The 56620-nt window shown below is 71.3% G+C and carries 49 protein-coding genes; 17 read left to right on the plus strand and 32 right to left on the minus strand.

Annotated elements, in window-relative coordinates:
- Positions 1-145 precede the first annotated feature (145 nt).
- Complete coding sequence (locus EV699_RS16625; RefSeq protein ID WP_132544856.1) at positions 146-676, plus strand: DUF3617 domain-containing protein; 531 nt, start codon at positions 146-148, stop codon at positions 674-676.
- 9 nt (positions 677-685) lie between these two features.
- On the opposite strand, the gene EV699_RS16630 is transcribed toward EV699_RS16625, so the two are convergent.
- From EV699_RS16630 to EV699_RS16655, 6 genes are read right to left on the minus strand one after another with little or no spacing between them, the layout of a single operon-like run.
- On the minus strand, positions 686-1996 hold the full coding sequence (locus EV699_RS16630) for a Ni/Fe hydrogenase subunit alpha (protein WP_132544858.1): 1311 nt from the start codon (positions 1994-1996) through the stop codon (positions 686-688).
- Positions 1993-2787: an NADH-quinone oxidoreductase subunit B family protein gene (locus tag EV699_RS16635; RefSeq protein WP_132544860.1), complete on the minus strand. Its 795-nt coding sequence runs from the start codon at positions 2785-2787 to the stop codon at positions 1993-1995. The genes EV699_RS16630 and EV699_RS16635 overlap by 4 nt, the downstream gene beginning before the upstream one ends.
- Positions 2784-3638 (minus strand): FAD/NAD(P)-binding protein, encoded by an 855-nt coding sequence (locus EV699_RS16640; RefSeq protein WP_132544862.1) that lies wholly within the window; start codon positions 3636-3638, stop codon positions 2784-2786. Before EV699_RS16640 ends, EV699_RS16635 begins: the two co-directional genes overlap by 4 nt.
- Positions 3635-4117, minus strand: a complete 483-nt coding sequence (locus tag EV699_RS16645; RefSeq protein WP_243662712.1) for a cyclic nucleotide-binding domain-containing protein — start codon at positions 4115-4117, stop codon at positions 3635-3637. The genes EV699_RS16640 and EV699_RS16645 overlap by 4 nt, the downstream gene beginning before the upstream one ends.
- Before the next feature lie 17 nt (positions 4118-4134).
- Positions 4135-5220, minus strand: coding sequence for a 4Fe-4S dicluster domain-containing protein (locus tag EV699_RS16650; protein ID WP_132544864.1), 1086 nt, complete (start codon positions 5218-5220; stop codon positions 4135-4137).
- The gene (locus EV699_RS16655; RefSeq protein WP_165904183.1) at positions 5201-5704 is read right to left on the minus strand and encodes a hydrogenase maturation protease; all 504 of its coding nucleotides are present in this window, start codon (positions 5702-5704) and stop codon (positions 5201-5203) included. Before EV699_RS16655 ends, EV699_RS16650 begins: the two co-directional genes overlap by 20 nt.
- Positions 5705-5891: 187 nt before the next feature.
- Here EV699_RS16655 and EV699_RS16660 point away from each other — a divergent pair, with 187 nt between their 5' ends.
- On the plus strand, positions 5892-6668 hold the full coding sequence (locus tag EV699_RS16660; RefSeq protein WP_132544868.1) for a DODA-type extradiol aromatic ring-opening family dioxygenase: 777 nt from the start codon (positions 5892-5894) through the stop codon (positions 6666-6668).
- Positions 6669-6782: 114 nt separating this feature from the next.
- Here EV699_RS16660 and EV699_RS16665 read toward each other — a convergent pair whose 3' ends face one another.
- From EV699_RS16665 to EV699_RS16675, 3 genes are all read right to left on the minus strand, one after another.
- Positions 6783-7010 carry a hypothetical protein gene (locus EV699_RS16665; protein ID WP_132544870.1) on the minus strand — a complete coding sequence of 76 codons (228 nt, stop codon included), beginning with the start codon at positions 7008-7010 and terminating at the stop codon, positions 6783-6785.
- 410 nt (positions 7011-7420) lie between these two features.
- Positions 7421-7822, minus strand: a complete 402-nt coding sequence (locus tag EV699_RS16670) for an HIT domain-containing protein (RefSeq protein WP_132544872.1) — start codon at positions 7820-7822, stop codon at positions 7421-7423.
- A 50-nt stretch (positions 7823-7872) separates the two neighbouring features.
- Positions 7873-9846 carry a monovalent cation:proton antiporter family protein gene (locus EV699_RS16675; RefSeq protein ID WP_132544874.1) on the minus strand — a complete coding sequence of 658 codons (1974 nt, stop codon included), beginning with the start codon at positions 9844-9846 and terminating at the stop codon, positions 7873-7875.
- A gap of 126 nt (positions 9847-9972) precedes the next feature.
- Between EV699_RS16675 and purB the strand changes: the two genes are divergently transcribed.
- Genes purB through EV699_RS16690 form a run of 3 tightly spaced genes read left to right on the plus strand, consistent with a single transcriptional unit; the run spans position 9973 to position 12997 of the window.
- On the plus strand, positions 9973-11343 hold the full coding sequence (purB, locus tag EV699_RS16680; RefSeq protein WP_132544877.1) for an adenylosuccinate lyase: 1371 nt from the start codon (positions 9973-9975) through the stop codon (positions 11341-11343).
- A 41-nt stretch (positions 11344-11384) separates the two neighbouring features.
- Entirely contained in the window at positions 11385-12560 is a 1176-nt protein-coding gene (locus tag EV699_RS16685; protein WP_132544879.1) for a cupin domain-containing protein, read from the plus strand.
- Positions 12557-12997, plus strand: a complete 441-nt coding sequence (locus EV699_RS16690) for a GNAT family N-acetyltransferase (protein ID WP_132544881.1) — start codon at positions 12557-12559, stop codon at positions 12995-12997. The genes EV699_RS16685 and EV699_RS16690 overlap by 4 nt, the downstream gene beginning before the upstream one ends.
- A 12-nt stretch (positions 12998-13009) precedes the next feature.
- Here the strand turns inward: EV699_RS16690 and fabR are convergent, their stop codons facing one another.
- Positions 13010-13624: an HTH-type transcriptional repressor FabR gene (gene fabR, locus EV699_RS16695; RefSeq protein WP_132544883.1), complete on the minus strand. Its 615-nt coding sequence runs from the start codon at positions 13622-13624 to the stop codon at positions 13010-13012.
- 244 nt (positions 13625-13868) lie between these two features.
- On the opposite strand from fabR, the gene EV699_RS16700 reads away from it, so the two are divergent.
- The 4 genes from EV699_RS16700 (at position 13869) to EV699_RS16715 (ending at position 20165) form a co-directional block, all read left to right on the plus strand.
- Entirely contained in the window at positions 13869-16319 is a 2451-nt protein-coding gene (locus EV699_RS16700) for an acyl-CoA dehydrogenase (RefSeq protein ID WP_132544885.1), read from the plus strand.
- A 1-nt stretch (position 16320) separates the two neighbouring features.
- A complete protein-coding gene (locus EV699_RS16705; protein WP_132544887.1) occupies positions 16321-18267 on the plus strand; it encodes a 3-hydroxyacyl-CoA dehydrogenase NAD-binding domain-containing protein in 1947 nt (648 codons plus the stop codon).
- A gap of 61 nt (positions 18268-18328) precedes the next feature.
- On the plus strand, positions 18329-18844 hold the full coding sequence (locus tag EV699_RS16710) for a hypothetical protein (RefSeq protein ID WP_132544889.1): 516 nt from the start codon (positions 18329-18331) through the stop codon (positions 18842-18844).
- Positions 18845-18860: 16 nt separating this feature from the next.
- Positions 18861-20165 carry an acetyl-CoA C-acetyltransferase gene (locus EV699_RS16715; RefSeq protein WP_132544891.1) on the plus strand — a complete coding sequence of 435 codons (1305 nt, stop codon included), beginning with the start codon at positions 18861-18863 and terminating at the stop codon, positions 20163-20165.
- A gap of 9 nt (positions 20166-20174) precedes the next feature.
- On the opposite strand, the gene sugE is transcribed toward EV699_RS16715, so the two are convergent.
- Positions 20175-20495, minus strand: a complete 321-nt coding sequence (sugE, locus tag EV699_RS16720; protein ID WP_132544893.1) for a quaternary ammonium compound efflux SMR transporter SugE — start codon at positions 20493-20495, stop codon at positions 20175-20177.
- Between the two features lie 249 nt (positions 20496-20744).
- Here sugE and EV699_RS16725 point away from each other — a divergent pair, with 249 nt between their 5' ends.
- A complete protein-coding gene (locus EV699_RS16725) occupies positions 20745-20975 on the plus strand; it encodes a hypothetical protein (RefSeq protein ID WP_165904182.1) in 231 nt (76 codons plus the stop codon).
- 12 nt (positions 20976-20987) lie between these two features.
- Here EV699_RS16725 and yrfG read toward each other — a convergent pair whose 3' ends face one another.
- The 6 genes from yrfG to EV699_RS20455 all read right to left on the minus strand — a co-directional run bounded on the left by yrfG (position 20988) and on the right by EV699_RS20455 (position 28765).
- Entirely contained in the window at positions 20988-21683 is a 696-nt protein-coding gene (yrfG, locus tag EV699_RS16730) for a GMP/IMP nucleotidase (protein WP_279389413.1), read from the minus strand.
- Entirely contained in the window at positions 21680-22978 is a 1299-nt protein-coding gene (serS, locus tag EV699_RS16735) for a serine--tRNA ligase (RefSeq protein ID WP_132544895.1), read from the minus strand. The genes yrfG and serS overlap by 4 nt, the downstream gene beginning before the upstream one ends.
- Before the next feature lie 64 nt (positions 22979-23042).
- Entirely contained in the window at positions 23043-23864 is an 822-nt protein-coding gene (locus EV699_RS16740) for a GGDEF domain-containing protein (RefSeq protein WP_165904184.1), read from the minus strand.
- 59 nt (positions 23865-23923) lie between these two features.
- Entirely contained in the window at positions 23924-25246 is a 1323-nt protein-coding gene (locus tag EV699_RS16745) for a replication-associated recombination protein A (protein WP_132544899.1), read from the minus strand.
- Position 25247: 1 nt separating this feature from the next.
- The gene (gene lolA, locus EV699_RS16750; RefSeq protein ID WP_132544901.1) at positions 25248-25892 is read right to left on the minus strand and encodes an outer membrane lipoprotein periplasmic chaperone LolA; all 645 of its coding nucleotides are present in this window, start codon (positions 25890-25892) and stop codon (positions 25248-25250) included.
- A 62-nt stretch (positions 25893-25954) separates the two neighbouring features.
- Positions 25955-28765 carry a DNA translocase FtsK gene (locus EV699_RS20455; RefSeq protein ID WP_279389414.1) on the minus strand — a complete coding sequence of 937 codons (2811 nt, stop codon included), beginning with the start codon at positions 28763-28765 and terminating at the stop codon, positions 25955-25957.
- Positions 28766-29006: 241 nt separating this feature from the next.
- Between EV699_RS20455 and EV699_RS16760 the strand changes: the two genes are divergently transcribed.
- The 4 genes from EV699_RS16760 (at position 29007) to infA (ending at position 31906) form a co-directional block, all read left to right on the plus strand.
- Positions 29007-30155 carry a GNAT family N-acetyltransferase gene (locus tag EV699_RS16760; RefSeq protein ID WP_132544906.1) on the plus strand — a complete coding sequence of 383 codons (1149 nt, stop codon included), beginning with the start codon at positions 29007-29009 and terminating at the stop codon, positions 30153-30155.
- A complete protein-coding gene (aat, locus tag EV699_RS16765; protein ID WP_132544908.1) occupies positions 30152-30886 on the plus strand; it encodes a leucyl/phenylalanyl-tRNA--protein transferase in 735 nt (244 codons plus the stop codon). Before EV699_RS16760 ends, aat begins: the two co-directional genes overlap by 4 nt.
- A complete protein-coding gene (locus EV699_RS16770; RefSeq protein WP_165904185.1) occupies positions 30870-31604 on the plus strand; it encodes an arginyltransferase in 735 nt (244 codons plus the stop codon). Before aat ends, EV699_RS16770 begins: the two co-directional genes overlap by 17 nt.
- An 83-nt stretch (positions 31605-31687) precedes the next feature.
- On the plus strand, positions 31688-31906 hold the full coding sequence (infA, locus tag EV699_RS16775; protein ID WP_132544981.1) for a translation initiation factor IF-1: 219 nt from the start codon (positions 31688-31690) through the stop codon (positions 31904-31906).
- A 57-nt stretch (positions 31907-31963) separates the two neighbouring features.
- Here the strand turns inward: infA and clpA are convergent, their stop codons facing one another.
- The 3 genes from clpA to aceA form a co-directional block, all read right to left on the minus strand.
- Complete coding sequence (gene clpA / locus EV699_RS16780) at positions 31964-34225, minus strand: ATP-dependent Clp protease ATP-binding subunit ClpA (RefSeq protein ID WP_132544910.1); 2262 nt, start codon at positions 34223-34225, stop codon at positions 31964-31966.
- A gap of 50 nt (positions 34226-34275) precedes the next feature.
- The gene (gene clpS / locus EV699_RS16785) at positions 34276-34599 is read right to left on the minus strand and encodes an ATP-dependent Clp protease adapter ClpS (protein WP_132544912.1); all 324 of its coding nucleotides are present in this window, start codon (positions 34597-34599) and stop codon (positions 34276-34278) included.
- 193 nt (positions 34600-34792) lie between these two features.
- Positions 34793-36076: an isocitrate lyase gene (aceA, locus tag EV699_RS16790; RefSeq protein WP_132544914.1), complete on the minus strand. Its 1284-nt coding sequence runs from the start codon at positions 36074-36076 to the stop codon at positions 34793-34795.
- Between the two features lie 487 nt (positions 36077-36563).
- On the opposite strand from aceA, the gene EV699_RS16795 reads away from it, so the two are divergent.
- Positions 36564-37505, plus strand: coding sequence for a LysR family transcriptional regulator (locus EV699_RS16795; protein WP_132544916.1), 942 nt, complete (start codon positions 36564-36566; stop codon positions 37503-37505).
- 6 nt (positions 37506-37511) lie between these two features.
- Here the strand turns inward: EV699_RS16795 and EV699_RS16800 are convergent, their stop codons facing one another.
- The 5 genes from EV699_RS16800 to EV699_RS16820 form a co-directional block, all read right to left on the minus strand.
- The gene (locus EV699_RS16800) at positions 37512-37847 is read right to left on the minus strand and encodes a 4a-hydroxytetrahydrobiopterin dehydratase (RefSeq protein WP_132544918.1); all 336 of its coding nucleotides are present in this window, start codon (positions 37845-37847) and stop codon (positions 37512-37514) included.
- 260 nt (positions 37848-38107) lie between these two features.
- Positions 38108-40783 (minus strand): nitrate reductase, encoded by a 2676-nt coding sequence (locus EV699_RS16805; protein ID WP_132544920.1) that lies wholly within the window; start codon positions 40781-40783, stop codon positions 38108-38110.
- A gap of 130 nt (positions 40784-40913) precedes the next feature.
- Positions 40914-41267, minus strand: a complete 354-nt coding sequence (gene nirD / locus EV699_RS16810; protein WP_132544922.1) for a nitrite reductase small subunit NirD — start codon at positions 41265-41267, stop codon at positions 40914-40916.
- Positions 41268-41351: 84 nt separating this feature from the next.
- Positions 41352-43787: a nitrite reductase large subunit NirB gene (nirB, locus tag EV699_RS16815; protein WP_132544924.1), complete on the minus strand. Its 2436-nt coding sequence runs from the start codon at positions 43785-43787 to the stop codon at positions 41352-41354.
- A 100-nt stretch (positions 43788-43887) separates the two neighbouring features.
- Complete coding sequence (locus EV699_RS16820; protein ID WP_132544926.1) at positions 43888-44091, minus strand: hypothetical protein; 204 nt, start codon at positions 44089-44091, stop codon at positions 43888-43890.
- Positions 44092-44323: 232 nt separating this feature from the next.
- Here EV699_RS16820 and EV699_RS16825 point away from each other — a divergent pair, with 232 nt between their 5' ends.
- Together EV699_RS16825 and EV699_RS16830 are read left to right on the plus strand one after the other, a co-directional pair.
- On the plus strand, positions 44324-45790 hold the full coding sequence (locus EV699_RS16825; protein ID WP_132544928.1) for a NarK family nitrate/nitrite MFS transporter: 1467 nt from the start codon (positions 44324-44326) through the stop codon (positions 45788-45790).
- A 108-nt stretch (positions 45791-45898) separates the two neighbouring features.
- Positions 45899-47632 (plus strand): bifunctional protein-serine/threonine kinase/phosphatase, encoded by a 1734-nt coding sequence (locus tag EV699_RS16830; protein ID WP_132544930.1) that lies wholly within the window; start codon positions 45899-45901, stop codon positions 47630-47632.
- A 187-nt stretch (positions 47633-47819) separates the two neighbouring features.
- Here EV699_RS16830 and EV699_RS16835 read toward each other — a convergent pair whose 3' ends face one another.
- From EV699_RS16835 to EV699_RS16865, 7 genes are all read right to left on the minus strand, one after another.
- Positions 47820-48626 carry an ABC transporter ATP-binding protein gene (locus EV699_RS16835; protein WP_132544932.1) on the minus strand — a complete coding sequence of 269 codons (807 nt, stop codon included), beginning with the start codon at positions 48624-48626 and terminating at the stop codon, positions 47820-47822.
- Positions 48627-48640: 14 nt separating this feature from the next.
- Entirely contained in the window at positions 48641-49576 is a 936-nt protein-coding gene (gene ntrB / locus EV699_RS16840; RefSeq protein WP_243662713.1) for a nitrate ABC transporter permease, read from the minus strand.
- A 16-nt stretch (positions 49577-49592) separates the two neighbouring features.
- Positions 49593-50855, minus strand: a complete 1263-nt coding sequence (locus tag EV699_RS16845; RefSeq protein WP_132544934.1) for a CmpA/NrtA family ABC transporter substrate-binding protein — start codon at positions 50853-50855, stop codon at positions 49593-49595.
- Positions 50856-51230: 375 nt separating this feature from the next.
- Positions 51231-51812 (minus strand): ANTAR domain-containing response regulator, encoded by a 582-nt coding sequence (locus EV699_RS16850; RefSeq protein ID WP_243662714.1) that lies wholly within the window; start codon positions 51810-51812, stop codon positions 51231-51233.
- 165 nt (positions 51813-51977) lie between these two features.
- Positions 51978-54821 carry an XrtA/PEP-CTERM system TPR-repeat protein PrsT gene (gene prsT, locus EV699_RS16855; RefSeq protein ID WP_132544936.1) on the minus strand — a complete coding sequence of 948 codons (2844 nt, stop codon included), beginning with the start codon at positions 54819-54821 and terminating at the stop codon, positions 51978-51980.
- Between the two features lie 131 nt (positions 54822-54952).
- Positions 54953-55612 carry a retropepsin-like aspartic protease family protein gene (locus EV699_RS16860; protein ID WP_132544938.1) on the minus strand — a complete coding sequence of 220 codons (660 nt, stop codon included), beginning with the start codon at positions 55610-55612 and terminating at the stop codon, positions 54953-54955.
- 35 nt (positions 55613-55647) lie between these two features.
- The gene (locus EV699_RS16865; protein WP_132544940.1) at positions 55648-56574 is read right to left on the minus strand and encodes a DMT family transporter; all 927 of its coding nucleotides are present in this window, start codon (positions 56572-56574) and stop codon (positions 55648-55650) included.
- Between the last annotated feature and the right edge of the window lie 46 nt (positions 56575-56620).

A 56620-nucleotide genomic window follows, 5' to 3' on the forward strand; every position in this document is an offset into this window, starting at 1 on the left:
CTCAATGCGATGCTGCGGGATCAGACAACTTGGAATGCCGCGCGCCACATCAACTTGGCCATCAGCGCTTGACTTCGAAGACAGTTGCTCTCCCCCCCTCCCGGCCTCCCGCCCCGCTGCGGAGGCCGCTGCCGGAGCCCGCCCGATGCCCCGTCACCGCCTGATGCTGCTGGCGCTCGCCTGCGCCGCCGTCCCCGCGCTCGCCACCGCCGCCGACGACATGCCCCGGCGCAAGTCCGGGCTGTGGGAGGTCACCACGCAGATCGGCGGCACCGAAGGCCGGACGATGCCAGCCATCCAGCAGTGCATCGACGCCGCCACCGACGACCTGATGCGCAGCCGCGGCGAGCAGATGAGCCGCGAGATGTGCTCGAAGCACGAGATGCGCCGCGAGGGCGGGCGCATCGTGATCGATTCGGTCTGCCGCATCGGCGAGACCACCTCGACCACCCGCGGCTACTTCGAGGGCGACTTCGAAACCGCCTACCGCGGCGAGATCGCGGTCAGCTACGACCCGCCGATGGCGGGCATGAAGGCGTCGTCGATGACGCTGCAGGCGCGCTGGCTCGGGCCGTGCCAGCCCGGGCAGAAGCCCGGCGACGTCATCATGCCGGGGCACGGCGGCATGAACCTCAAGGACATGATGAAGCACGCCCCGGCGGGCGGGACGCCCTGAGCGGCCGGCTCAGCCGGGCTCGCGCTCGATGCGCAGGTCGAGGAAGTGCGTCGAGCACGAGATGCACGGGTCGTAGTTGCGGATCAGCTGCTCGCAGTCGTGGCGCAGCTCGGCGTCGGGCAGCGCGAGGCGCGTCGCGGCGAAGCGGTACAGATCGGCCTCGATCTGGCGCTGGTTGACCGAGGTCGGCGCGACGATCTTCGCATCCAGCACCTGGCCGCCGGCGTCGATGGCGTAGCGGTGGTAGCAGATGCCGCGTGGCGCCTCGGTGGCGCCGAAGCCGGTACCGGCGCGCGGCTCGACCGTCACGGCCGGCGTCGCGGGCTCGCGGTAAGCCTCGATCAGCCGCCGCGCCTCGCCGAGCGCGTAGAGCACCTCGATGCCGCGCGCCAGGATCGCCTTGAACGGATTGCGGCAGTCGGGCGGCAGCCCGAGCGCCTCGGCGAGCACCTGCAGTTCCGCCGGCAGTTGCGCGCGGTTCAGGTTGACGCGCGCGAGCGGGCCGAGGTGCACCGGCGTGCCGGTGTCGGCGCGGCGGCTCTGCAGCGCGGTGGAATGGCGCACGTGGTTCTCGGTCAGCAGCGCGTCGTAGCCGGAAAGCGGCGCGGCGATGCCGGTCGAGGTGACGAGCTGCTCGCCGCGGTCGATCGCGTACTCGTCGGGGTGGCGCAGCGCCATGAACTCGTAGTCGACCTCGAACGCCGGGAAATGCAGCGCGGCGAGCACGTCGAGCAGGTGGCGCAGCGCCGCCTCGCTCCACGCGATCTCGGGCAGCAGCGCGGCGAGGCGCGAGCGCTCCGGGGCGCGGTAGAAGCCGCCGAGCTGCAGGTTGACCGGGTGGATCTCGCGCCCGCCGACCGCGCGCATGATCTCGTTGCCGAGCTTCTTCACCCGCAGCGCCTGGGTCACCGCCTCGCGGTGCGTCGCCGCCAGCGCGACGGCGTCGGGCACGCCGAGGAAGTCGGGCAGGTGCAGCAGGAACATGTGCAGCACGTGGCTCTCGATCCACTCGCCGCAGTAGATCAGCCGGCGCAGCACGCGCAGCGTGCCGTCCACGGTCACGCCGCAGACATCCTCCAGCGCCTGCGAGGCCCCCATCATGTAGGCGATCGGGCAGATGCCGCAGATGCGCGCGGTGATGTCGGGCACCTCGCGGAAGTCGCGCCCGCGCAGGAAGGCCTCGAAGAAGCGCGGCGGCTCGAAGATGCGGAACTCCACGCCGAGCAACTGTTCGCCGCGCACGCGCAGCGTCAGCGCGCCCTCGCCTTCGACGCGGGCGAGCGTGTCGACCTCGATGACCCGCGTCCTGCTCGTCGTCATGCATCACCCGCCTTGCGGAAGGCTTCCGCCCCGGCATTGAAGGTCTGGTACAGGCGCCGGCGCGCCGCGTCGTCCATCCCCAGGGCGGCGAGATGGGCCGACAGCGCCGCGGTGTTCGGCGTTTCCTTGGGCCCGAAGCAGCCGTAGCAGCCGCGCGCGCAGCCCGGGCACAGCGCGCCGCAGCCGGTCTGCGTCACCGGCCCGAGGCAGGGTGTGCCGTGCGCGACCATCACGCACACGTGGCCGGCGCGCTTGCACGCCTCGCACACGCTGTGGCTCGGCAGCGGCGGCCGCCGGCCGTGCAGCAGCGCGGCGAGCGTGGCGAGCAGCTGGCCCTTGTCGATCGGGCAGCCGCGCAGTTCGTGGTCCACCCGCACGTGCGCGGCGATCGGCGTCGAGGTGGCGAGGGTGTCGATGTACTCCGGCCGCGCATAGACGATGCGCGCGAACTCGGTGACGTCGCGGCCGTTGCGCAGGGCCTGGATGCCGCCGCTGGTGGCGCAGGCGCCGATCGTCACCAGCCGCTTCGACTGCCGGCGCACCTGCTGGATGCGCTCGCGGTCGTGCGGCGTGGTGATCGAACCCTCGACCAGCGAGATGTCGTAGGGGCCGGGCAGCACCGTCGAGGTCGCCTCGGGGAAGTACGCCAGTTCCACCGCCTCGGCGACCGCGAGCAGTTCGTCCTCGCAGTCGAGCAGCGACAGCTGGCAGCCGTCGCAGGAGGCGAACTTCCAGACCGCGAGCCGCGGCCGGCGCGGCGCCTGGGCATTGCGGGCAGAGCGGGTGTTCATAGTTCGTCCACCGCCAGCAGTCGTTCGACCTGATCGAGCCGGAACACCGGCCCATCCTTGCAGACGAAGTGCGGGCCGAGCTGGCAGTGGCCGCACAGGCCGACCGCGCATTTCATGTTGCGCTCCAGTGACAGGAAGATACCCTCGCGCGCCACCCCGCGCGCCAGCAGCGCGCGGGCGGCGTAGCGCATCATCACCTCCGGCCCGCAGACCAGCGCGACGGTGTGCAGCGGGTCGTAGCCGCCGCCTTCCACCAGCCGCGTCACCACGCCGACCTTGCCGGCCCAGTCGTGGCTGGCGCGGTCCACGGTGACGTCGACCACCAGGTCGAACTCGCCGCGCCAGCGCTTGAGCTCGGCCTTGTAGAGCAGGTCGTCGGGGGTACGCGCGCCGTAGAAGATGCACACGCGGCCGAAGCGGCGGCGGTGGCGCAGCGCGTAGTAGATCGCCGGGCGCAGCGGAGCGAGGCCGACGCCGCCGGCGATGATCACCAGGTCCATGCCCTCGGCCTCGACCACCGGCCAGTGGCTGCCGAAGGGGCCGCGCACGCCGAGCACGGCCCCCGCGCGCAGCCCGCGCATCGCCTCGGTGACCGGGCCGACCGCGCGGATCGTGTGCACCAGCGGCCCGCCGGCCTCGGCGTCGCCGCTGATGCTGATCGGCACCTCGCCGAGCCCGAAGGCGTAGAGCATGTTGAACTGCCCGGGCCGGAAGGCGAGCGGCGCGCCGCCGCCGGCGGGCACGAGGTCGAGCGAGAAGGTATCGGCCAGATCGCGCCGCACCCGCTCGATGCGGTAGGGCTCGGGGCGCCACAGCAGGGCGTCGCCCGCCGGCAGCGGCAGCGCGCTCATCCACGGCCTCCGCTCGGGCGGGCGTAGAGGTCGGCGAGCTGCAGCCGCGCCGCCATCAGCCGCCGCCCCATCACCGGCACGAAGCGGCGGAACAGTTCGTAGCCGAGCGCCGGCTCGGCGTCGAGCTTGCCGCGCAGGCAGACGGCGTCGAGCGCGAGCGTGCGCACCAGGGTCTGCGCACGCGCGTCCATGCTCCACTGGTACGGCGGCAGCAGCCACGACCAGCCGATCACGTCGCCCTCCTGCAGCGTGTCGACCACCAGCGGTTCGCGCCCCGGCACGCGCACCTCGAGCGTCACCGTGCCGTGGCGCAGCAGGTAGAACTGGTCGGCCGCCCCGCCCTCGCGGAACACGTAACGGCCGGCCTCGAAGACGACGTTGCGCGCGCAGCCGGCGAGCAGCTTCGCCACGTCGGGCGGCATGCCCGCGAAGAACGGGTGCTCGCCGAGCAGCCGGTCCAAGCCTGTGATCTCGCCCATCGCGTTTCCCCCTGCGCTCAGCCGGCCCGCAGCGCGGCGGCCTCGGCGGTGATGTCGATGCCCACCGGGCACCAGGTGATGCAGCGCCCGCAGCCGGTGCAGCCGGACACGCCGAACTGGTCGTGCCAGTGCGCGAGCTTGTGCGTGAGCCACTGGCGGTAGCGCGCCGCACCGCTGCTGCGCACGTTGCCGCCGACGATGTAGGAGTGTTCGAGGTTGAAGCACGAATCCCAGCTGCGCACGCGCTCGGCGCTGTCGCCGTCGAGGCTCGCGCGGTCCTCGACGTTCGCGCAGAAGCAGGTCGGGCACACCATCGTGCAGTTGCCGCACGACAGGCAGCGCTCGGCGACCTGCTGCCAGTGCGGGTGTTCGAGCCGCGCGCGCAGCGCCTCGGCCAGCCCGGCGTTGTCGAGCCGGCGGCCCATGTGCGCGGCGGCGTGGGCGATCGCGTCGCGCGCCGCCGCGAGGTCGGCGGCATCGGCGGCCTCGCCCGGCAGCGCGTCGAGCAGCGCCGCGCCGGCGGCCGAGCCGGCCTCGGCGACGAACGCGTGGCGGGCGTCGGTGCAGAGTTCGGTGAGGGCGAGGTCGAAGCCGCCGCGGGCCTGCGGACCGGTGTCCTGCGACACGCAGAAGCACGTCCCGCCCGCCTCGGTGCAGTTCACCGCGACGATGAAGGCGGCGGCACGGCGCGCCTGGTAGCCCGGATCGTGCACGAAGATGCGGTCCTGCACCTGGATCGCGGCGAGATCGCACGCCCGCACGCCGATGAAGGCCCGGCGCGGCGGCGGCTCGGCCGGATCGAGCGCGAAGCCCTCCCCGCTGCGGCGGGCGCGGAACAGCACCTCCTCGGGCGGGAACAGGTAGCGCTTCCACGACTGCGGGCCGACCACGTAGCCGAAGTGCGCGCGGTCCGGCCGCCGCGCGAGGCGGTAGCGGCCGCCGTCCTGCGCCGTGTCGGTCCAGCCCACCGGCAGCTCGGCGGCGTGTTCGAGCGGCCCGAGCACCAGTGCAGCGTCGCGCAGCTGCGGTCCGATCAGCTCGAAGCCCTGCCCGCGCAGCGCCGCGAACAGCGCCTCCAGCCCGTCAAGCGTCAATCGCTTCATCGTCCCCATCCCCCTGCAACGCCGGCGGGGTCACCCCCGGCGCCGGCAACCTCCCCGTCGCGAGCCGCGCGGCGAGCCGCGCCACCGCGGCCGCGACCGGTGCGCTCAGGCCGGCACCGCGCTCGAAGCGCTCGCCGCAGACCGCGAGCAGCACCAGCTCGGCCGGCAGCCGGTCGAGCACCCGCGCCAGGCGCACCGCCTCGGCGAGCCCCTGCCCGTGCGTCGATGCGCCGCGCGCCGTGACCAGGCGGGGGTCGCTCGCCGCGAGGCGCAGCCAAGTGCCCGGCGGCTGCGCGGCGCGCGCGGCATCGACCACCACCACCCGCTGCCAGCCCTCCCAGCGCGCGAGCAGCCCGCCCGCCTCGCCGGGCGCGAGCTCCACCGTCCAGCCCGGCACGCCGCGGCGGGCGACCCGGCGGGCGACGGCGAGGCCGGCACCGTCGTCGCCGCGCGCCTCGACCCCGATTCCCAGCAGCAGCGTCATGTCCACCCGAGCAAGGCTAGCGGCTCGCGTGCCCCCTTCCATGCGCTCGATCAGCTTTTTGCGCCCTGGCAGCGGCGGGCCATGCGCACACGCAGGCGAGCGCTGCATCCAGCCCCTGCCCGACGCCCGCCCATCGGCCTACAGTGCATGCAGACGGCGCCGTCCGGCGCCCGTGGAGATCACCGCCATGCTACCGAGCCTGTTCCTCAGCCACGGCGCCCCGGTGCTGTCGCTCACCGACGCGCCCGCACGCCACTTCCTCGAAGGCCTGGGCCAGGCGTTCGAGCAGCCGCGCGCCATCCTCGTCGCCTCCGCGCACTGGGAAACGCCGACGCCGCGGCTCAACGCCGTGGCGAGCAACGACACCATCCACGACTTCTACGGCTTCCCGGCGCCGCTGTATGCGCTGCGCTACCCGGCGCCGGGCGCGCCCGAGCTGGCCGCACGCATCGTCGCGCGCCTCGAGGCCGCCGGCTTCACGGCCGGCCTCGATCCGCAGCGCGGGCTCGACCACGGCGCCTGGGTACCGCTGCGCATGATGTACCCGGCCGCCGACCTGCCCGTGCTGCAGGTATCGGTACAGAGCGACGCGGGTCCGGCGCATCACCTGCGGCTCGGCCGGGCGCTCGCCCCGCTGCGCGCTGACGGCGTGCTGGTGATCGGCTCGGGCAGCTTCACGCACGATCTGCGGCGCTTTCGCGGGCAGCCGATCGACACGCCGGAGAGCGCCGACGTCACCGCCTTCGCCGACTGGATGGATGCCGCGCTGCGCGACGGACGTGAGGACGACCTGTTGCACTACCGGGACAGGGCGCCGTTCGCGCGCGACAACCACCCCACCGAAGAGCACCTGCTGCCGCTGTTCGTCGCGCTCGGCGCGGGCGGCGCCGAGCCGCGGGTCGAGCGCCTGCACCGCAGCACCACCTACGGCATGCTGCGCATGGATGCCTATGCGTTCCAGTGAGCGGGTCGCGGCGGGCGCGCGGCGCGGCCGGCGGACCGACCGGTACGGACGGGGGGCGGGACTGGAAGATTTATTGACGCCCGGCCACGGTGCCGGGCGGCGGGCGGGACGGCGTCAGCGCAGCGCCGGCGCGTGCGCGACCAGTGCCTCGCAATCGGCCTGCGACAGCAGCCACGCCCGGTGCGTGGCCTCGGCGACGAGCTCGGCGAGCTCGCGCGCTTCGGCATCGACCGTGGGGTCGAGCAAGAGATGACGGGCGTGAACGGCGGCTCCCCGGTACGCGGCGAGTTCCTCTTCCGCGCGATGGCGGGCAACGATGAGCGGGAGATCGAGAGCATGCATGGCGAACTCTCCGTGCTGTTCCCGCGCGAACGCGGGCAAGAATCCGAGGCCCAAATACCGCGAGTGACGCCGTCCGATCGGCGCTGTGCCTCGCTCGAATTAGACATTGCAAAGGGTGTGCCGTTAGCCGTATCGCGCGATCCCCCTGCTGGCGCAGCGGCACGAACCGCATCCTTTCCGGGCGTTCCAGCCACGCTTCTGTTGTAGCAGCGATCACGTCTGTTGCAAGTTTTCTAAATGGTTGGATCAAAGATACAACAACACGCAACACGGCCTTCGCAATTTGCACCGTACCTCGCAACCGGCCTCTCGCCCGACCCCGGCGGACCGCGGTATCGCGCGTTGCCGCGGGGAAGGAAGTGGCGGTCGTACAAGCGGGCCGCGCCGGACTGGGCTCGGCGCCGCCTGTGTCAGGCCAGCGCGGCGGCGAGGCGGGTGCGCAGCGCCTCGCGCGCCGGTGCTGCGTAGGGTTCGCGGCTGCCGCTGCCCCACACCGGGCCGGGCCACGCGGCGTCGCCGACGCGCCGCACGACCACGTGCACGTGCAGTTGCGGCACGAGGTTGCCGAGCGCGCCGACGTTGAGCTTGTCGGGGCTGAACAGGGTCTCGAGCGCGGTCGAGGCGCGCACGATCTCGTCCAGCAGCTGCGCGCGGTCGACGGGGTCGAGGCGGTGCAGCTCGCGCGCACCGGTGCGCGCGGGCACCAGGATCAGCCAGGGGAAGCGCGCGTCGTCCATCAGCAGCAGGTGCGACAGCGGCAGGCGGCACACCTCGACGGTGTCGGCGGCGAGGCGGGGATGCAGTTCGAACATGGTCTCGGCTCCGGGGCGGGGGCGGATCGGGCGAAGGTGCGGCGGGGCGTTCACCCGCCGTCGAGCAGGCGCGCCTCGGCGCGCGCGAGCCGCTCGGGCGTGCCGTAGAGCACCAGCACGTCGTCGGCGCGCAGCACCGCCTCGGGCAGCGGATCGGCGCAGCGCACGCCGTCGCGCTTCAGCGCGGTGACGGCGACGCCGAGTTCGCCGAGCGCGAGCTCGGCGAGCGAACGTCCCGTCGCGTGCGCGCCGGCCGGCAGCGACACCGCCTGCAGGCGCGCGAGCTCCTCGTCGACGTCCTCGGCGCTGCCGACGCCGAGGTAGCGCTGGTGCAGCAGCCGGTAGCGGTTGCGGCGCACCTCGCGCAGTTCGCGCAGGATCGTGCGCGGCCCGACCTGCAGCAGCGCGAGCAGGTGCGAGATCAGCATCAGGCTGCCTTCGAGGGTCTCGGGGATCACCTCGGTGGCGCCGGCCGCGACCAGCTCGCCGAGGCGGGCGTCGTCGCGGGTGCGCACCAGCACCGGCAGCGTCGGGTAGCGCGCGTGCACGTATTCGAGGGTGCGCAACGTGGCGCGGGCGTCGTCGTGGCTGACCACCAGCACGCGGGCGCGGGCGATGCCGGCGGCTTCGAGCAGCTCGGGGCGCGCCGCGTCGCCGTAGCCGACCCGCTCGCCGGCGGCGCGCGCCTCGCGCACGCGGCCGAGGTCGAGGTCGATCGCGGCGTACTCGAAGCCGGTGCGTTCGAGGAAGCGCGCGGTGTTCTGACCGACGCGGCCGTAGCCGCAGATCAGCACGTGCCCGCTGAGCGCCGCGCTCGCCGCGGCGATGTCGGCGAGCGCGGCCTGCTGCGCGCGGGCGACGTCGAAGCGCAGCAGCGCCCCGGCCAGCGTGCCGGCGTGGCGCACCAGCAGCGGCGTCAGCAGCAGGCTCAGCACCACGACCGCGGCGACGCGATCGAGCGTGCCCGGCGCGATCAGTGCGTGGTCGCGGGCCAGCGCGAGCATCACGAAGCCGAACTCGCCGCCCTGCGCGAGCACCATCCCGGAGCGCAGCGCATCGGCGCCGCCGAGGCCGAAGGCGCGCGCGAGCCCGGCCACCAGCACCGCCTTGCCGAGCACCAGCGCGAGCAGCAGCCCGAGGATGTCGAGGTCGTGCGCGACGAGGTCGCGCACGTCGAGCCACATGCCGACGCTGACGAAGAAGAGGCCGAGCAGCACGTCGCGGAACGGCCGGATGGTGGCCTCGATCTGGTGGCGGAACTCGGTCTCGCCGAGCAGCACGCCGGCGAGGAAGGCGCCGAGCGCCGACGACAGGCCGGCGGCGTGGGTCAGCGCCGCGGCGAGCAGCGCCACCATCAGCACGGTGAGCGTGAACAGCTCCTCGGAGCGCGCGCGAGCGACCTCGGCGAACAGCGGGCGCAGCACGCGCCCGCCGAGCAGCAGCAGCGCGGCGAAGATCGCGAGGCCCTTGAGCAGTGCGAGGCCGAGCGTCGCGGCGTCGACGCCGCCGTGGTCGCCGAGCAGCGGGATCACGATCAGGAACGGCACCACGGCGAGGTCCTGGAACAGCAGCACGCCGACCGCGGCGCGCCCGTGCGGCAGCGCGAGTTCGAGCTGCTCGGCGAGCTGGCGCACCACCACCGCGGTCGACGACGCCGCCAGCACGCCGCCGCAGACGAAGGCCTCGGCCGGCGGCAGCCCCAGCAGCCAGCCGCCCGCCGTCACCAGCGCGGTGGTCAGCAGCACCTGCGCGGCGCCGAGGCCGAACACCTCGCGGCGCATCACGCGCAGCTGCGGCAGCGAGAACTCCAGGCCGATGGTGAACAGCAGGAACACCACGCCGATCTCGGCGACGGTGTCGAGCTGCGGGCTGAAGGCGATCAGCCCGCCGCCGGCCGGGCCGATCACCGCGCCGAGCGCCAGGTAGGCGAGGATCGGCGGCTGGCGCAGGCGCCGGCACAGCGCCACCACCAGCACCGCGCCGGCGAGCAGGATCAGCCACTGGTTGACGAGCGCGGGCGACACGCGACGGGCTCCGCAGGCGGGGGCGACGGGGGGCGCGAGCTTAGCACGCGGCGGCGGATCGGCCGGCGCCGGGGCTTGGTGTATGATCCGCGCGCCTTGACGCCCGCCCCTCCCGGAGTGCCTGCGATGGAACTCACCGCGCTGACCGCCCTGTCCCCGGTCGACGGCCGCTATGCCGACAAGACCGCCCCCTTGCGCCCGATCTTCAGCGAGTACGGCCTGATCCGCCACCGCGTGCTGGTGGAGGTGCGCTGGCTGCAGGCGCTCGCGCGCCATCCGGACATCGCCGAGGTGCCGGCGCTGTCGGCGCACGCCCGCCACGTGCTCGACCACCTGGTCGAGCACTTCAGCGCGGAGGACGCGCAGCGGGTGAAGAACATCGAGCGCACCACCAACCACGACGTCAAGGCGGTCGAGTACTTCATCAAGGAGCGCGTCGCCGGCAACGCCGAGCTGGAGGCGGTGACGGAGTTCATCCACTTCGCCTGTACCTCCGAGGACATCAACAACCTCGCCTACGCGCTGATGCTGCGCGAGGCGCGCGCGCAGGTGCTGCTGCCGGCGCTGGACGAACTCATCGCCGCGCTGGGCGCGCTCGCCCACGCCCACGCCGCGCTGCCGATGCTGTCGCGCACCCACGGCCAGCCGGCCTCGCCGACCACGCTCGGCAAGGAGATGGCGAACGTCGTCCACCGCCTCAGGCGCGCCCGCATGCAGCTCGCCGCGGTCGACCTGCTCGGCAAGATCAACGGCGCGGTCGGCAACTACAACGCGCACCTCGCCGCCTACCCGGAGATCGACTGGGAGGCGCACGCGCGCCGCTTCGTCGAGGACGACCTCGGCCTCGCCTGGAACCCCTACACGATCCAGATCGAGCCGCACGACTACATCGCCGAGCTGTGCGACGCGCTCGCGCGCACGCACACGGTGCTGATCGACTTCGCGCGCGACGTCTGGGGCTACGTCGCGCTCGGCTACTTCCGCCAGAAGACCGTCGCCGGCGAGATCGGCTCGTCGACGATGCCGCACAAGGTCAATCCGATCGACTTCGAGAACGCCGAGGGCAACCTCGGCATCGCCAACGCGCTGCTCGGCCACTTCGCGCAGAAGCTGCCGGTGTCGCGCTGGCAGCGCGACCTCACCGACTCCACCGTGCTGCGCGCGCTGGGGCTCGCCTTCGGCCACGGCCAGATCGCCTACGCCGCGCTCGCCCGCGGCATCGGCAAGCTGGAGGCGAACCCCGAGGCGCTCGCCGCCGACCTCGACGCCAACTGGGAGGTGCTGGCCGAGCCGATCCAGACGGTGATGCGCCGCTACGGCATCGAGCAGCCCTACGAGAAGCTCAAGGCGCTGACCCGCGGCCGGCGCATCGACGCCGCCGGGCTGCGCGCCTTCATCGAGACGCTCGAGCTGCCCGCCGAGGCGCGCGCGCGCCTGCTCGCGCTGACCCCCGCCAGCTACACCGGCAACGCCGCCGAACAGGCGCGGCGCATCTAGCGCGGCGCCCGCCCCCACCCGTCACCGGTCCGGAGACCGACATGAAGCAGCCGCTGGCCCTGCTGGGCGGCCTCACCCTCGAAACCTTCCTGCGCGACTACTGGCAGAAGAAGCCGCTGCTGGTGCGCGGGGCGCTGCCCGGCTTCACCTCGCCGATCTCGCCCGAGGAGCTCGCCGGGCTCGCCTGCGAGGAGGACGTGGTCTCGCGCATCGTCCGCGAGAAGGGCGGCAAGCGGCCGTGGGAGCTCAGGCGCGGGCCGTTCGACGACGAGGTGTTCCTCGACCTGCCGGAGACGCACTGGACGCTCCTGGTGTCGGACGTCGACAAGCACGCCCCCGACCTCGCGCGCATCGTCGAGCACTTCCGCTTCATCCCCGACTGGCGCATCGACGACCTGATGATCAGCTACGCCGCGCCCTACGGCTCGGTGGGGCCGCACTGGGACGACTACGACGTGTTCCTGCTGCAGGGCCTGGGCCGGCGCCACTGGCAGATCAGCTGCCAGCCGGTCGACCCCGACAACATGCTGCCGGACACCGAGCTGCGCATCATGGACGACTTCGAGCCCGAGCAGGACTGGGTGCTCGAACCCGGCGACATGCTCTACCTGCCGCCGCGCGTCGCCCACTTCGGCGTCGCCCTCGACGCCTGCATGACCTACTCGATCGGCTTCCGCGCCCCGGCCAACGGCGACATGGTCGGGCGCTTCGTCGACTTCCTGATGGAGGAGCTCGACGGCCAGGCGCGCTACGGCGACCCCGAGCTGGAGCCGCAGGACAACCCGGGCGAACTCGCTGCCGACGCGCTGGCGCGCGTCAAGCACCTGATCCGCAGCCACCTGCTGACCAGCGACGACGTCATCGAGAGCTGGTTCGGGCGCTACATCACCGAGCCCAAGCCCGGCTTCGTCGCCGAGCCCGAGGACCAGCCCTACAACGAGCGCGAGCTGCGCGAGTTCCTGAAGAACGGCGGCACGCTCGAACGCAACCCCGGCTCGCGCTTCGCCTACATCGACCACGGCAAGGACGCGGTCGCGCTGTTCGTCGACGGCCAGGAGTTCGTGCTCGGCCCGAGCGTCGCCGGGCTCGCCCGCCTGCTGTGCCGCTACCGCGTCTACGACGCCCGCCTGCTGAAGCCCGCGCTGGCGCAGGACGCCGCGATGGACCTGCTGCTCGACCTGCTGAACGAGGGCTACCTGGTGATCTACGAGGAATGACGCGACGTGCAGCCGACTGGCACCTCGCCGTCACCGACTGGACGCGCGACCACGCGGCGCTCTACGCGGTGCGCCACGCGGTGTTCGTCGAGGAACAGGGCGTGCCGGTCGAACTGGAGCAGGACCACTGGGACGCGCTCAGCCGCCACGTGCTGGTGCGCGCCGCCGACGGCACCCCGGTGGCCACCGGGCGCCTGCTGCCCGACGGCCACATCGGCCGCCTCGCGGTGCTGCGCGCCTGGCGCGGCCAGGGGCTCGGCCAGGCGCTGATGGCGCGGCTGGTCGAGCTCGCCCGCGAGGCCGGCCTGCGCGAGGTGGTCCTCAACGCGCAGCTGCGCGCCGAACCCTTCTACGCCGCGCTCGGCTTCGTCGCCGAGGGCGACACTTTCATCGAAGCCGGCATCGCGCACCGCGTGATGCGCCGGCGCCTCGCCTGAGGCCGCCGCCGCTCAGGCCGACGGCACGATCGCGCGGGCGCCGGCGCGCAGGATGCGCAGCTGGCGGATCAGCCGCTCGGTGGCCGCGGCGCGCGCGGCGGCATCGAGGTCGAGGGTCTCGGCGCCGGTATCGAACACCAGCGTGACCATGGCCTCGGCGACCAGTCCGGCGTCGTCGGGGGCGATCTCGCGCATCTCGTTGTCGCGCCCGAAGGCTTCGGCGAGTTCGTCGGCGAAGTGGCGGAAGGCGTCGCGGATCGCCGTGCGGAACGCCTCCGAGCCGCCGGCGCGCTCGCGCAGCAGCAGGCGGAACAGCGCCGCGTGCTGCGCCTGGTACTCCATGAACGCCTCGACCGAGCCGCGCACCACGTCGCCGTCGACGCGCGCGCGCTCGCGGGCGCGGCCGAGCGCCTCGTGCAGCGCCGCGCCGGCCTCGTCGACCAGCGCCAGCGCGAGCTGGTCGAGGTCGTGGAAGTGGCGGTAGAACGAGGTCGGCGCGATGCCGGCCTCGCGCGCGACCTCGCGCAGGCTCAGGCTCGCAAAGCCGCGTTCGGGACCGAGGTTGCGCAGCGCGGCGTCGAGCAGGGCCCGGCGCGTCTTTCGTTTCTGTTCCTGGCGCGTGGTCATGCGGCGGTCGACCTGGAGGACGCGGCCCACGGCCGCGGCCACGCACGATACATGCAGCGTCGGGCGAATTCAGCCCGCCTACCTCCGCTGCGCCCGCTGGCCGTAGACGCTGCGCAGGGCGGGCCGCGGTTGACGCTCCCGGCGGGCCTCGCTAGCTTGGCTGACACGCGTACGCCCGATGTTCGCGGCGTCGTGCGCCGCCGCGCCGGAACGGCCCGGCATCGCTGCCGCAAGGAGGTCGCCGATGTCCGCCCTCACCCTGACCCTGCTCGCCGTGCTCGGCGGCCTCGTCTGCGCGGGGTTCTCGCTGTCGCTCGTCGCCGCGGTCGTCGCCCTCGGCGCCGCGCTCGGCCTGGCCGAGCTCACCTTCCGCGAGGAGCTGCCCACGCTGCTGTGGCTGGCGTGGCTGCTGCTCGCCGCGTTCGCCGTCGCGCCGCTGCGCCGCCGCTGGATCAGCGCACCGCTGCTGCGCACCTTCCGCCGGCTGCTGCCACCGATGTCCGACACCGAGCGCGAGGCGCTCGAAGCCGGCAGCGTGTGGTGGGAAGGCGAGCTGTTCGGCGGCCGTCCGGACTGGAACCGCCTGCTCGCCTACCCGCCGGCGGCGCTCAGCATCGAGGAGCAGGCCTTCCTCGACGGCCCCACCGAACGCCTCTGCGCGATGCTCGACGACTGGGCGATCACCCACGAGCGGCGCGACCTCTCCCCCGAGGCCTGGCGCTTCATCCGCGAACAGGGCTTCCTCGGCATGATCATCCCGAAGGAACACGGCGGCCTCGGCTTCTCCGCCGAGGCGCACTCGGCGGTGGTGTCGAAGGTCGCCTCGCGCTCGGTGAGCGCCGGGGTCACGGTGATGGTGCCGAACTCCCTCGGCCCGGCCGAGCTGCTGCTGCACTACGGCACCGAGGCGCAGCGCCGCCACTACCTGCCGCGGCTCGCGCGCGGCGAGGACATCCCCTGCTTCGCGCTGACCGGCCCCGAGGCCGGCTCCGACGCCGCCAGCATCCCCGACCGCGGCGTGGTCTGCCGCGGCGAGCACGACGGGCGCGAGGTGCTCGGCATCCGCGTGAGCTGGGACAAGCGCTACATCACCCTCGCCCCGGTGGCGACCGTGCTCGGGCTCGCCTTCCAGCTCGACGACCCCGAGCGGCTGCTCGGCGGCGCGCCGCAGCTCGGCATCACGCTCGCGCTGATCCCGACCGCACACCCCGGCGTGCGCATCGGCCGGCGCCACTTCCCCGGCAACCAGGCGTTCATGAACGGCCCGACCCAGGGCGACGACGTGTTCATCCCGCTCGACTGGGTGATTGGCGGCGCCGGCTACGCCGGCAAGGGCTGGATGATGCTGATGAACTGCCTCGCCGCCGGACGCGGCATCTCGCTGCCGGCGATGGGCACCACCTCGGCGAAGTTCGCCGCCCGCGTCGCCGGCGCCTACGCCCGCGTCCGCCGCCAGTTCAAGGTGCCGGTCGGGCGCTTCGAGGGCATCGAGGAGGCGCTCGCGCGCATCGGCGGGCACGCCTACCTGCTGGAGGCGGCGCGCCGGCTGACCAACGTCGCGCTCGACCTCGGCGAGAAGCCGGCGGTGGTCTCGGCGATCATGAAGTACCAGGCCACCGAGCGCATGCGCGAGGCGGTCAACGATGCCATGGACATACACGGCGGCAAGGCCATCTGCGCCGGCCCGTCCAACTACCTCGCCAGCACCTACCAGGCGGTGCCGGTCGGCATCACCGTCGAGGGCGCGAACATCCTCACGCGCTCGCTGATCGTCTTCGGCCAGGGCGCGATGCGCTGCCACCCGTGGCTGCTGAAGGAGATCGAGGCCGCCCGCGACAGCGACCCGAAGGCCGCGCTCGCGGCCTTCGACGACGCCTTCACCGGCCACGTCGGCCACCTGCTCGGCAACCTCGCGCGCGCCTGGGGCCACGCCCTGAGCGGCGGGCGCTGGGCCGCGGTGCCCGCCGACGGCGCGCCCGCCACGCGCCGCTGGTTCCGCGAGCTGTCGCGCCTGGCGGCGGCCTTCGCGCTGGTCTCCGACCTCGCGCTGCTGCTGCTCGGCGGCGAACTCAAGCGTCGCGAGAAGCTCTCCGGGCGCTTCGCCGACGGCCTCGCCGAGCTCTATCTGGCGAGCGCGGTGCTCAAGCGCTTCGAGGACGACGGCCGCCCGGCGGAGGACCTCGCCTTCGTCGACTACGCCTGCGCGACCAGCCTGTGCACGATCGAGCGCCAGCTCTCCGGCGTGCTCGCGAACTTCCCGCTGCCGTGGCTCGGGCGGCTGCTGCGTGCGCTGCTGTTCCCGTTCGGCCGGCGCATGCACGGCGCGAGCGACGCCAACGGCGCGCGCGTGGTCGCGCTGATGCTCACCCCCGGCCCGGCGCGTGAGCGCCTCACCTGCGGCCTCTACTGCAGCCACGACGTACAGGAGGCCACCGGCTGCCTGGAGCGCGCCTTCACGCTGGCCGGCCCCGCCGAGGCGCTGGAAGCGCGCCTGCACGCGGCGCGGCGCGACGGCCGCCTGACCAGCGCCGCCCCCGACGCCGCCCGCGCCGCCGGCGTGCTCGACGCCACCGAGGTCGCGCTGCTCGCCGAGGCGCACGCGCGCGTGCGCCAGGCCATCGCGGTCGACGACTTCAGCCCCGCCGAACTCGGCGGCGCGCGCGTGCTGGCGGTCGGCCACCCGGGTGCCGCCTGAGATGGCCGCCTGGCGCCACTGGCGGTGCGAACGCGATCTCGACGACGTCGCCTGGCTCACGCTCGATCGTGCCGACGCCACCACCAACAGCCTGTCGGCCGAGGTGCTCGACGAGCTCGCCGCGTGCGTCGCCGCACTCGAAGCCGCGCCGCCGCGCGGCCTGGTGCTGCAGTCGGGCAAGGCCAGCGGCTTCATCGCCGGCGCCGACGTGCGCGAGTTCGACGCGCTCGACGCGCTCGACGCCGCCCGCGCGCGCCTGCGCGCGGTGCACGCGACCTTCGACCGCCTCGAAGCCCTGCCCTGTCCGAGCGTCGCCGCGATCCGCGGCTTCTGCCTCGGCGGCGGGCTCGAACTCGCGCTCGCCTGCCGCTACCGCATCGCCCAGGACGTCGAGGCCACCCGCATCGGCTTTCCCGAGGTGCAGCTCGGCATCTTCCCCGGCTTCGGCGGCAGCGCACGCGCCTGCGCGCGCCTCGGCGGGGTCCGCGCACTGACGCTGATGCTGGGCGCGCGCCCGCTCGGCGCGCGCGCGGCGCGCGCGCTCGGCCTGGTCGACGAGGTGATCGGCCCGCACCAGTCGCTGCGCTGGGCGGCGCGCCGCGCGGTGCTCGCGGGCCGGCGCACGCGCGCACCGGGGCTCCTCGATCGCATCGGCGACACCTGGCCGGTGCGCCAGGTGGTGGCCGCGGTGATGACGCGGCAGGTGGCGAAGAAGGCCGCACCCGCGCACTACCCCGCCCCCTACGCGCTGATCGAGCACTGGCGCACGCACGGCGGCAGCCGTGCCGCACTCTTCGCCGGCGAGATCGAGCGCACCCCCGAGCTGCTGCTCGGCGCCACCTCGCGCGGCCTGCGCCGGGTGTTCCAGCTGATGGAGCGGCTGAAGGGCGAGGCCAAGGCCGCGGCGTTCAGCGTGCGCCGCGTGCACGTGATCGGCGCCGGCGTGATGGGCGGCGACATCGCCGCGTGGTGCGCGCTGCGCGGCTGCGAGGTCACGCTGCAGGACCAGGGCATCGAGCGCATCCGCCCGGCGCTGGCGCGCGCCGCGGTGCTGTTCCACAAGCGCCTGAAGTCGCCGGTCGCGGTGCAGAGCGCCGGCGCGCGCCTGCGCGCCGACCCCGAAGGCCGCGGCCTGCCCCGCGCCGACGTGGTGATCGAGGCGATCTTCGAGGACCTCGACGCCAAGCGCGCGCTGTTCGCCGCGATCGAGCCGCGCCTCGCCCCCGCGGCGCTGCTCGCCACCAACACCTCGGCGCTGCCGCTGGAGGCGCTGGCGGCCGGGCTCGCGGCGCCGCAACGCCTGATCGGCCTGCACTTCTTCAACCCGGTGGCGCAGATGCCGCTGGTCGAAGTGGTGCACGGCAGCGCCACCGCGCCCGACCCGCTCGCCCGCGGCTGCGCCTTCGCCGGCGCCATCGGCAAGCTGCCGCTGCCGGTGCGCTCGGCGCCCGGCTTCCTCGTCAACCGCGTGCTCGCACCCTACCTGCTGCAGGCGCTGCGCCTGCACCTCGACGACGGCACACCGAAGGAAACCCTGGACGCCGCGGCGAGCGCCTTCGGCATGCCGATGGGGCCGATCGAGCTCGCCGACACGGTCGGCCTGGACGTCTGCCGCCAGGTCGCCGGCCACCTCGGCGGCACCGAGGCTGCGGCGGCGCGGGCGCAGCTCGACGCGCTGATCGCCGCCGGCCGCCTCGGCAGGAAGGCCGGCCGCGGCCTCTACGACTGGCGCAACGGCAGGCCGCAGCGCGGAGCCGCCGATACGGCCGATGCCGCCGCACTGGCGGCGCTGGGCGAGCGCCTGCTCGCGCCGCTGCTCGCCGAATGCCGCACCGCGCTCGCCGAGGGCATCGTCGCCGACGCCGACCTGCTCGATGCCGGCGTGGTCTTCGGCACCGGCTTCGCGCCGTTCACCGGCGGGCCGCTGCGCTACCAGGGCCTCGCCTGAGCAGCCGGGCGCGCCGCGTGCCAAGCTGAAACCCACCCCGCCGCCACCGGAACTCCGCGCCATGCCGCTCCCCGTGTTCGTGTCCGCCCCTTCGAGCCTGTCGCCGCAGCAGAACGAGGTGCGCGACGGCATCGTCGCCCTGCTCGCCGAGCAGGATTTCGAGGCGCGCGCGCTCGGGCGCAGCGACTACCCGGCGGACCTGCCGCTGCGCGAGGTCTACGCGCTGGCGCGCCACTGCGCCGGCGGCGTGATCCTCGGCTTCGCGCAGTTCGAGGCCGCCGGCGGCACCTGGAAGCAGGGCACGCCGGGCGAGCGGCGCGAGGCCGGCACGGTGCGCTTCCCGAGCCCGTGGAACCACCTGGAGTCGGGCATCCTCTACGGGCTGTCGCTGCCGCTGCTGGCCTTCCGCGAGCCCGGCATCAGCGGCGGCATCTTCGACCCCGGCACCGCCGACATCTTCGTCCACGACATGCCGGTGCCGCCGCTCGCACCCGCGACCACCACCGCGCTGCGCCAGGTGTTCCTGAAATGGGGCGGGCGCGTGCGCGAGCAGTACTACCGCCAGGTCGCGCCCTGAGCGCCGCGCCCGCACCATGAACAACCCCCTCACCCCGCCCGGCCTGCGCCGCGTCGCCATCGTCGGCGGCGTGCGCACGCCCTTCTGCCGCGCCAACACCGGCTACGCCGAGCTCGGCAACCTCGACCTGCTGGTCACCGCGCTGCAGGGCCTGGTCGAGCGCTACGGCCTCGCCGGCGTGCACCTCGACGAGGTCGGCGCCGGCGCCGTGACCGCGCACAGCCGCGACTGGAACCTCGCGCGCGAGGCGCTGCTGTCGACCGCGCTCGCACCGAGCACGCCCGCCTACACCCTGGTGCAGGCCTGTGGCACCAGCCTGCAGGCGGCGCTGCAGCTCGGCGCGAAGATCGCGAGCGGCGCCATCGACTGCGGCATCGCCGCCGGCGTCGACACCGCCTCGGACGTGCCGCTCGTGTTCGGTGCGCGCTTCGCGCACCGCCTGCTCGCGCTGTCACGGGCGCGCACGCTGCGCGAGCGCCTGGCCGCGCTGCGCGGCTTCTCGCCGCGCGAACTCGCGCCGGTGCCGCCGAGCCCGGCCGAGCCGCGCACCGGGCTGTCGATGGGCGAGCACTGCGAGCGCATGGCGAAGGAATGGCGCATCGGCCGCGCCGAACAGGACGCGCTCGCCCTCGACAGCCACCGCAAGGCCAGTGCCGCACGCGACGCCGGCTTCCTCGACGAGCTGCTGGTGCCGTGCGCCGGCGTGCTGCGCGACAACCTCGTGCGCGACGACGCCAGCGCCGCGGCGCTGGCCGCGCTCAAGCCCGTCTTCGACCGCTCCGATGCCGGCACGCTGACCGCCGGCAACAGCACACCGCTCACCGACGGCGCCGCCGCGGTGCTGCTCGCCAGCGAGGACTGGGCGCGCGCGCACGGGCTGCCGGTGCTGGCCTGGCTCGGGCCGGCCCGGGTGGCGGCGGTGGATTTCGTCAACGACGCCGGGCTGCTGATGGCGCCGACCGTCGCGGTCGCCGAACTGCTCGGCCGCAGCGGGCTGCGCCTGCAGGACTTCGACTTCTACGAGATCCACGAGGCTTTCGCCGCCCAGGTGCTGTGCACGCTGCGCGCGTGGGAGTCCGCCGACTACTGCCGCGCGCAGCTCGGCCTCGCCGCACCACTCGGCGCGATCGACCCGGCACGGCTCAACCCGGTGGGGTCGAGCCTCGCCTACGGCCACCCGTTCGCGGCGACCGGCGCGCGCATCCTCGCCACCGCGGCGAAGCAGCTCGCCGTCCGCGGCGGCGGGCGGGCGCTCGTGTCGGTGTGCACCGCCGGCGGCATGGGCCTGGCGGCGATCGTCGAAGGCGCCGCGGCAGGCTGAGGCGCGGCGTCAGTCGGCGCTGGCGAGCTTGAGGCCGAGCAGCCCGACGACGATCAGCGCGATGCTGCCGAGGCGTGCGGGCGACGCCGCCTCGCCGAACAGCACGATGCCGAGCAGCGCGGTGCCGACGGCGCCGATGCCGGTCCAGATCGCGTAGGCGGTGCCGACCGGCAGCTCTCGCATCGCGAGGCCGAGCAGCAGCACGCTCAGCACCATCGCCGCGGCTGTCAGCACGCTCGGCCAGGGGCGCGTGAAGCCATCGGTGTACTTGAGGCCGATCGCCCAGCCGATTTCGAACAGGCCGGCGATCACGAGCAGGGTCCAGGACACGAACGCATCTCCCGTGGACGGTCGGGGTCGTCCCCGGATGCACGCGAGGCAGCGACGGGTCGTCCCGCCGCCGGCCGGCCCGCGGGGAGCCGACGGCGGCATTCTAGCGGCACCGTCGGCGACCGCGGCCGCGCTGCGGTGCGCGCCGTAAAGCCCGGCTGCCAGCGGCTACGCGGGCGCCGCCGCGCGTACCGCCGGCGGCGGCGCTGGACCATAATCGGGCTTTCCCGCCTGCCCGGAGACTGACCGATGGTGCGACTCGGCCGCTGGACCCTGCTGCTGGCGCTGGTGCTGATCGTCGCCGGGCTGCTCGGCGGCTTCGGCATGATGATCGCCGGCGTGGCCAACCCGCTGCCGCTGCTCGGCCTGGTGCCGCTCGGCTTCGTGCTCGGCTTCGCCGGCCTGGCGATGGTGGTGCTGCACGGCCCGCGCGGCGACGAGAGCCCGCGCAGCGACGACCCCGACGCACCGCCGCGCTGAGCGCACGCGCTCTCAGATCAGCGGCAGCAGCTCGGAGAAGTCGTGGATCGCCGGGAAGCCCTCGGCCGGCCGCGGCGGGGCGCCGCTGTCCGGTCGCAGCACCTGCAGCAGCTGGCCGATGTGGCCGTGGTCGCGCGCGGCGCGCAGGATGCGCGCGCTGTCGTCGACGAACAGGCTGCGCGCCGGCGCGTAGCCGATGCGCGCCTGCAGATGCTCCCAGAACAGCGGCGACTCCTTCGGCGCGCCGAGCGCATGCGCACTGACCAGCGTATCGAAGTGCCCGGCCAGGCCGGTGCGCTCGGCCTTCAGCGCGAGGCTGCGCGGGTGCGCGTTGGTGGCGAGCACCACGCGCTTGTGCTGCCGGCGCAGCGCGTCGAGGAATTCGAAGGCGTGCGGCAGGAAGCCGATCAGGTGCTGCACCTCGCGCTTCAGCTCGGCCACGTCGAGCCCGAGTTCATGCGTCCAGTGCTCGACGCAGTACCAGGCGAGCGTGCCCTCGACCGCGCGGTAGCGCGCGAACAGCACCTCGCGCGCGGTCGCCTCGCTGAGGCCGTGGCGTTCGGCGTAGCGCCGCGGCAGGTGCTCGAGCCAGAAGTGGTTGTCGAAGCGCAGGTCGAGCAGCGTGCCGTCCATGTCGAGCAGCACGGTGTCGACATGCTGCCACGCCACCCGCACGCCGCGGCCCTGGGTCGGCGGCGTCAGGCTCACGGACGCAGCTCCGTGATGCCGCCCATCCACGGCGCGAGCACCTCGGGCACCTCGACCGAGCCGTCCGCACGCTGGTAGTTCTCGAGGATCGCCACCAGCGTGCGCCCGACCGCGAGCCCCGAACCGTTCAGCGTGTGCAGCAGCTCGGGCTTGCCGGTCGCCGGATTGCGCCAGCGCGCCTGCATGCGCCGGGCCTGGAAGTCGCTCATGTTCGAGCACGAGGAGATCTCGCGGTACCGGCCCTGCGCCGGCAGCCAGACCTCGAGGTCGTGGGTGCGCGCGGCGCCGAAGCCCATGTCGCCGGTGCACAGCACGATCACCCGGTAGGGCAGGCCGAGGCGCTTCAGCACCTCCTCGGCATGCCCGGTGAGGCGTTCGAGCGCGGCGCAGGCGTCGTCGGGGCGGGTCAGGTGCACCAGCTCGACCTTCTCGAACTGGTGCTGGCGGATCAGCCCGCGCACGTCCTTGCCGTGCGAGCCGGCCTCGGAGCGGAAGCACGGCGTGTGCGCGGCGAACTGGCGCGGCAGGCTCGCGGCGTCGAGGATCGCGTCGCGGGCGAAGTTGGTCAGCGGCACCTCGGCGGTGGGGATCAGGTAGTAGTCGCGCGCGCTGGCGTCGCCGTCGACGGCGCTGGCCCCCGGCACGCGGAACAGGTCGGCCTCGAACTTCGGCAGCTGGCCGGTGCCGCGCATCGAATCGGCGTTGACCAGGTAGGGGACGTAGACCTCCTCGTAGCCGTGCTCGCCGGTGTGCAGTTCGAGCATGAACTGGGCGAGCGCGCGGTGCAGGCGCGCGAGCGGCCCGCGCAGCACCGTGAAGCGCGCGCCGGTCAGCTTGGCGCCGGTCTCGAAGTCGAGCAGCGCCGGCAGCAGGTCGGCGTGGTCGCGCGGGGTGAAGTCGAACACGCGCGGCGTGCCCCAGCGGCGCAGCTCGACGTTGTCGTGCTCGTCGTTCCCGTCGGGCACCGAGGCATCGGGCAGGTTGGGGATGCCGAGCTGGATCTCGCGCAGCTGCACCTGCACGGCGTCGAGATCGTCCTCGGCCTTCTTCAGCGCATCGCCGAGGTGCGCGACCTCGGCGAGCAGGGGTTCGATGGCCTCGCCGGCGGCCTTGGCCCGGCCGATCGCCCTGGAGCGCGTGTTGCGCTCGTTCTGCAGGTCCTGCGTCAGCATCTGCAGGGCCTTGCGCAGGGTTTCGAGTTCTTCGATGCGCCCGACGGGGAGTTCGAAGCCGCGGCGGGCGAGCTGGCGCGCGGTTTCGGCGAGCTCCGTGCGGAGCAGCTTGGGGTCGAGCATCGGGGGTCTCCGGAGCGGCGGGATGCGAGGCGGCGGATTATAGCGGCGATCGCGCGGCCCGCCGTCAGGCCTCCTCGTCGCCGAAGGCCAGGCGGGCCGGTGCGGCGGCGCCCTCCGCCAGCGGCTCGGCCGGCTCCACGCGGTTGCGGCCGAGCGCCTTGGCCCGGTACAGCGCCGCGTCGGCGACGTGCAGCAGCGCATCGAGGTCGGGGGCGCCGCCGAGCGCGAGGCCGATGCTGACGGTGACGCCGATCGGCCCCTGCGGCGTCGCCACGCGGCACTGGGCGACGGTGCGGCGCAGGCGCTCGGCGACCAGGCCGGCGCAGGCGCCGCTGGCCTGCGGCAGCAGCACCGCGAACTCCTCCCCGCCCATGCGCCCGACCAGGTCGATCGCGCGCACGCCGTCGCGCAGCACCGCGGCGAGCACGCGCAGCACCTCGTCGCCGACGGCGTGGCCGTAACGGTCGTTGATGGCATTGAAGTGATCGGCGTCGATCATCAGCAGCGCGCAGGCATGGCGGTGGCGCGCGGCGCGGGCGAGCTCGCGCTCGGCGAGGGCGCGGAAGTGCCCGCGGCTCGCCACGGCGGTCAGCTCGTCGGTGGTCGAGCGGCGCAGCAGCTCGTCGCGGGTCCGGTACAGCCGGCGCAGCACCAGGCACAGCGTGAAGATCATCGGCGGGGCGGCGATCGCCGGCACCAGCGCGGCCAGCGCGAGCGACAGCGGCAGGTCGAGCGCCCGGCAGCAGGCGTCGATGACGAGCACGACCAGCATCGAGAGGAGGCACGCGGCAGCGGTCAGCACCAGCGTGCCGACGGCCGGCCCCCAGCGGCGCAGCAGCATCCCGCGCAGGCATGCCGAGGCGCGTCCCGGTCGTGTTTCGTCCATGTCCGTCAAGCCCTCGGAGCCTAACCGTGGCGCAGCGCCCGCCGCCCCCCTGCGCGCGCTCATGCCGCGCCGTCGACCGCCCCGCGGGCGCGGCGGTCGAGTTCGCGCAGGTGTTCGAGCTTCTCGCCGATGCGGATCTCGAGCCCGCGCGGCACTGGAGTGTAGTAGCGCCGCTCGCCGAGTTCGGCGGGCAAGTAGGTCTCGCCGGCGGCGTAGGCCTCGGGCTCGTCGTGCGCGTAGCGGTAGCGCTTGCCGTAGCCCAGCGCCTTCATCAGGCGGGTCGGCGCGTTGCGCAGGTGCTCGGGCACCTCCTCGGTGCCGCCGGCCTGCGCGTCGCGCTGCGCCGCCTGGAACGCCAGGTAGACGGCGTTGCTCTTCGGCGCGCAGGCGAGGTAGACCAGCGCCTGCGCGATCGCCAGCTCCCCCTCGGGGCTGCCCAGCCGTTCGTAGGTCTCCCAGGCGTCGAGCGCGATGCGCAGGCCGCGCGGGTCGGCGTTGCCGATGTCCTCGCTCGCCATGCGCAGCACGCGACGGGCGATGTAGAGCGGATCGCAGCCGCCGTCGAGCATGCGCGCGAACCAGTACAGCGCGGCGTCGGGCGCGGAGCCGCGCACCGCCTTGTGCAGCGCCGAGATCTGGTCGTAGAAGAGGTCGCCGCTGCGGTCGAAGCGGCGCACGCCGCCGCGGATCACCTCGGCCACCGCCGCCGGCAGGTCGCCGGTGGCGTCGGCCAGCTCGACCGCGATCTCCAGCAGCGTCAGCACGCGCCGGCCGTCGCCGTCGGCGGCCTGGGCGAGGCGCGCGCGCTCCTCCGCCGCGAGCAGAAGGCCGCGCCCGCCCAGGCCGTGCTCGGCATCGGCGAGCGCGCGCTCGACCAGCGCTTCGAGGTCGGCCTGCTCCAGGCGCCTGAGCACGTAGACGCGCGCGCGCGACAGCAGCGCGTTGTTCAGCGCGAAGCTCGGGTTCTCGGTGGTGGCACCGACGAAGATCACGGTGCCGTCCTCGACGAAGGGCAGGAAGGCGTCCTGCTGGGCCTTGTTGAAGCGGTGCACCTCGTCGACGAACAGCACGGTGCGACGCTGCTCGCGCGCCCACAGTGCCTGCGCCTCGTCGACCGCGGCGCGCACGTCCTTGACCCCGGCGAGCACCGCCGACAGCGCGATGAAGTGCGCCCCGCCGTAGTGCGCGATCATCCGCGCGAGCGTGGTCTTGCCGGTGCCGGGCGGCCCCCACAGCACCATCGAATGCGGCTGGCCGGACTCGATCGCCACCCGCAACGGCTTGTCGGGCCCGAACAGGTGCGCCTGGCCGACGATGTCGTCGAGCCGCTGCGGCCGCAGGCGGTCGGCGAGCGGGCGGGCGGCGTCGCGGGCGCTCGTCATGTCACTCGACGTCGCCGATCACGTCCACGCCCTTGGGAGGGACGAAGCGGAAGCGCTCGGCGTCGATCGCGGCGTTGCGCTGCAGGTGCTCGAACACCAGCCGGGTGCGCCCGCCGAAGGCGTCCTCGAGCTCGATCGCCGCAAGGCGATCGCCCTGGAAGCCGACGCGCAGCAGCCTGAAGTCCGACGCCTCGGCCTTCGGCGTGAGCTCGGTCCAGCTCAGGCCGTCGCGGTTGCGCGCCGCGCCGACCTTGAACGCCTCGTCGATCGGCGCGGCGCCCGACAACAGCGCGAGCGGGGTGGCGCCGAGGGCGGCGTCGAGCTTGCGCACGGTGACCTGTTCGAGCCCCTCGTCGTAGATCCACAGCCGGCTGCCGTCGGCGACAATGATCTGGCGCGTCGGCTCGCGGTAGTCCCAGCGGAAGCGGCCGGGCTTCTGCATCCACACCTGGCCCGACGAGACCTGCGCCGGCTGGCCCTTGGGGTCGTACACGGTCTGGCGGAAATCGGCCGTCAGCGACGCGAGTTCGCGGAAGTAGCGCGGCACCGGGGTGTCGGCGAGTGCGGGGCCCGCGCCGAGCAGCAGCACGAGTGCGATGCGCAGCAGCCAGGACGGGAGGGATGGGAACAGCGATGCGGGTGTCATGGCGGACCTGCGGGAAGCTCTCCAGGGTGGGCAGCGCCCGCCCACGTGGGCGGGCGGCCGGTTCAGGCTTCGGACGGCACGCCGACCAGCACTTCGCGCATGCCGTTGGCCTGCAGCGGGCCGACGATGCCGGCGGCCTCCATCTCCTCGACCAGCCGCGCGGCGCGGTTGTAGCCGATCTTCAGGCGCCGCTGCACGCCCGACACCGAGGCCCGGCGGCTCTCGACGACGATGCGCACGGCCTGGTCGTAGAGCGGGTCCTGCTCGGCGCCGTCGCCGTTCGAACTCGCCAGCGGATCGCCGGGGAAGGCCGGGCCGCCGTCGGCGGGCTCGTCGAGGATGCCGGTGACGTACTCGGGCTCGCCGGTCCGCTTCAGGTAGTCGACCACGGCGTTGACCTCGTGATCGTCGACGAAGGCGCCGTGCACGCGCTGCGGAAAGCCGGTGCCCGGCGGCAGGTAGAGCATGTCGCCATGGCCGAGCAGCTGCTCGGCGCCCATCTGGTCGAGGATGGTGCGCGAGTCGATCTTGCTCGCCACGGTGAGGGCGATGCGGGTCGGGATGTTGGCCTTGATCAGGCCGGTGATCACGTCGACCGAGGGTCGCTGCGTCGCCAGGATCAGGTGGATGCCGGCGGCGCGCGCCTTCTGCGCCAGGCGCGCGATCAGCTCTTCGACCTTCTTGCCGACGATCATCATCATGTCGGCGAGTTCGTCGATGACGACGACGATGTACGGCAGCGGCTCGAGCGTCGGGTGCTCGTCGAACAGGTCAGTGTGCTCCTCGGCCTTCCACAGCGGGTCGGGGATGGGCTCGCCGATGGCGATGGCCTCCTGCACCAGCTTGTTGAAGCCGGCGATGTTGCGCACCTTCATCGCCGCCATCAGGCGGTAGCGCCGCTCCATCTCGGCCACGCACCAGCGCAGCGCGTTGGCGGCGTCCTTCATGTCGGTGACCACCGGCGACAGCAGGTGCGGGATGCCCTCGTAGATCGACAGCTCCAGCATCTTCGGGTCGATCAGGATCAGCTTCAGGTGATCGGCGCCAGCCTTGTAGAGCATGCTGATCAGCATGCAGTTGACCGCGACCGACTTGCCCGAGCCGGTGGTGCCGGCGACCAGCGCGTGCGGCATCTTGGCGAGGTTGCCGACGATCGGCCGGCCGCCGATGTCCTGCCCGAGGGCGACCGTGAGTGGCGAGCTCGAGTTCTGCCACGCCGGCGAGTCGAGCACCTCGCGCAGGTACACGATCTGCCGGCGGCGGTTGGGAATCTCCAGCCCGATCACCGACTTGCCGGGAATGACCTCGACCACGCGCACGCTGATCACCGACAGGCCGCGGGCCAGATCCTTGGCAAGGTTGGTGATCTGGCTGACCTTCACGCCCGGGGCGAGGTCGAGCTCGAAGCGCGTGACCACCGGGCCGGGTTCGACCCCGACCACGGTGACCTCGATGCCGAACTCGCGCAGCTTGGCCTCGACCTGGCGCGACATCTCCTCGAGCACTTCCGGCGTATAGCCGGCGCCCTGCGTGCGCGGCTCGTCGAGCAGCGACAGCGGCGGGATCGGGTCGAGCGGCGACTGCGCCGGTCGGCGGCCGAACAGCGCGGCGGCGGCAGCGGCCGCACGCGAGGGCTCACGCACGGCCGCGGGCGCCGGCCGCTCCGCCGGCGGCGGCGCAACGACAGGCACCTCGGGCAGCGCAGGCGCGAGCACGGGGGCGGGCGGCGTCGGGGCGGGGGCGGACGGCGCCTCCCCTCCCCCGCCGCCGAGGGCGGCGATCCGCGCCGCCGAGGGCCGCGCCGGGCGCGGCGTGGCGGCAGCCCCCAGCACCAGGTCGGCGACGTCCGCCGGGCGGTCGCGTGCGACCGCGCCCGACGGTGGCGCTTCGGCCGCCACGACCGGCGGCGTCGGCGCGTCTTCCGCGTCCTCTTCCTCCGCCTCCACCACCTCCGCCACCTCCGCCACCGCCGGCGTGGCCGGCGTGACGCCGGCGGGTGCCGGTTGTTGCGGCGCCGGCTCGGCCGCCCCGAGGTCGCCAAGGGGCAGCGCCGGCGCGCTGCGGCTGGCCGTCAGCCCGGACAGATCGGCGAGGTCCGGATCGGGCGCGGCGGTGACCTGCATCGCCACGGGCCCCGGCGCCGTCGCCAGGGCGGCGATCTCGCCCAGCTCGGGACCGGCGCGCTCGCTGCCCGCGGCGGCGACGGCGACCTCGTCGCCCGACGGATCGCTGCGGGCGCGGCCGACGAACAGCCGTGCGCCGAGCCACGTCGCCACCGCGCCGATGCCGGCGAACACCTGCCAGCACACGCGCCCCACCAGATCGACCAGGCTCAGCCACGACAGCCCCGAGGCCAGCGTGACGCCGGCCAGGAACAGCGCGAGCAGGAACAGCGTCCCGCCGTGGAAGTTGAACGCCGCCACCAGGCCCTGGCCGATGAGCTCACCGACGATCCCGCCCGGGTTGCCTTCGAGGAAGGCGCCCATCGGCCGCAGGTGCAGGGCGGCGAGGCCGCAGCCGCCGCCGACGGTGACGAGAAAGCCGACGGTGCGGAAGATCACGATCTCGCCGTCGAGGTCGGCGATGCCGTTGCGCCGGAACATCGCCCAGCCGGCGTAGCCGATCGCCAGCGGGAACAGGAAGGCGCCGTAGCCGAAGAAGTACAGCGCGATGTCGGCGAACCACGCGCCGGCCACGCCACCGAGGTTGGCCGGCTGGCCGGCACCGCCGACGTGCCGCCAGGCCGGGTCGGCGGCGGAGTAGGACGCGAGCGCGATCAGCATGAAGCCGGCGAGCGCGAGCGTCAGCAGGAAACCGATCTCGCGCAGGCCATAGCTGAGGTGACGGACGATCTTGACGCCCGAAGGCGCCACATTCTTTCTGCGTGCCTGAGCCAAGCGGGTGAACCCTTGAGAGTGTGCCGTGGGATGCCTCGGGCCCGCGCTAGGGCGCGCCCGGCAGGCGCGCATTCTCACACCGCGCACCGGCCGCTGGCAAAGCGGAACCGCCAGTTCCCCCGCACCGCCGGCAGGCTTACAGTTACGCGGTAGCGCCGCCCCCCCCTGGGCGCGCGGTCGCGCCATCCGTCAAACCGCACAGCCGAAACGTCGTCCTATGCGCATTCGCTCGCTCGCCACGATAGCCGAGGTGTCCGCCGAGGCGTGGGATGCCCTCGTGCCCGGGCGCGATCCCTTCCTCGCGCATGCCTTCCTGTCGGCGCTCGAACGCCACGGCTGCGTCGGCCGGGGTACCGGCTGGCTGCCGTGCCCGCTGGTGTGCGAAGGCAGTGACGGTCGCCTGCTCGGCGCCTGCCCGCTGTATTTCAAGCTCAATTCGTACGGCGAGTTCGTGTTCGACGGGTCCTGGGCCGAGGCCTACCGTCGTCACGGCCTGCCCTACTATCCGAAGCTCGTCGCCGCGGTGCCGTACACGCCCGCGACCGGCCGCCGCCTGCTGGTCGCCCGCGACGCCGACGCAGCGGCGGTCGCGGGTGCGCTGATCGAAGGCGCCCGTGAACTCGCCCGCGACAGCGGCTCCTCCTCGGTGCACTGGCTGTTCCCGACCACCGAGGAGATGGGCTGGCTGCGCAGCGCGGGCGCGGCCTCGCGCCTCGGCTGCCAGTTCCACTGGCACAATCCCGGCTATCGCGACTTCGACGACTTCCTCGCCACCCTGAGCGCCAAGAAGCGCAAGAACATCCGCCAGGAGCGCCGGCGGGTGCAGGAAGCCGGCATCGAACTCGAGTGCCTGGCCGGCGATGCGGTCGACGCCGGGCAGTGGCGCACCTTCCATGCGTTCTACTGCTCGACCTTCCGGCGCCTGGGCGGGCAGCCGACGCTGACCCTGCCGTTCTTCACGGCCGTGGGCCGTGCCCTCGGCGAGCGCGTGCTGCTGGTGCTGGCGCACGCGGGGGCACGCACCGTGGGGGCGGCGATCAGCTTCGCCAGCGACACCACCCTGTACGGCCGGCACTGGGGCTGCGCCGACAGCGTCGACGCACTGCACTTCGAAGCCTGCTACTACCAGGGTATCGAGCACTGCATCCGCCGCGGCCTGACCCGCTTCGAGCCCGGCGCGCAGGGGGAACACAAGGTGAGCCGCGGCTTCCTACCGACGCTTACGCATTCGGCACACTGGATCGCCCACCCGGGCTTCCGGCAGGCGATCGACGACTTCCTGCATCGGGAGACCCCGGCGGTCGAGGACTACGCCCGCGAACTGCACGAACACTCGCCCTACCGCAGGGCGGGAGGCGAATCATGAAGCCGCTCACCTGGCTCGACGCGCGCAATCCGGACCAGCCCTTCCCCTCCCCCGAGAACGCGCTCGGGGAACCCAACGGGCTGCTCGCGGTCGGCGGCAACCTGGAACCGCGGCGCCTGCTGAACGCCTACCGTCAGGGCATCTTCCCCTGGTTCGGGCGCGACCAGCCCATCCTCTGGTGGTCACCCGATCCGCGCACCGTGTTCTTCCCGGACCTGATCAAGGTGTCGCGCAGCCTCGGCAAGCGACTGCGCAGCGGGTGCTACCGCGTGCGTTTCGACACCGCCTTCACCGAGGTGATCGAAGCCTGCGCCGCGCCGCGTCCGGATGCGCCCGATTCGTGGATCACCCCGGCGATGCGCCTCGCCTACCGGCGCCTGCACGCGCTGGGTTACGCCCACTCGATCGAAAGCTGGGAGGGCGACGAACTGGTCGGCGGGCTCTACGGCGTCGCGCTGGGCGGCGCGTTCTTCGGCGAGTCGATGTTCAGCCGGCGCAGCGACGCCTCCAAGGTCGCGCTGGTGCAATTGGGGCACTTCCTGCACGCCCGCGGCTTCGGCTTCATCGACTGCCAGCTCGAAACCTCGCACCTGCTGAGCCTGGGCGCCGTGACGCTGCGCCGCAGCCAGTTCCTGGCGCTGCTGCGCCAGCACGTCGACCGTCCCTGCGCGCCCGGCAGCTGGCGCGGCTTCGAGCCGCCGGAGGACCGCCCCCTTGGCCGCTCCACGTGAACTCGGCAGCCTGCGGCTGTTCCTGACCGACACGCACCCGTGCAGCTACCTGCCCGGGCGTGACGCCCGCAACCTGGTGGCCGACCCCCTCGCCGTGGATGCGTCGCTGTACTCGACGCTGGCGCGCCACGGCTTCCGGCGCAGCGGCGAGCACGTCTACCGGCCGCACTGCCAGGGGTGCCACGCCTGCGTGTCGCTGCGCATCCCGGTGGATCGCTTCACGCCGAAGCGGGCGCAGCGGCGCAACCTGCAGCGCAACGCCGACATCGTCGTCCGCGTGCTGGAGCCGGTCCTGCGCGAGGAACACTTCGAGCTGTTCGCGCGCTACCTGCGCCTGCGACACCCCGACGGCGGCATGGACGACGCGTCGCCCGAAAGCTATCTGGCCTTCGTCGCCTCGAACTGGAGTCACACCTTCCTCGCCGAAGGCCGGCTGGCCGATGGCAGGGTGGTCGTGGTGGCGGTCGTGGACATCCTCGCCGACGGGCTTTCGGCCGTTTACACCTACTTCGATCCGGCACTGACGGAGCGCTCGCTCGGTACCTTCGCAGTGCTGTGGCAGATCGCCGAAGCCCGCCGCCGCGGCCTGCCTTACGTGTACCTCGGCTACTGGATCCGCGAATGTCGCAAGATGAACTACAAGACCCGCTTCCAGCCGTGCGAGGTGTTCACCGGAGGGGACTGGCGGGCACCGGCGGACGATGCGCCGGCTTGCTGAACCGGGGTGATTCCGCTATTTTCTCGCGCCGCTTCACGCACCAGCGCATCTCGCGCGCGGTAGCCCATCGAGACAACGAGCCAATGGCGAAAGAAGACCATATCGAAATGGAAGGCACGGTCATCGAGACCTTGCCGAACACCATGTTTCGCGTCCAGTTGGAAAACGGCCACGTGGTCACCGCACATATCTCGGGACGCATGCGCAAGCACTATATCCGCATCCTCACCGGCGATAAGGTCAAGGTCGAACTGACCCCCTACGACCTGTCGAAAGGTCGCATCACCTACCGCGGCCGCTGAGCCGCCGGCCTGCGCAACGGCAAGGGTGCCGCGGCGCAAGCCAGCTCCGCTCCAGCCTCACGAGAGTTCGGCCGTCGTCGCATCCTCGAACTCGATGTCGAGGCGATCCTCCACGACATCGATCACCACGTGGCCGCCGTTGGCCAGGCGCCCGAACAGCAGCTCCTCGGCGAGCGGCTTCTTGATGTTGTCCTGGATCACCCGCGCCATCGGCCGCGCACCCATCTTGCGATCGTAGCCTCGTACGGCCAGCCAGGCGCGCGCGGCAGTCGTGACGTCGAGGGTCACGCCCTTGCTCTCGAGCTGCGCCTCGAGCTCGATGATGAACTTGTCCACGACATGACCGATGGTGTCCGTCTGCAGCGGCTGGAACTGGATCACCGCGTCCAGCCGGTTGCGGAATTCCGGCGCGAACAGGCGCTTGATCGCCTCGAGGCTGTCGTCGCTGTGATCCTGGGTGGTGAAGCCGATGCCTGAACGCTCCATCTGATCGGCGCCCGCGTTGGTCGTCATCACCAGGATCACGTTGCGGAAATCGGCCTTGCGCCCGTTGTTGTCGGTCAGCGTCCCGTGGTCCATCACCTGTAGCAGCAGGTTGAAGACATCCGGATGCGCCTTCTCGACCTCGTCGAGCAACAGCACCGCGTGCGGATGCTTGAGGATCGCGTCGGTCAGCAGGCCGCCCTGATCGAAGCCGACATAGCCGGGAGGCGCACCGATCAGGCGCGATACGGTGTGCCGCTCCATGTATTCCGACATGTCGAAACGCACGAGCTCGATGCCGAGCGTCTTGGCCAGCTGGCGCGTGACCTCGGTCTTGCCGACGCCGGTGGGGCCGGCAAACAGGAAGGAGCCGATCGGCTTCTGCTCGTTGCCGAGCCCCGAGCGCGACATCTTGATGGCGTTCGCCAGCGCCGCGATCGCCGGATCCTGCCCGAACACGACGAGCTTCAGGTTCCGTTCGAGGTGCCTGAGGGTATCCTTGTCCGACGCGGAAACGCTCTTCGGCGGGATCCGCGCGATCTTGGCGATGATGCTCTCGATCTCGCCCACGCCGATGGTCTTCTTGCGCTTGGTGGCCGGCAGCAGGCGCTGCCCGGCGCCGGCCTCGTCGATCACGTCGATGGCCTTGTCCGGCAGATGCCGATCGTTGATGTAACGCGCCGACAATTCCGCCGCGGCACGCAGCGCCTTCGGCGTGTACTTGACCTCGTGATGCTCCTCGAAGCGGCTCTTGAGCCCCTTGAGGATCTGGTAGGTCTCATCGACCGACGGCTCGGCGACGTCGATCTTCTGGAAGCGGCGGGCCAGGGCGCGATCCTTCTCGAAGATGCCGCGGTACTCCTGGTAGGTGGTGGAGCCGATGCACTTGAGATCGCCGGATGCCAGGGCCGGCTTGATCAGGTTAGAGGCGTCCATCACGCCGCCCGAGGCCGCGCCGGCACCGATCACCGTGTGGATCTCGTCGATGAACAGGATCGCGTTGCGCTCCTTGCGCAACTGGGTCAGCACGGCCTTGAGACGCTTTTCGAAATCGCCACGATACTTCGTCCCCGCGACCAGCGAACCGAGATCGAGCGAGTAGATCGTGGCCTTGCGCAGCACGTCGGGCACGCGGCCGTCGACGATCAGCTTGGCAAGCCCTTCCGCGATGGCGGTCTTGCCGACGCCGGCCTCGCCGACGAACAGCGGGTTGTTCTTGCGCCGACGACAGAGGATCTGGATCGTGCGCTCGACCTCGTCGGCCCGGCCGATCAGGGGATCGATCCGCCCCTGGCGCGCCATATCGTTGAGATTCGAAGCATAGTTGTCGAGCGGACGGCCGCTGGACGGCTCGCCCGGTTCGTCTTCGGAGTTCGGGGAACTGCTGTTGTCGTTGTCGTCGGACACCTTCGAAATGCCATGCGAAATGTAGTTGATGACATCGAGCCGGCTGATGTCCTGACGCTTCAGGAAATACACCGCCTGCGAGTCCTGCTCCCCGAAGATCGCCACCAGCACGTTGGCGCCGGTCACTTCCTTGTTGCCGGACGACTGCACGTGCAGCACCGCCCGCTGCAGCACCCGCTGGAATCCGAGCGTCGGCTGGGTCTCGCGGGGATCGTCGGCCGCCAGTACCGGCGTGTTCTCGCGGATGAAGTGCTGCAGGTCCGTCTTGAGCTTGTCCATGTTCGCACCGCAGGCGCGCAGCACTTCGGCGGCTGCCGGATTGTCGAGCAACGCGAGCAGCAGGTGCTCCACCGTCATGAACTCGTGGCGGCGATCGCGCGCTTCCCGAAAGGCCAGATTGATCGAGAATTCGAGTTCCTTGCTCAACATGATGCGAAACCTCTTGATCTTGCCCGTTGGCGGGCGTCTGTCGACGACGTTCAGGCTTCTTCCATGGTACAGAGCAAGGGATGCTGATGACTGCGGGAGAACGCGTTTACCTGTTCAACCTTGGTCTCGGCGATCTCGCGCGTGAACACGCCGCAGACGCCCTTGCCGCGGGTGTGTACGTGCAGCATGACCTGCGTGGCCTTCTCCCGGCTCATGGAAAAAAAATACTCCAGAACATGCACGACGAACTCCATCGGTGTGTAGTCATCGTTGAGGATGATCACCTTGTACATCCGCGGCGGCTTCAGTTGCGGCCGCGCCTTCTCCACGGCAAGGCCGCCGTCACCGCTTCGGCTATCGCTGTCTTGACTCATCGAGACTCGGTCGCTCTCTGCGCGTTGCGCGTAACCGGGCCCGCCGAGACACGGCGACCCTCTTGCTTAGATATACGGAACGGAGCGAGTTTCTTCCAGTGCCCCGCCAACGCGTACACAACATAAAGCAAAGGCCCGGCCCCCTCGCGGGGAGCCGGGCCTGACGGAGGACGCGGGGCCTGGACTGAGGGGCTCAGGCGTGGGCGAACTGCGCCTCTTCGGTCGACCCGGTGAGCGCGGTCAGCGACGAGGTGCCGCCGGCAATCACCTGGGTGACGTCATCGAAGTAGCCCGTGCCCACCTCGCGCTGGTGCTTCACGGCCGTGAAGCCGCGGGTGATGGCTGCGAACTCCGCCTCCTGCAGTTCGACGAAGGCCGACATCTGCCGCTCGGCATACCCCTGCGCCAGGTTGAACATCGAGTAGTTCAGGCTGTGGAAGCCGGCCAGCGTGATGAACTGGAACTTGTAGCCCATCGCGCCGAGTTCGCGCTGGAACTTGGCGATGGTCGCGTCGTCGAGGTTCTTCTTCCAGTTGAACGACGGCGAGCAGTTGTACGCCAGCATCTTGCCCGGATGCACCTTGTGCACGCCCTCGGCGAAGTGCTTGGCCTCCTCGAGGTTCGGCACGCCCGTCTCGCACCACACCAGGTCGGCGTAGGCCGCGTACGAGATACCGCGGTCGATCGCCTGATCGAGGCCGTTGCGCACGCGGTAGAAGCCCTCGGCGGTGCGATCGCCGGGAACGATGAAGCGGCGGTCGCGCTCGTCGACGTCGGAGGTGATGAGGTTCGCCGCCTCGGCGTCGGTACGCGCCACGACCAGCGCGGGCACGCCCATGATGTCGGCGGCGAGACGCGCGGCGACGAGCTTCTGGATCGCCTCCTGGGTCGGCACCAGCACCTTGCCGCCCATGTGGCCGCACTTCTTGGCCGACGCGAGTTGGTCCTCCCAGTGCACGCCCGCGGCACCGGCCTCGATCATCGCCTTCATCAGCTCGAAGGCGTTCAGCACGCCGCCGAAGCCGGCCTCGGCATCCGCCACGATCGGCTGGAAGAAATCGACGCCGTCGTTGCCCTCGGCGTGGTTGATCTCGTCGGCACGCATCAGCGTGTTGTTGATGCGCTTGACCACTGCCGGCACCGAGTTGACCGGATACAGCGACTGGTCCGGATACATCGCACCCGCCAGATTCGCGTCGCCGGCCACCTGCCAGCCCGACAGGTAGATGGCCTTCAGGCCCGCCTTGACCTGCTGCATCGCCTGGTTGCCGGTCAGCGCACCGAGCGCGTTCACGAACGGCATTTCATGCAGGTACTTCCACAGCTTCGTCGCGCCGTTGTAGGCCAGCGTGTACTCGATGCCGGCGGTGCCACGCAGCCGGGCGACCTCCTCGGCGGAGTACGGGCGGGTAATGCCCTTCCAGCGCGGATTCTCGGCCCAGTCCTTCTTCAGTTGCTCGACGGTCAGGTGGGGCATTCTCGAAATCTCCTGCTCAGGAACCTATAAAGAGGAAACAAGTCAACACTCATCTTTTCGAATCGGCACGGTGCCGGCGTGCCGCGGGGACGAACCCGTGGAGAGCCCGTACAAACCGCCCCCTGCAGTTTCCCGTTATCGGCCACCGACGTCATGCGTCGCGTTTCAATGCCCGGTGGACTGGTGACATTCCCATGTAATCCGGCTCTGTCGGCGACACCGGTGGGTGCCGCGCAGACCTTGCGCAGTCGACTGGATGCGAGATCGTCTCATCCGGACCGCATACCCAAAGCCACCCGAATTCGACGTGAAACCGGGTCATGCCAGCAGCTTCGGCAAACCTCTTCGCCGCCCTTGCGTTTTCGTATTATGAAAACAATCGCGCAGAAAGAAATTTCGCGGAGTCTATGCGGCTATGCAGCAATTGACAAGCATATTTCATCAATTATAAATATTTGCTTAATCAATGCTTTCGGACGATCTGCGCATGAATTCACCGATTGGCCGACACTATTACAAGCACAACCGCCTCCAGCAGTTGCGCGGCTTCTGCTTCGCCGTGCAGACCGGCAGCATCTCCAAGGCCGCCGAGCGCATGTTCCTCAGCCAGCCCTCGGTGTCCCTGCAGATCCAGGCGCTCGAGCGCGAGCTGGGCGTGACGCTGTTCGAGCGCCGCGGCCCCAAGATCCGCCTGACGCCCGAAGGGCAGACGCTCTATGACATGGCCCTGCCCCTGCTCGAGGGGCTCGACAGCCTGCCCGAAACCTTCACCGCGAAGCGCGGCAGCCTGGAATCGGGGGAGGTGAACATCACCGCGGGCGAGGCCACAATTCTTTACCTGCTCCCCGACATCGTGAAACGCTTCTGCGAGACCCACCCGGGCATCCGCGTGCGCTTCCACAACGTCCCCGGTCGCGAGGGCCTGCGCCTGCTGCGCGACGACGAGGTCGATTTCGCGGTGGGCTCCTTCCGCGACGTGCCGGACGACATGACGTATCAACCGATCTACTCGTTCGACCAGATGCTGATCACGCCCAAGGACCATCCCCTGGCGGCCAAGCCCGACATCGAGCTGGCCGACATCAGCCCCTACGACTTCATCCTGCCGCCGCGTCATCTGAATACGCTGAGCATGGTCGAATTCGCATTCCAGCAGCACAACCTCAGCCTCAACGTCAAACTCGAAGCCGGCGGCTGGGCGGTCATCAAGCGTTACGTCGAAATGGGAATGGGCATCTCGATCGTCAGCGGCATCTGCATTACGCCCGAGGATCAGCTCGCGACGCATCCGCTGACGCGCTATTTTCCGCGCCGGACCTACGGCGTGGTGATGCGGCGCGGCAAGTTTCTTTCACCGCAGGCCAAGCGTTTCATCGAATTCATCGATCCCAGCTTTTTCGTCATGGAACCGGTGTTTCACGAAACCTGAACGCGATCACGCCGCCTCGAACAGCGCGTTCACTTTCGCCGCCATGATGAAATCATTTTCATGGAGGCCGGCGATCTTGTGGGTGAAGAACACCACTTCGGCATATCCCCAGCCGAAACCGATGTCGGGATGGTGCTGTTCGGTTTCCGCCATTTCCGCGATGCGGTTCACGAATTCGACCACGCTGCGGTAATCCTTGAACGTGAAGCGGCGGCGGATGCGCGCTGCCGGGCCTTCGATCTGCCAGCCGGGTACTTCGGCCAGCAGCCGCCGGGCCGCCGCGGCCTCGAGCGGCGGCACGCCGCCGCGGCAGGGTACGCAGGACTTGTCCTTCAAGGTCATCGGGAAACCCTCGCAACGCGCCCGCCGCGGCACCCCGGCCGGCGGCATGCCGATCGGCGCGTTCGGGCCGCGCGCGTCCGGCCCGACGTCGAGTGAATAGACCGTTTCACCCGCCGGCACAACCGCCGGCAGGTGCAGCGGCGACCGGCACGCGCTGGCGAACGCGGTCAGGCGATGCGGGCGAAGGCACGAGCCCCCGCTGCGGGGGCTCGATGGAGGCGACCGGCGGAGGGCCGGCGGTCGCGGCGGGGGGCGATCGCTCAGGCAGCGGTTTCGGCGATGAGCTTGCGCAGTTCGGGGACGCACGAGCCGCAGTTGGTGCCGGCCTTGAGCACGGCGCCGATGGCCTCGGGGGTGGCGAGGCCCTGGCGGCGGATGGCGTCGACCAACGTGTTCACGCCGACGCGGAAGCAGGCGCACACCACGCGGCCGGTGTCCGGCTGCCCCGGTCCCGGGCGGCCGGCGAGCAGGCTGGCGCGTTCGCCGACGGTGAGCGCGTCGCGGGTGAACAGGCCGGCGAGCCAGTCGCGTGGCGGCAACTGCGGCCCGGGGGCGACGAACACGCAGGCGAGCAGGCGCCCGTCGTGCATCGCGGCGGCCCGGTAGCGCCCGGCGGCGGCATCGAAGAACTCGATCCAGCCCTCCCCCGGCTGATCCGCCAGCAGCGCGTGCGCCCAGGCCGACCAGTCGCCGACCGGCGTCTCGGCGGCGATCTCGTAGCGCCAGAGCCCGTCGCCGCGCACCTGCACGCGGTAGTCGAGGCCCTCACCCAGCGCCAGGGGCTCGCGGCTGAGCACGAAGCCGTGCCAGGCCGGCACCCACGGCGCTATCCGCACCGGGGTGTGCTTGCTCTCGGGCTGGCCCGAATGCGGATCGGTCGCCGGGTTGACCACCGCGTCGATGCGCCCGCGGCTGGCCTGCGGGCTGCCCCAGTGCATCGGTACGAACACCGAGCCCGGACGCTGCTCGCGCGCGAGCTTCGCGCGCACCACCGCCTCGCCCCAGCGGCTGGAGACGCGCACCAGCGCATCGTCGACGATGCCGAACAGGGCGGCGTCGAGCGGGTGGATCTCGGCGTAGGGCTCGGGCGCGTGCGCCGACAGCCGCGCCGACTTGCCGGTGCGGGTCAGGGTGTGCCAGTGATCGCGCACCCGGCCGGTGTTGAGCACCAGCGGGTAGGCCGCATCGGGGGCGTACACCGGCGCGCGCGGCCCGAGCGCGACGAAGCGCGCCCGGTTGTCACCGGTGTAGAAGCCGCCCTCGGCGAAGAAGCGCCCGATGCCCGCGCCGCCCGCCGGCTGCGGCCAGCGGAAGGGGGTCAGGGCGTCGTAGGCGGGTGCGTCCAGACCGGCGCAGGCGCCGATGTCGAAATCCCGCACGCGCCCGGCCGGGTCGTTCTCGAACGCCGACAGCGCGGCGTGCTCGGCGAAGATCCCGGCCGGCCCGGCGTAGTCGAAGGCCGCGCCGAAGCCCAGCCGGCGCGCCACCTCGCAGAGGATCCACCAGTCCGGCTGCGCCGCGCCGGGCAGCGGCAGGAAGGCGCGCTGGCGCGAGATGCAGCGCTCGGAGTTGGTCACGGTGCCGTCCTTCTCGCCCCAGGTCGCGGCCGGCAGGCGGATGTGCGCGCAGGCCACGGTGTCGGTGTCGGCGACCGCATCGGAGACGATCACCAGCGGGCAGGCGTGCAGCGCCGCGCGCACCGCATCGGCGTCGGGCAGGCTCACGACCGGGTTGGTGCCGATGACCCAGATCGCCTTGATGCGGCCCTCGGCCACCGCCCGGAACATGTCGACGGCCTTCAGCCCCGGCCGCTCGGCGATCACCGGCGCGGCCCAGAAACGCTGCACGCGGGCGACGTCATCGGCGGCGAAGTCCATGTGCGCGGCGAGCTGGTTGGCGAGGCCGCCGACCTCGCGCCCGCCCATCGCGTTGGGCTGCCCGGTGACCGAGAACGGGCCCATCCCCGGCTTGCCGATGCGCCCGCTGGCGAGGTGGCAGTTGAGGATGGCGTTGACCTTGTCGGTGCCGCACGAGGACTGGTTGACGCCCTGCGAGTAGACGGTCACGACCTTGGCGGTGCGCGCGAAGGCGGCGAAGAACTCCGCCACCGCCTCCCCCGGCAGGCCGCAGGCGCGCGCCACGTCCGGCACCGAGCCGGCGTGCGCCCGCGCGGCGCGCAGCGCGGCGAGGTAGCCCTCGGTGTGCGCCTCGACGTAGTCGAGGTCGATGCAGTCCTGCCGGTGCAGGTGCACCAGCAGGCCGTCGAACAGGATGCTGTCGGTGCCGGGGGCGATGGCCAGGTGCTGGTCGGCCTGGTCGCAGCTCGCGGTGCGCCGCGGATCGATGACCACCAGCCGCGGGCGGCCGTTGCGGGCTGCGCGCGCGGCGAGGATGCGCTGGTACAGCACCGGGTGGCACCAGGCGAGGTTGGAACCGACCAGCACGATCAGGTCGGCGGCCTCGAGGTCCTCGTAGCTGCCCGGCACGGTGTCGGTGCCGAAGGCGCGCTTGTGGCCGGCAACCGAGCTCGACATGCACAGGCGCGAGTTGGTGTCGATGTTGGCGGTGCCGATGAAGCCCTTCACCAGCTTGTTGGCGACGTAGTAGTCCTCGGTCAGCAACTGCCCCGAGACGTACAGCGCCACCGCCTCCGGCCCGTGCGCCGTGAGGGTGTCGCGCAGACCCGTGGCGACGGCGTCGAGCGCGACCTCCCAGCTCACGCGCTGGCCGCCCACCTCGGGGAACAGCAGGCGGCCGTCGAGGTCGAGGGTCTCCGCCAGCGCCGAGCCCTTGGAACACAGCCGGCCGAAGTTGGCCGGGTGCTGCGGGTCACCGCGCACGGCCACGCTGCCGTCGGCCGCGCGCGTGGCGATCACGCCGCAGCCGACGCCGCAGTACGGGCAGGTGGTGCGGACTTCGCCGCTCGCGTCGCTCATGGGTGCATCCTCTCGTCGGCCCCGGTGCCGGCCGACCTGGCGAGGGCGGGCGACGCGTCGGGGTTGGGGCATGTGCTCTCGCGGTCGCCCGCGCGGACGGGCGCTGCCGCGCGCCGCGGCAGCGGCGATCTCAGGCCGCCGCGCCGTGCTGCTCCTCGCCGCCGGCACTCGCCGCCCCCACCTGCAGCAGCACGCGGTCACCGATCAGCTTGACCGGAAAGCGCTTGGCGCAGCCGATGTCAGGGGCGACGGCATTGCCGCTGGCGAGCTCCAGCACCCAGCCGTGCAGCGGGCAGGTGACGCGCTGGCCGTGGACGATGCCCTGCGACAGCGGCCCCCCCTTGTGCGGGCAGCGGTCGCGCAGCGCGAACACGTCGTTGTCGGCGGTGCGGAACACCGCGATGTCGCCCTGCGCACTGCGCACCACGCGCGCGCCGAGCGGCGGGATGTCGTCGAGACAACCGACGTCGTGCCAATCGTTCATGTCCAGTACTCCTCGTGGAGGTTGGGCGCCGCCCCGCCGTGCCGGCGGGGTGCGTCGCCAGGGGAAGTCGTGCGTCGCGCCGGTTCAGGCCATCACGGCGAGCGGCTTGAACTCGTGGGCGTCCACCGCACCGCTCGCCCGCTCGGCCCAGGGGTCGACCTGGGCGTACTTCTGCGACTCGAGGAAGCGGGCGTAGAGCGCGCGGCGGCCCTCGTCGTCCTCGACGATGCGCGACTTCACGTAGGACAGGCCGACACGCTCGATCCACGGCGCGGTGCGCTCCAGGTAGCGCCCCTCCTCGCGGTAGATCTGCATGAAGGCGCCGCAGTACTCCATCACGTCCTGCTCGGTGGTCAGCTTGCAGAGCAGGTCGGTGCCGCGGATCTTGATGCCGCCGTTGCCGCCGATGTGCACCTCGTAGCCCGAGTCCACGCAGACCACGCCGAAGTCCTTGATCGTGGCTTCCGCGCAGTTGCGCGGGCAGCCGGACACCGCCATCTTGAACTTGTGCGGCGTCCACGAGCCCCAGGTCATCTTCTCGAGCTTGACGCCGAGGCCGGTCGAGTCCTGCGTACCGAAGCGGCACCACTCGGAGCCGACGCAGGTCTTCACGGTGCGCAGGCTCTTGCCGTAGGCATGGCCCGAGACCATGCCGGCGGCGTTGAGGTCACCCCAGACCTTCGGCAGATCCTCCTTCTTCACGCCGAGCAGGTCGATGCGCTGGCCGCCGGTGACCTTGACGGTCGGTATCTGGTACTTGTCGGCGACATCGGCGATCGCGCGCAGTTCGTCCGGCGTGGTCAGCCCGCCCCACATCCGCGGCACCACCGAGTAGGTGCCGTCCTTCTGGATGTTGGCGTGCACGCGCTCGTTGATGAAGCGCGACTGGTAGTCGTCCTGCGCCTCCGCCGGCCAGGTCGAGATCAGGTAGTAGTTGAGCGCCGGGCGGCAGGAGTGACAGCCGTTCGGGGTCTTCCAGTTCAGCAGGTCGAACACCTCCCGCAGCGAGATCAGGTGCTCCTCGCGGATCGCCTTGCGCACCACGTCGTGCGAGTGCTCGGTGCACTTGCACATCGCCTTTTCCTTCGGCGTGGCGTCGAAGTTGCCGACGGTGGCGGCGAGGATCTGCTCGACCAGCCCGGTGCACGAGCCGCACGAGGCCGAGGCCTTGGTATGGGCGCGGACCTCGTCGACGGTGAACAGCTTCTTCTCGCTGATCGCCTTGACGATGGTGCCCTTGCAGACGCCGTTGCAGCCGCAGATCTCGGCGTCGTCGGACATCGCCATCACGCTGTGCCCCTCACGCCCGGCGTCGGCCATGTGCGCATGGCCGAACAGCACGGTCTCGCGGAAGTCGCTGATGTCGGTGCCTTCGCGCAGCAGCTGGAAGTACCAGGCACCGTCGACGGTGTCGCCGTACATCACCGCGCCCTGCACGCGGTTCTCCTTGACCACCAGCTTCTTGTAGACGCCGCGGGCGGGGTCGCGCAGCACGATCTCGTCGGTGTCCGGGCCGCCGTTGAAGTCGCCGGCACTGAACAGGTCGATGCCCGTCACCTTGAGCTTGGTGCTCGTCACCGAGCCCAGGTAGCGACCGATGCCGTAGTGGGCCAGGTGGTTGGCGCAGACCTTCGCCTGCTCCCACAGCGGCGCGACCAGGCCGTAGACCTGGCCGCGGTGCTGCACGCATTCGCCGACCGCGTAGATGCGCGGGTCGTAGGTCTGCAGCGTGTCGTTGACGACGATGCCGCGCTCGCAGTGGATGCCGGACTGCTTCGCCAGCGTGATGTTCGGGCGGATGCCGGCGGCCATCACCACGAGGTCGGACGGGATCTCCAGGCCGTCCTTGAAGCGCACGGCGCGCACGCGGTCCTCGCCGAGGATCGCGGCGGTCTGCATGCCCATCAGGAAGCGCAGGCCGCGCTCCTCCAGCGTCGTACGCAGCAGGTCGGCGGCGAAGGGGTCGAGCTGGCGCTCCATCAGCACGTCGCCGAGGTGCACGACGGTGCATTCCATGCCCTGCTTCATCAGGCCGTTGGCGGCTTCGAGGCCGAGCAGGCCGCCGCCGATCACCACCGCGTGCTTCCTCCCCGCCTGGGCGGTGTCGAGCATGGTGTTGACGTCGGCGATGTCGCGGAAGCCGATCACGCCGGGCAGGTCGTTGCCGGGAATCGGCAGGATGAACGGCACCGAACCGGTCGCCAGCAGCAGGCGGTCATAGGTGGCGGTGGTGCCGTCGGCGGCGATCACCTGGCGCCTGGCGCGGTCGATCTTCACCACTTCGCTGCCGGCGTGCAGCGTGATGCCCTGCTCGGCGTACCACGGCAGATCGTTGATCATGATCTGATCGACGGTCTTTTCCCCGGCCAGCACCGGCGACAGCATGATGCGGTTGTAGTTACCGTGCGGCTCCGACCCGAACACCGTGATCGCGTACTTGTCCGGCGCGATCTTGAGCAATTCCTCGACGGTGCGCATGCCGGCCATGCCATTACCGATCAGTACCAGTCTTTCTTTCATCGCCCTTTCCTCGCGGAAGCCTCTCGATCGATCTGCCGGGGGTCGTCCGCAATACCCGCAGCACCCATGCCCGAGCCATATAGCAGGAGCTGTGCCAGTCCTAATTCATCGTCGTAATGTATTGTTCGGCATTGCTTTTGTGGGCTTGCGCCAGCACGGTTCGAGATGCACCAAGTTTCGCCGTCGCACCAATGTCGATCAAAATCCGCGCCGTTGCATTTAACTGGTGCAGCGCACAAAATCGCACCATAAGCTGTTGTGGATACTCACAAATACCTCTTTGGTGGTATTCGCTGATACCCACTTGAGTGCACCCATGGAGTGCCGCCTAAGCGTCGGTCATTGCCCCGATTCAGTGCAATTGCTTCATGGCGGAACAGTCTTTCGCGCCGCATTTGTGCGCTGCGGCATCGAATGGGCGGCATGCAATCGCCACCGGAAACCGGAGTCGTCAGGCATTTCGCGGCTTTGCGGCGATTGGCCCGGCAATTGCCAAAGGGAGCCGTCAGGTATCGCTTGCTTGGAGGACTCACCCGATGTCGTCACCGAAAATCAACCTGCTGTCGTTCAGCGGTAATGTCCGCATCCTGCACCTGAGCTGGGTCGCGTTCTTCATCAGCTTCGTGGTGTGGTTCAACCACGCCCCGCTGCTCGCCTCGATCCGCGACACCTTCCAGCTCACCGACGGGCAGGTGAAGGCGCTGCTGACGCTCAACGTCGCGTTGACGATCCCGGTGCGCATCTTCGTCGGCATGCTGGTCGACAAGTTCGGCCCGCGCCGGATGTACTCCGCGCTGCTGGCGATCTGCGGCGGGCTGTGCTTCTTCTTCGCGCTCGCGAACAGCTACGAGCAGCTGGCGATGGCCCGGCTGCTGCTCGGCTGCGTCGGCGCCGGCTTCGTCATCGGCATCCGCCTGATCTCCGAGTGGTTCCCGGCCAAGCAGGTCGGTTTCGCCGAGGGCATCTACGGTGGCTGGGGCAATTTCGGCTCGGCCGCGGCCTCGCTGAGCCTGCCGGTGATCGCGCTGGCGTTCGGCGGCGCCGATGCCTGGCGCTGGGCGGTCGCGGTCACCGGCGTGATCGCCATCGTCTACGCGGGGCTGTTCTACCTCGGCGCCAGCGACACGCCGAAGGGCTCGACCTACTTCAAGCCGAAGAAGCTCGGCGCGATGGAAGTGACCAGCAAGGGTGACTTCTGGCTGTACGTGTTCCTGCAGGTGCCGATGACCGCCGCGCTGCTGGTGCTCACCTGGAAGCTGTCGCCGGCCGGCTTCAAGCTGATCGACCAGAACACCGCCTACGCGGTCTACGCCGCGCTGCTCGCGCTGTTCACCTGGAACATCTGGCAGATCGTCGACGTCAACCGCAACATCCTCGCCGGCGAGGTCGTGCCGCAGATCCACCGCTACAAGTTCAAGCAGGTGGCGATCCTGTCGGCGGCCTACGCGATCGCCTTCGGCTCGGAGATCGCCGTGGTGTCGATGCTGCCGCTGTACTTCAAGGACATGTACGGCCTGACGCTGGTGCAGGCCGGCTTGGTGGGGTCGAGCTTCGCGATCATGAACCTGATCGCCCGCCCCGCCGGCGGCCTGATCTCCGACCGCTTCGGCCGCAAGCGCACGATGAGCATCGTCATGGTCGGCATCACCTTCGGCTACTTCGGCATGAGCTTCATGGGCCAGTGGCCGCTGTGGGCCGCCGTCGCCGTGACCGTGGTCAACTCGTTCTTCGTGCAGGCCGGCTGCGGCGCGGTCTACGGCATCATCCCGCTGATCAAGCGCCGGCTGACCGGCCAGATCGCCGGCATGAGCGGCGCCTACGGCAACGTCGGCAGCGTGGTCTTCCTGACCGTGCTGTCGTTCGTGACGCCGGCGACGTTCTTCCTGGTGATCGCGGCGAGCGCCCTCGTCGTGCTGGTCATCGTGCAGCTTCTGGACGAACCTTCCGGCCAGATGGCGGAGATCATGCCCGACGGCACCGTGCAGATGATCGACGTCGCCTGAGCCGCGCGTGACCACCCCCGCCCGCACCGCGCCGGCCGCTGCCGCGCGCGGTGCGGGCGCGTCACGTCCCGCGCCTCCTCCACCCCCGGCCAGGGAGCCCGCCCCGCCATGACGCGTAGCCTGCGCCTCACCGTCGGCCAGTTCTCCGACCGCGGCACCAAGTCCGAGAACGAGGATTTCTTCGGCGTCCTGGTGCCGGACGAGCCCCTGCTGACCAGCAAGGGGGTGGCGGCGGTGATCGCCGACGGCATGAGTTCGAGCGACTCGGCCCGGCTCGCCGCGGAATGCGCGGTCAAGGGCTTCCTCACCGACTACTTCGCCACCCCCGATTCGTGGAAGGTGAAGACCTCGGCGGAGCGCGTGCTGAGCGCGCTGAACCGCTGGCTCTACGGCCAGGGCAGCAAGCAGCGCGACCCGACCCGCGGCCTGGTGACCACCTTCAGCGCGCTGGTGATCAAGTCCACCACCGCGCACGTGTTCCACGTCGGCGACTCGCGCATCGCCCAGATCCGCGACGGCACCCTCGAACCGCTGACCGAGGACCATCACGTCTGGCACGCCGGCGGACGCACCTACCTCAACCGCGCGCTCGGCGTCGACCTGCACCTCGACATCGACTACCGCCGGGTGCCGGTGGAGGTCGGCGACCTGTACCTGTTCACCACCGACGGCGTGCACGAGCACGTGCCGGCCCGCGAGCTGCTGCGCATCGCCGTCGCCCACGCCGGCACCGACAGCCTCGACACCGCCTGCGAGCGCATCGTCAGCCTCGCCCGCGCCAAGGGCAGCACCGACAACCTCACCTGCCAGATCGTGCGCATCGACGCGCTGCCGGTCGCCGACGCCGACTCGGCGTTCCAGGCGCTCACCGAGCTGCCGGTGCCGCCGCCGCTGGAGCCGGGGCTTTTGCTCGACGGCTACCGCATCCTGCGCGAGCTGCACGCGAGCCCGACCAGCCAGCTCTACCTGGCGCTCGACGAGGCCGGCAGCGGCGCCCAGGTGGTGCTGAAGACCCCGTCGGTCAACTTCGAGGACGATCCGGCCTACCTCGAACGCTTCCACCACGAGGAGTGGGTCGGCCGGCGCGTGCAGCACCCGCACGTGCTGCATGTGCTGGAGCCGGCCCGGCGCCGGCGCTTCCTCTACACCGTGATGGAATACCTGGAGGGGCAGACGCTGCGGCAATGGATGGCGCTGCACCCGCGCCCCGGCCTGCCGGAGGTGCGCCGCCTGCTCGAACAGGTCGCACGCGGGCTGCGCGCCTTCCACCGCCTGGACATGCTGCACCAGGACCTCAAGCCCGAGAACATCCACATCGACCGCCACGGCACGGTGCACATCATCGACTTCGGCTCGGTCAAGATCGGCGGCATCAACGAGATCGCGAGCCCCGTCGAGCACACCGACCTGCTCGGCACGCGCAACTACACCGCGCCCGAGGTGCTGCTCGGCGAACCTTCGACGCCGCGCGCCGACCTCTACGCCTTCGGCGTCATCGCCTACGAACTGCTGACCGGGCAACTGCCCTACGGCGAGCGGATGGGGCGCGAGCTCACCCGCGCCGACCTCAAGCGCCTGCGCTACACCCCGGCGCGCCGCTACCGCCCGGAGCTGCCGGCGTGGGTCGACGCGGCCCTGGAGAAGGCCGTGCAGCTCGATCCGCTGCGCCGCTACGGCGCCGAGACGGAGCTGGTCTTCGACCTCGAACACCCGCGCGCGGGCTTCGCCGAGAGCACCGCCCGCCGCCCGCTGCTCGAACGCGACCCGGCCGGCTTCTGGCGGGCGCTGACGCTGCTGTCGCTGGCGGCGAACGTCGTCCTGCTCTACCTGCTGCACGGCTGAGCGCCGCCGAGCGGCGGGGGGCACGGCGCACGCGCGGCGCGGCGCGCCCGTCGCCCTCGGGGCACGTGACTGCGGCATCGCGACGGGCCCTCCCGGTGGGTGGCTGGCGGACAGGACACTGCCGTCCGGGGCGGGTCCGTGCGGGCCCGCCCCGGCGGCCGTCAGGCGGGGGCAGCGCGCTGCCGGCTCAGGCGGCGGCGGGACGCCGCTGGCGCTCGTAGAGGAACTTCAGCACTTCGGCCCGGTAGTGGTTGTAGGCGGCGTCCTCGGCGACCTCCAGGCGGTTGCGCGGGCGCGGCAGGTCGACCTTCAGCACCTCGCCGACCGTCGCCGCCGGGCCGTTGGTCAGCATCACGATGCGGTCGGCGAGCAGCACCGCCTCATCGACGTCGTGCGTGACCATCACCACGGTCGAGCCGGTGGCCTGGACGATGCGCATCAGTTCGTCCTGCAGGTGCGCGCGGGTCAGCGCGTCGAGGGCGCCGAAGGGCTCGTCCATCAGCAGCACCTTGGGCTCCATCGACAGCGCCCGGGCGATGCCGACGCGCTGCTTCATGCCGCCGGAGATCTCCCCCGGCAGCTTGTGCATCGCGTGCGCGAGCCCGACCAGTTCGAGCGCGGCCTCGGTGCGGGCGCGCAGCGCCGCCTTCTTCTCCCTGCCGCCGAACACGCGCTCGACCGCCAGGTGGACGTTCTCGAAGCAGGTCAGCCACGGCAGCAGCGAGTGGTTCTGGAACACCACCGCGCGCTCCGGGCCGGGGCCGGGAATCTCGCGCCCGGCGAGCAGCATCGCGCCGCGGGTCGGCAGCGTGAGGCCCGCGATCAGGTTCAGCAGCGTCGACTTGCCGCAGCCCGAATGGCCGATCAGCGCGATGAACTCGCCCTGCGCGATGTTGAGGCAGACGTCCTGCAGCGCGACGAAGGTGCCCTTCTTGGTGGTGAACTCCATGTCGACGTGATCGACCTGGACGTACTTGGCGGCGTTCGTGCTCATGGCGGTCCCCTCCCTCACTTGGCGTCGTACTGGAAGCGCCGGGCCAGCAGCAGCAGCGCGTTTTCGAGCAGCAGGCCGACCACGCCGATCACGAAGATCGCGATCACGATCGACTCCACCTTGAGGTTGTTCCACTCGTCCCACACCCAGAAGCCGATGCCGACCCCGCCGGTGAGCATCTCGGCGGCGACGATCACCAGCCACGCGGTGCCGATCGACAGGCGGATGCCGGTCAGCATGTAGGGCAGCACCGCGGGGAACAGGATGCGGGTGACGATCTTGAACTCCGACAGGTTCAGCACGCGGGCGACGTTGAGGTAGTCCTGCGGCACCCGCTGCACGCCCTGCGCGGTGTTGAGGATCATCGGCCAGATCGAGCAGATGAAGATGGTCCAGGTCGCCGCCGGGTCGGCCTTCTTGAACACCAGCAGGCCGATCGGCAGCCAGGCGAGCGGGCTGACCGGGCGCAGCAGCGCGATCACCGGCTGCAGCATCGCGTTGGCGAAGCGGAAGCGGCCGAGGATGAAGCCGGCCGGGATGCCCACCAGCGCGGCCAGGCCGAAGCCGATGCCGACGCGCTGCAGCGAGGACAGCACGTTCCAGCCGATGCCCTGGTCGTTGGGGCCGTTGCGGTAGAACGGGTCGGCGAACACCTCGACGGCCGCCTCCCAGGTCTTCAGCGGCCCCGGCAGCTGCGGGTTCATCTGCGCCACCGCCGCCCACAGCGTGAGCAGCAGCGCGAGGCCCAGCAGCGCCGGCATCACGGCGTTCAGGAACGCCCCGAGCGGCGCCAGCAGGTCGGGGCGCGCCGGCGCCGCGGCCGCCACCGGGGGCCTGGGCGCAGCGGCGAGCGCCGCGGTGGCGGCATCGGCGTTCTTCGGCTCGATCAGCACCGCGTCGGCGGCGGGCGGCTGCTCGGGGGCGGGCTTCATCGGGAGCACCACGTTCATGTCGTCACCTTCCGTCTCAGGCCTTGATCGCGAAACCGTCGGCGTAGGCCGCGGGGTTCGAGCCGTCCCACACCACGCCGTCGAGCAGGCGGGCGCTGCGCAGCGGCGAGTCGGGCAGCGCCACGCCGAGCGCCTTCGCGGCCTCGCCGTAGAGGTCGATGCGGTTGACCTGCCTGGCCACCGCCAGGTAGTCGGGATGGGTGGAGAGCAGTCCCCAGCGCTTGTGCTGGGTCATGAACCACATGCCGTCGGTCAGGTAGGGGAAGGTGACCCGGCCGTCGTTGAAGAACTTCATGTGGTTGGGGTCCTTCCACTGCCGTCCGAGGCCGTTGGCGTACTCGCCGGTGAAACGCCCGAGGATGACCTCCTCGGGCGCGTTCACGTAGGCCTTGCCGGCGATCACCTTCGCCACCTGCGCGGCGTTGCCGGCGGTGTCGATGTAGCGCGCGGCTTCGAGCACCGCCATCAGCATCGCGCGGGTGGTGTTGGGGTACTTCTCGGTGAACTCGCGGGTGGTGCCGAGCACCTTCTCGGGGTGATCGACCCAGATGTCCTGCGTGGTGGTGACGGTGAAGCCGATGCCGTCGGCGATCGCCCGCGCGTTCCACGGCTCGCCGACGCAGAAGCCGTCCATGTTGCCGACGCGCATGTTGGCGACCATCTGCGGCGGCGGCACGACGATCGACTTGACGTCCTTGAGCGGGTGGATGCCCTGGCTCGCGAGCCAGTAGTACAGCCACATCGCGTGGGTGCCGGTCGGGAAGGTCTGGGCGAAGGTGTAGTCGCGCTTGTCGCTCTCGATCAGCTTCTTCAGGCCCGCGCCGTCGGTGACGCCCTTGTCCTTCAACTGGTTGGCGAGGGTGATCGCCTGGCCGTTGTGGTTCAGGCTCATCAGCACCGACATGTCCTTCTGCGGACCGCCGACGCCGAGCTGCACGCCGTAGACCAGCCCGTAGAGCACGTGCGCCGCGTCGAGCTCGCCGTAGACGAGCTTGTCGCGCACCCCGGCCCAGCTCGCCTCCTTGGTCGGGGTGATCTTCAGGCCGTACTTCTTGTCGAAGCCGAGCTCGGCCGCCATCACCACCGACGCGCAGTCGGTCAGCGGGATGAAGCCGATCTTCACTTCCGGCTTCTCCGGCGCGTCGGAGCCCGCCGCCCAGGCGGCCGTGCGCATCCAGCCCGGCGCGGCGCCCAGCATCGCGCTTCCCCCCAGCAGCAGGCCGCCGGCTTTCAGGAAGCTGCGGCGGCTCAGGTTGTCCGTGTCGCGGCGTTGGCTCATCGAGGTCTCTCCAGTTCGCAGGCGAAAAAAAAGCGTCCGGACACACCGGGCGCAACGGGGAGAAACGCGCGGTGGTCGGACGCCGTTATCCGATCGGCCGCCGACATTGGCAGCCACGCCCCGCGCCCCGGAACCACCGTTGGTTCCTCTGCGCGAGCTTTGCGACTAATGGATTCAATACCTGTGCCAACGCCTGGAAAGGCGCATTCCATCTGGGTTCATGCGCGCAAGGCGGCGGCCGTCGGGCTACCGCGCGCCGACGGGCGCCCCAGCGTTGTGCGCTGCGGCATCCCTATGCCCCCATTTGATGCAACCAAAGAGGTAATTCAGATAATTCTTAAGAGGTAGACGGCGTGAGCGGAAGGAGGAAGCGGTTCAGCCCAGCAGTTCCAGCACATCGATGATGTTGCGCGCGACCTCGCCGATGCGCTGGTTGCGGTCCATCGCCAGCTTGCGCAGCGCCGCATAGGCCTCGGCCTCGCCATAGCCCTTGCGCGCCATCAGCAGGCCCTTGGCCTTGTCCACCAGCTTGCGCTCGGCGAGGCGGTTGCGGGTCGCCTCGAGTTCGCGCTTGAGCGCCTGGAATTCGCGAAAGCGTGCGATCGCGACGTCGATGATCGGCTTGACGCGATGCGGCAGCAGGCCGTCGACCACGTAGGCGCTCACCCCCGCCCGCACCGCGGCGGCGATCGTGTCGCTGGAGTCGTCGGCGGCGAAGACGACGATCGGCCGCGGGTTGTCGCGGCCGACGCTGTGCAGGTTCTCGAGCACGTCGCGGTCGGGCGAATCGACGTCGACCAGCACCACGTCGGGGGCGAGCGCGGTCACCTGGCCGAGCAGGTCGTCGCAGCAGCCGAGCCGCGCCACCACCTCGCAGCCGCCATCCCGCAGCGCCTGCTCCAGGATCGCCGAGCGGCCCGGCGAGGGATCGATCAGCAAGACGCGCAAGGCAGCCAAGGGGCGGTCTCCAGGTGAACGTTCGATGCAACGTATAGCAAGGAGCAAGCCAGCGACGATGGCGGCGGTGCGCTCCCCCCCACCGCCGCTGCGCCGCCCGCCCCTGGCGCCGTCCGGGTGCCATCGCCGCGGCCGCTGGCGACGACGGCACCCGGCGCCTCCAGCTCAGGGGCGCGCGATCTCCTGGCGCAGCTTCTCGATCTCCGCCCGCTGCGCGTCGGCCTGGGGGCCGCTCGGCCGCGCCGCCTTCAGGACGCTCTCGGCGCGTGCCTTCTCGCCCTGGCGGGCGAGCGCGCGGGCGTAGTTGAGGCGGGAGCTGACGCTGCCCGGTGACAGGCGCACCACCTCGCCCAGCACCTTCACCGCGCGTTCGACCTCGCCGTTGTCGAGCAGCAGGACGCCGTAGGTGTCCATAACCACCGGGACGTTGGGCGCCTGGTCGGCCGCGCGCTGGGCGTAGGCCAGGCCCTGCTTGGGATCGCTCTTGCGCAGCAGCCACGCCAGGTTGTTGAGCAGCAGCGGGGAGTCGTTGCCGCCGTCGATCACCCGCTTCAGCATCGCCGCGGCGTCGGCCTCGCGGTTGGCGGCGACGTAGAACTCCGACAGTTCACGGTACACCGGCGTATCGCCCGGATGCTGCGCGACCCAGTCCTCGAGCACCTTGATGCCCTGCGGCATCGCGCCGGCACGCAGGTGCGCACGGGCCAGCTGGATCGCCAGCGCCGGGGTCGGGGTGCTCTCGAAGACCTTCGTCAGCGTGGCGACGGCGGCCTTGGGGTCGCCGAAGCTCGCTTCGAGCGCGCCGCGCTGCGCCTGCAGTTCGTTGCTCTCCGGGTGTACCCGCTGGGCCTCGTCGAGCACCGCGAGCGCCTCCGCGGTCTTGCCGTCCACCGCGAACATGCGGCTCAGCGCCGCGGACGCCAGCACGTTGCCGGGCTCGATCTTCAGCGCCCGCTGCAGGCTCGCGCGGGCGCGCTCGCGGTCGCCGCTGGCGGCGTAGGCACGCGCCAGCAGGTAGGCGACGCGCGCCGAATCGGGGCGCAGCGACTGCACGCGCTCCAGCACCACGGCCGCATTCGCCGCCTGCCCGGCGGCCAGTTGCGCTTCCGCCAGCGACTGCAGGAACGCCGGGTCGTTGTCATGATTGCCGGCCGCCGGGTCCTTCAGCAGCGCGATGGCCTGCTCGGCCTGGCCGCGCTCGACCAGGTAGGTCGCCAGCATCGCGCGCGGCTGCGGCGCCTGCGGATGCGCCGCCATGGCCTTGCGCAGCCAGTCGGCGGCGGCGTCCACGCGACCGCTGCTCGCTTCCAGCCCGGCCATGTCCAGCAGCGCGCGCAGGTTGTCCGGCTCGCGCGCGATGAAGGCCTCGACGCGCTTGCGCGCCGCCTCGATGTCGCCGCCCTGCACGTCGAGCATGGCCAGGCTGCGGGTAGCGAAGAGGTCGTCGGGGGCTTCCTGGCTGGCCTGCGTGAACGCCTCGCGCGCCGCCTGCTGTTCGCCACGCAGGTACTGGATGCGGCCGATGGCGTTCAGCGCCGCGGCGTCGCCCGGCTCGCGCTGGCGCCAGCGCTGCGCCGCCTCCAGCGCCTTGTCGTACTCCTTGGCCCGCAGGTGCGTGGAAATCATCGCCACGTCGGCGGTGCGCAGCTTGGGATCGAGGGCGACGGCGCGTTCGAGTTCCTGCAGCCCCTCGTCGCGCTTGCCGGCGGCGATCAGGGCAAGGCCGTACATCTGGTGGGCGCGCGCCGACTGCGGCTGCAGCGTCGCGACCTTGCCGAGGTCCTGCACTGCCGGCCCGACCTTGTTCTGGCGCAGGTAGACGTCGCCGCGCAGGGCGAGGAAATGCGGGTCGTTGGCGCGCTGGGCGGCGAAGGGCTGCAGCCGCGCCTCGGCCTTCGCGAAATCGCCGTTGCCGACGTACAGCGTCGCCAGCGCGAACGCCGGTTCGAACACGTTCGGCAGGCGGGCGGCGGCCTGCGACAGGTAGACCTCGGCCTGCTGGCGCGCGTCACGCCGCAGCAGCGTCATGCCCAGGTACATCTGCGCCATGGCGTAGTCGGGCCGTGCCCGGATCACCTCCTCGAGCGCACCCTGCGCCTCCTCCAGCCGGTCCTGGCGGTAGGCCAGTGCCCCCTGCAGGAACCTGGCGTCGGGGCTGCGTGGCGAGAGCTTGAGCACGTGGTCGATGTCCGCCTTGGCCTCGTCCAGCCGGTTCAGCTCGAGGTAGGCCTGGGCGCGCTTGACGTAGTCGAGCAGGTTGAGGCGACGGCTCTCGATCGCCTTGGTGTAGGCCTTGATGGCCTCGTCCTGCGCGTTCTCGACGAACAGCACGTCGCCGTTCAGGGTCCAGGCTTCGGCCAGCCCCGGGTCCTTCGCCACCGCCTTCGCGGTCCATTCCTTGGCCGCGCGCAGGTCGCCCGACAGGAACGCGAGCAGCCCCTGGCCCAGCAGGGTCTGCGCCGCCCCGGGGTCCTCGCTGACCGCCTTCGCGATCTCGGCGCGCGCCTTGTCCGCTTCGCCGAGCGACAGGAGGGCCCGCCCGCGCAGCACCAGCCACTCGGTGCGTTCGGCACGCGAGATGCCGTCGACGATCGGCATGGTGTCGATCAGCTTGCGGTAGGCCTCCTGCTGGAACAGCGCCTTGGCCAGCGGCAGGGCCACCGCCACCGGCGACACCTTCAGCTCGATGGCGCGCCGCAGTTCCTTCTCGGCGTTCACGCCGTCACCGACGCTGAGGTACAGGTTGCCGAGCAGCCAGCGCGCCTCGGCGTTGTTGGGGTTGCTGCGCAGGGCGTTCTTCAGCTCGATCGCCGATGCCCGCAGATCCCCCTTCTGCGCCAGCTCCTTGGCCCGCGCCACGTACTGCGCGTCGGTCAGTTCGGACTCGCAGCCACCCAGCATCCCGCCTCCGGCGATGATCAGGCCGAGTACCCCGGCCCGCACCGCCCCCCGCAGCGTCACCGGCACACCGGTGCGCACGGGATTCTCGTCTCCACGCTTGCGCAACATTCACAGCTCTCCATGGGTCGACCACTTCGGATTGGCGGCGATCCGGAACCCCGTCCGCACGCCGCGCGGCCGCCACCCTCGCACGCCGGTGGAGCGCACGCCAGACAAGCTTCGTTACATTCGGCGCCGGGTCAGGGTGCGTTCTGCCTGAGCACCAGCAGGCCCTGCTCGTGGCGCATCTCGATGCGCCCGAGGAAGGTCATGCCGAGCAGCGGCCGTACCGGGAACTCGCCGTCGATGACGATGGCCTCGACGTTGTTCAGCGTGAGTTCGCCGACCTGCACCCGCGCCAGCATGAGCTGGTAGCCCGAGGTCACCCCCTGCGCCGTCGCGACGCCGATGCGGCTCCCCTGGGTGCGGAAGGCGAGCCCCAGGCGCTCGGCCTCGCGGCCGCTGAGCGACACGGTGCTGGCGCCGGTATCGACGAGGAACTCGACCGGGTAGCCGTTGATCGCGCCGCGGGCGACGTAGGCGCCGTTGCCCGCACGCAGGATCTGCGCCTCGCGGGTCGCCGGCGCGGCGTAGCGGGTGCCGATGTGGCGGCCGAGTTCGAGGCGCTGCACGCGGCCGTCGATCTCGACGGTGACCTCGCTCGGGCTCGCGCGCAGCACGCGCACGCCGCCGGGGCCGGTTTCGCCCTGCGCCAGCGTCTGCTGGCGGCCGTCGACCTCGAGCACCGCCTTGCCCTCGAACAGCGCGAGCACGCGCACCTCTGCGGCGGCCGCCGGGCCGGCGGCGCCGAGCAGCAGGAACGCCAGGGCGAGTCGATGGAAGCACACGGGTGAACGCATGGCGGCATGCTCCTCAAAAGGACGGGAAGCCCCGATCAGCTCCCCGTGGACGCCGCGCCCGGCGGCGTGCGGTGCCGGCGCCAGTCATCCCACTGGCTCAGGCCGACGCCGGCGAACACCAGGGCCGAAGCGGCGAACTGGGCCGGCGTGAAGCGTTCGCCGAGGATCGCAAAACCGAACATCACCGTGAAGACCGGGATCAGGTTGGTGAACCCCGCCGCCTGCACCGCCGGCACGCGGCTGATGCCGTAGTTGTACAGGCCGTAGGCGCCGAGCGTGATCACCGTGCCGAGGTAGGCCACCGCGAGCAGCGCATCGGCGGGCCAGTGCGACGGCCACGGCGTCGACGGCAGCAGCAGCAGCGGCGCGAAGAAGAGCGCACCGGCCCAGGCCTGCAGCGCGGTCAGGAACAGCGGGTCGTAGTGGCGGCTCAGGCGCTTCATCAGCACCGTGTAGCCCGCCGCGCAGAGCATCGCGAGCAGCTCGAAGAGGTTGCCGAAGAGCGGCGCCGGCGCCTGCGCATCCGACTCCGCGGCGACGCTCAGCCAGGCCGCCCCGGCGATGGCGAGCGCGAAGCCGGCGCCCGTCCGCGGCGTCACCCGCTCCTTCAGCACGATCCCGGCGAGCAGGGCGACCAGCGCCGGCAGCAGCGCGGTGATCATGCCGGCCGCCGCGGCGCTGGTGTTGGCGAGCGCCACCGCCTCGAACAGGAAGTACAGGCAGGGCTCGAACAGCACCATCAGCAGCCAGTACTTGAGATCGCCCGGGCGTGGCGGCACGATGCGCAGCCGCGCCAGCAGCAGGGCGAAGCACAGGGCCGCCAGCGCCATGCGCAGCCACAGCATCCAGTACGGGTGCAGCCCGGCGAGCGCGATCTTGAAGGCGACGAACGAACTGCCCCAGAGCAGCATGGCGACCAGCAGGCCGAGGCGCGGAATCCAGTCGATCGCAGGCACGGGCATGCGGGCACCCTGGTGGTGATGCGGCCCGCAGCGCGAACGCTCCGGC

Origin of the sequence: Plasticicumulans lactativorans (genome assembly GCF_004341245.1) — a bacterium.
Taxonomy (GTDB): domain Bacteria; phylum Pseudomonadota; class Gammaproteobacteria; order Competibacterales; family Competibacteraceae; genus Plasticicumulans_A; species Plasticicumulans_A lactativorans.

Coding starts and splice junctions, on each gene's coding strand:
- EV699_RS16625 (WP_132544856.1), top strand. CDS start 146: ATGCCCCGTCACCGCCTGATGCTGCTGGCGCTCGCCTGCGCCGCCGTC.
- EV699_RS16630 (WP_132544858.1), bottom strand. CDS start 1,996: ATGACGACGAGCAGGACGCGGGTCATCGAGGTCGACACGCTCGCCCGC.
- EV699_RS16635 (WP_132544860.1), bottom strand. CDS start 2,787: ATGAACACCCGCTCTGCCCGCAATGCCCAGGCGCCGCGCCGGCCGCGG.
- EV699_RS16640 (WP_132544862.1), bottom strand. CDS start 3,638: ATGAGCGCGCTGCCGCTGCCGGCGGGCGACGCCCTGCTGTGGCGCCCC.
- EV699_RS16645 (WP_243662712.1), bottom strand. CDS start 4,117: ATGGGCGAGATCACAGGCTTGGACCGGCTGCTCGGCGAGCACCCGTTC.
- EV699_RS16650 (WP_132544864.1), bottom strand. CDS start 5,220: ATGAAGCGATTGACGCTTGACGGGCTGGAGGCGCTGTTCGCGGCGCTG.
- EV699_RS16655 (WP_165904183.1), bottom strand. CDS start 5,704: ATGACGCTGCTGCTGGGAATCGGGGTCGAGGCGCGCGGCGACGACGGT.
- EV699_RS16660 (WP_132544868.1), top strand. CDS start 5,892: ATGCTACCGAGCCTGTTCCTCAGCCACGGCGCCCCGGTGCTGTCGCTC.
- EV699_RS16665 (WP_132544870.1), bottom strand. CDS start 7,010: ATGCATGCTCTCGATCTCCCGCTCATCGTTGCCCGCCATCGCGCGGAA.
- EV699_RS16670 (WP_132544872.1), bottom strand. CDS start 7,822: ATGTTCGAACTGCATCCCCGCCTCGCCGCCGACACCGTCGAGGTGTGC.
- purB (WP_132544877.1), top strand. CDS start 9,973: ATGGAACTCACCGCGCTGACCGCCCTGTCCCCGGTCGACGGCCGCTAT.
- EV699_RS16685 (WP_132544879.1), top strand. CDS start 11,385: ATGAAGCAGCCGCTGGCCCTGCTGGGCGGCCTCACCCTCGAAACCTTC.
- EV699_RS16690 (WP_132544881.1), top strand. CDS start 12,557: ATGACGCGACGTGCAGCCGACTGGCACCTCGCCGTCACCGACTGGACG.
- fabR (WP_132544883.1), bottom strand. CDS start 13,624: ATGACCACGCGCCAGGAACAGAAACGAAAGACGCGCCGGGCCCTGCTC.
- EV699_RS16700 (WP_132544885.1), top strand. CDS start 13,869: ATGTCCGCCCTCACCCTGACCCTGCTCGCCGTGCTCGGCGGCCTCGTC.
- EV699_RS16705 (WP_132544887.1), top strand. CDS start 16,321: ATGGCCGCCTGGCGCCACTGGCGGTGCGAACGCGATCTCGACGACGTC.
- EV699_RS16710 (WP_132544889.1), top strand. CDS start 18,329: ATGCCGCTCCCCGTGTTCGTGTCCGCCCCTTCGAGCCTGTCGCCGCAG.
- EV699_RS16715 (WP_132544891.1), top strand. CDS start 18,861: ATGAACAACCCCCTCACCCCGCCCGGCCTGCGCCGCGTCGCCATCGTC.
- EV699_RS16725 (WP_165904182.1), top strand. CDS start 20,745: ATGGTGCGACTCGGCCGCTGGACCCTGCTGCTGGCGCTGGTGCTGATC.
- serS (WP_132544895.1), bottom strand. CDS start 22,978: ATGCTCGACCCCAAGCTGCTCCGCACGGAGCTCGCCGAAACCGCGCGC.
- EV699_RS16740 (WP_165904184.1), bottom strand. CDS start 23,864: ATGGACGAAACACGACCGGGACGCGCCTCGGCATGCCTGCGCGGGATG.
- EV699_RS16745 (WP_132544899.1), bottom strand. CDS start 25,246: ATGACGAGCGCCCGCGACGCCGCCCGCCCGCTCGCCGACCGCCTGCGG.
- lolA (WP_132544901.1), bottom strand. CDS start 25,892: ATGACACCCGCATCGCTGTTCCCATCCCTCCCGTCCTGGCTGCTGCGC.
- EV699_RS16760 (WP_132544906.1), top strand. CDS start 29,007: ATGCGCATTCGCTCGCTCGCCACGATAGCCGAGGTGTCCGCCGAGGCG.
- aat (WP_132544908.1), top strand. CDS start 30,152: ATGAAGCCGCTCACCTGGCTCGACGCGCGCAATCCGGACCAGCCCTTC.
- infA (WP_132544981.1), top strand. CDS start 31,688: ATGGCGAAAGAAGACCATATCGAAATGGAAGGCACGGTCATCGAGACC.
- clpA (WP_132544910.1), bottom strand. CDS start 34,225: ATGTTGAGCAAGGAACTCGAATTCTCGATCAATCTGGCCTTTCGGGAA.
- clpS (WP_132544912.1), bottom strand. CDS start 34,599: ATGAGTCAAGACAGCGATAGCCGAAGCGGTGACGGCGGCCTTGCCGTG.
- aceA (WP_132544914.1), bottom strand. CDS start 36,076: ATGCCCCACCTGACCGTCGAGCAACTGAAGAAGGACTGGGCCGAGAAT.
- EV699_RS16795 (WP_132544916.1), top strand. CDS start 36,564: ATGAATTCACCGATTGGCCGACACTATTACAAGCACAACCGCCTCCAG.
- EV699_RS16800 (WP_132544918.1), bottom strand. CDS start 37,847: ATGACCTTGAAGGACAAGTCCTGCGTACCCTGCCGCGGCGGCGTGCCG.
- EV699_RS16805 (WP_132544920.1), bottom strand. CDS start 40,783: ATGAGCGACGCGAGCGGCGAAGTCCGCACCACCTGCCCGTACTGCGGC.
- nirD (WP_132544922.1), bottom strand. CDS start 41,267: ATGAACGATTGGCACGACGTCGGTTGTCTCGACGACATCCCGCCGCTC.
- nirB (WP_132544924.1), bottom strand. CDS start 43,787: ATGAAAGAAAGACTGGTACTGATCGGTAATGGCATGGCCGGCATGCGC.
- EV699_RS16825 (WP_132544928.1), top strand. CDS start 44,324: ATGTCGTCACCGAAAATCAACCTGCTGTCGTTCAGCGGTAATGTCCGC.
- EV699_RS16830 (WP_132544930.1), top strand. CDS start 45,899: ATGACGCGTAGCCTGCGCCTCACCGTCGGCCAGTTCTCCGACCGCGGC.
- EV699_RS16835 (WP_132544932.1), bottom strand. CDS start 48,626: ATGAGCACGAACGCCGCCAAGTACGTCCAGGTCGATCACGTCGACATG.
- ntrB (WP_243662713.1), bottom strand. CDS start 49,576: ATGAACGTGGTGCTCCCGATGAAGCCCGCCCCCGAGCAGCCGCCCGCC.
- EV699_RS16845 (WP_132544934.1), bottom strand. CDS start 50,855: ATGAGCCAACGCCGCGACACGGACAACCTGAGCCGCCGCAGCTTCCTG.
- prsT (WP_132544936.1), bottom strand. CDS start 54,821: ATGTTGCGCAAGCGTGGAGACGAGAATCCCGTGCGCACCGGTGTGCCG.
- EV699_RS16860 (WP_132544938.1), bottom strand. CDS start 55,612: ATGCGTTCACCCGTGTGCTTCCATCGACTCGCCCTGGCGTTCCTGCTG.
- EV699_RS16865 (WP_132544940.1), bottom strand. CDS start 56,574: ATGCCCGTGCCTGCGATCGACTGGATTCCGCGCCTCGGCCTGCTGGTC.